Here is a 55,316-nt window from a genome sequence, read left to right on the forward strand (position 1 = left end):
GAATGGCGCCCATGCCCTCAGCGCGCCTCAGAGTCCGGCCCGGAATCCGTTCCGGTAAGTCGGCTGGCGTGGTTTTCGGGAACCGGAGCGCAGCGGACATGGAAGTCCGTGAGCACCGGAAGCGCAGAAAACCGCGTCAGATGGCCGCCGGGGCGAGTTCCGGGCCGGACTCTCAACTCCCGGGTGACGGCACCCGCGCCAGGGTGACGACGTCGACGCCGGCGGCGCCCTTGCGCCGCAGCGCCCGGGCGCATTCGTCGATGGTCGCACCGGTGGTCAGGACGTCGTCAACCAGCAGGACGCGCCGTCCCTCGACCAGCGCCTCGCGGCCCGGCCGCACGGCGAACGCGCCGGCGACGTTGCGCCGCCGCGCCCGCCGGTCCTGCCCGCCCTGGCTGGGCGTCGCCCGGCGCCGGACCAGCAGGTCCGGCACGACCGGCCGGCCGGCTTCGCGGCCGAGCGCCAGCGCCAGCAGCGCCGCCTGATTGTAGCGCCGGCGCAGCAGGCGCCAGCGGTGCAGCGGCACCGGCGCGATCACCTCGACGTCGGCCAGGAACGGTGCTGCCGCCCGCTGCAGCATGCGGCCGAAGGCCGGAGCCGCATGGGTCTGGTCGCCGTGCTTGAAGGCCAGGATCAGCTTGCGGCTGAGGTCGTCGTAGAGGAAGGCGGCGCGGGCCCGGTCCCACAGCGGCGGATACGCCAGGCAGTTGCCGCAGACCGGGTCATCGCCCGCCCCGGCCGCCGCCGCATGGTCGAAGGGCAGGCCGCAGCGGCGGCAGAGCGGCGGGCCGAGGAAGGCGAGCTGCGCCCAGCAGGCCGCGCACAACGCCCCCGGCGCCATGACTTCGGCGCCGCAGGACAGGCAGCGCAGCGGCAGCACGGCGTCGAGCAGGGCCGTTCCGGCGCGCCTGAGCCACGGGGCGACGGCAGCGCGCACCGCCGCCTACCGGCCGAGGGCGATGCCGTCGCGCCGCGGATCGGCGCCGCCGACCAGCCCGTCCGGGCCGATCTGGATGCCGTGCAGGCCGCTGACCTGTTCCATCACCACCACCTCGTGCCCGCGCGCCGCCAGCGCATCCTTCAGCGCCTCGGCCGCCATCCCCGCCTCCAGCTCGGTCGGGCCGTTGCGGTTGACGACATGACCCAGCCCGATCGCCTGCTGCACGTCCAGCCCCCAGTCGAGCACGCCGATGATAGCCTGGGCGACATAGGGGCTGATACGGGCGCCGCCGGGCGACCCGATCACCAGCACCGGCCGGCCCTCCCGGTCCAGCACGATGGTCGGGGCCATCGAACTGCGCGGCCGCTTGCCGGGCTCGACCCGGTTCGCCACCGGCCGGCCGGCGGCATAGGGCAGGAAGGAGAAGTCGGTCAGCCCGCTGTTCAGAAGGAAGCCGCGCACCATCAGATGCGACCCGAAGCCGCCCTCGATGGTGCTGCTCAGCGACACGACGCTGCCCTGGGCGTCCACGATCGAGACATGGCTGGTGTCGGGCGGCTCGGCCGAGGCGTCGGAGCTCCATTCCTCCTCCACGCGCCGCGGCGGGCTGCCGGGCGCCACCGGCGCCGGCGCCGCCCGGCCGGGCGAGATCGCCTGGGCCCGCGCGGCCAGATAGGCGGTGTCGAGCAGCCCCTGCACCGGCACCGGGACGAAATCCGCGTCGGCGACGTAGCGGTCGCGGTCGGCGAAGGCCAGCTTGCCGGCTTCGGCGAACAGGTGCCAGGCATCGGCCGAGCCGGGCCCCATCGACCGCAGATCGAAGGGCTCGAGCAGCCCGAGGATCTGGCCGACGGCGATGCCGCCGGAGCTCGGCGGCCCCATGCCGCAGACCCGCCAGACGCGGTAGGGGATGCAGGCGGGCTGGCGCTCGACCACCCGGTACGTCTCCAGATCGATCGGCGCCAGCCGGCCGGGATTGCCAGGGGCGCCCTGGACCGCGGCGACGATGTCGGTGCCGATCGGCCCCAGATAGAAGGCTTCGTCGCCGGCGCTGAGGATGAAGCGCAGGGTCTCGGCGAAGGCCGGGTTGCGCAGGGTCTCGCCGGCTTGCGGCGCCCGGCCGCCGGGGAAGAAGGTATCGCGCGCCCGCCGGTCCCGCTTCAGCCGCTCCGCCGCGTCGCCGGCCAGCAGGGCCGCCAGCTGCAGGGAGACGGGAAAGCCGGATTCGGCCAGCCCGATCGCCGGCCGGAACAGGCGGTCGAGCGACAGCCTGCCCCAGCGTTTATGCGCTTCCAGCAGCAGCTTCAGCGTGCCGGGGGTGCCGACGGACCGGCCGCCCGCCGCGGCGGCGAGGATGGGCATCGGCCGGCCCGACGCATCGAGGAACAGGCCGCCATCGGCGGCCCGCGGCGCGGTCTCGCGCCCGTCGAGCGCGACCAGCCTGCGCGACGGCCCGTCGAAATGCAGCAGCAGTGCGCCGCCGCCGATGCCGCTCGACTGCGGTTCGACCAGGTTGAGCACGAGCTGCACCGCGATCATGGCATCGACGGCGGTGCCGTTCTCCGCCAGCACGTCGTAGCCGGCCCAGGCTGCGATCGGGTTTGCCGCCGCGACCATGAACTGCCTGGCGCGGACCGCGGGTTCGCCACTGCGGCCTGCCGCCACCTGAGATGCGGCGCCGGCGCCCGGGAGCGGCTGCGCCAGGACCGTGCCGGCGGCCACGAACAGCAGGCCGACGCCGATCGCGCCGAGCAGAAAAAGGGGCTTCCAGCCGGTCCGGCGCATTCTCTCCCTCACCGCATCGCATAAGGGAGTATTCCACGGCAGCCGCCGGCGCCCAATCCCCTGTCTGGGAGATTCGGTCGGTCAGGTCAGGCTGAGGCCGCCGTCCAGGGTCACGATCTCGCCGGTCACGTAGTCCGAGCGGATCAGCCCGAACACCACCTCCGCCACATCCGCCGGCTGCGCCGCCCGGCGCATCGGCGCCGTGCTGGCCCAGAGCTGCTGCGCCTCGGTCCAGGCCGCGGTCATCGGCGTGTCGACCAGGCCGGGGGCGACGGCATTGACCCGGATCGCCGGCGCCAGCGTCTTGGCGAGCAGCCGGGTGACGTGGTGCAGCGCCGCCTTGGAGGCGGCATAGGGCACCGAGGCGCCGCGCGGCCGGGCCCCGGCATGGGAGCCGATATTGACCACCGCGGCCGGCCGGCCGCGTGCCGCCGCCTCGCGCAGCGCCGCCTCGGCCTCCGCCACCAGCAGCCAGGGGGCGATGACGTTGACCTGGTGCAGCCGGCGCCAGAGATCCGGCGTCGCCGCCTTGAGGTCGGCGTGCGGCACTGTGGCGGTGATGCCGGCGCTGTTGACCAGCGCGTCGATCCGGCCGTGCCGCGCCAGCACCGCCCGGACCAGGGCCGGCGGCCCCTCATCCGTCGCCAGGTCGGCGGCGGTGTAGCTGGCGCCGCCGCCGAGCTCCGCCGCCAGCGCCTCGCCGGCCGCGGCGGAGGCGCGCGAATGCAGCGCCACGGCCCAGCCTTCCGCGGCCAGCCGCCGGGCCACCGCCGCGCCGATGCCGGAGGTCGATCCCGTCACCAGGGCCACCGGCCGGTCCGCTGCCGTCATCATCCGCTCCCTCGCGTTCATCCCTCGCGGCCCGGTCTCGCGGCCGGCACCCGCACCCCCTATAGTGCGCGTCATGACCGATTCCGACAGCATGATGGTGTTCGACCGGACGCTGGTGCGCCGGCGGCGCGACCGTGCGGCGCCGAAGCTGGCCGAGCACGATTTCCTGTTCGAGCATGTGGCGGCGATGCTGGCCGAACGGCTGCTCGACGTCACCCGCCGCTTCCCGATGGCGCTCGACCTCGGCTGCCACGACGGCGCCGTGGCCCGGGCGCTGGCGGGCGGCGGCAGGGTCGACACGCTGGTCCAGGCCGACCTGTCCCCGGCGATGGCCCGTCGCGCCGCCGGCAACGGCCGGCCGACCCTGGCCTGCGACGAGGAACTGCTGCCCTTCGGCGAGGGCACGCTCGACCTCGTGATCAGCAACCTGTCGCTGCACTGGGTCAACGACCTGCCCGGCGCCCTGCTGCAGATCCGCCGGGCGCTGCGGCCCGACGGGCTGTTCCTGGCGGCGATGCTGGGCGCCGGCACCCTGGCCGAGCTGCGCTCCGCCCTGGTCGAGGCGGAGACGGAGCTGATCGGCGGGGCCAGCCCGCGCCTGTCGCCCTTCGCCGACCTGCGCGACGCGGCCGGCCTGCTGCAGCGCGCCGGCTTCGCCCTGCCGGTCGCCGACTCGGAGACGGTGACGGTCACCTACGAGAACGCCTTCCGCCTGTTCGCGGACCTGCGCGGCATGGGCGAGACCAATGCCGGACTGAACCGCAACCCGGCGACGCCGCCGCGCGGCTTCTGGCCGGCCGTCGCCGCCCGCTATGCCGAGCGCTTCGCCGAGCCGGACGGGCGCATCCCCGCCAGCTTCGAGGTGCTGTTCCTGGCCGGCTGGGCGCCGCATGAGAGCCAGCCGAAGCCCCGCCCCCGCGGCAGCGCCACCCGGTCCCTGGCCGAGGCGCTGGGCACGGTGGAACGGCCGGTGCGGCAGTAGCGGCGCCCGCCGCTACGCCTGTCCCTGCCCCTGATAGATCGCCATGGCGGCGGGCAGCTCGGCCTGCAGCGCCTGGATGCGGGTGGCGTCGGCCGGGTGGGTCGACATGAACTCCGGCGGCGCGCCGCGGCCTTCGGCCTGGGCCATCGCCTCCCAGAAGCGCACCGCCTCCTGCGGGTCGTAGCCGGCCCGCGCCATCGCCTCGACCCCCAGCCGGTCGGCCTCCAGCTCCTGGTCGCGCGAATAGGGCAGGATCACCCCGTACTGCACGCCGGCGCCGAGCAGCCCGGCGATCTGGTCGGTCGCCGCCACGTCGCCGGCCTGCATCGCCGCCATCAGCGCCTGCATGCCGATCTCCGCCGCCATGCTGCGGCTGATCCGGCGGGCGCCGTGCCGGGCGTGGACATGGCTGATCTCGTGCCCGACCACGGCGGCGAGCTGGGCGTCGCTGCCGGCCACGGAGAACATGCCCTCATAGACCCCGACCTTGTTGCCGGGCACCGCGAAGGCGTTCTTCTCCTGCCCCTGGAACACCACGAACTCCCACTCCGCCGGGTTGCCGCCGGTGGCCGAGACCAGCCGGCCGGCGACCTGGCCGAGCATCCGGTTCATCTCGGCATTGCTCGACGCCGCCCGCTCGGCCCGGATCTTGGACCAGGTCTGCTGGCCCAGCTCGGCCTCCTGCTGCGGCGAGACCAGGATGAAGTCGCCGCCCTCGCCGCCGGGCACGCAGCCGACGACCAGGGTGCCGGTCGCGCCGACCAGGGCCACCAGGATCTCGCGGCGATGCAGAATCGGACCCTCGCACATCGAACGTGTTGCTCCCCCTTGCTGTCCGTTCGATGCGGTCAACCCGCGGCGGTCGGTAAAAGATCCCGCTTCATGACGATGGCGTCGACCGCGGCGGCGCCGACCTTGTAATAGCCCTTGCGGATTCCCGCCTCGCGAAACCCGGCTCCGCGGTAGAGCGCGAGCGCCGCGGCGTTGTCCGTCGCCACCTCGAGGAACAGCGTCTCCGCCCCGGCCGCCGCGCAGCGGTCGATCAGCGCATGCAGCAGCAGGCGCCCGCCGCCCCGGCGGCGCTGGCCGGGCAGGAGGGCGATCGACAGCAGCTCCGCCTCGTCCGCCGCCACCCGGGCGAGCGCGTAGCCTGCCGGTTCCTCCCCCTCGTCAAGCGCGATCAGCGCGAACACGCCGGGGCCGGCCAGGAGCTGCGCCAGCTGGTCCGCCGCCCAGGCCTCGCCGAAGCCGGCCTCGTAGAGGGCCGACAACACCGCGGCCTCAGCCACGCCGGCCTCGACGACGCGCATCACGGCTTCGGCGCCCGATCCGCCAGCGGCACCGCGTCGGGCGGCCGGACATAGAGCGGCGGCGGCGGGCCCTCGCGCGCCTCGTCCGCGCGCTCCTCGGCCAGCCGGGCCACGGTCGCCGGATCGATCGCGGCGGGGCCGGCGCAGCGGACATCCGGCCGGCCGGTCAAGGCCGGCAGCACCAGACCGGCGCCGTCGCCGGCGACGGTCAGGGGGCCCGGGGGGATCAGCGCGACGAGATCGGCCGCCGGCAGGCACAGCGGCTCGCCGAGAGGGGCTCCGCTCGCATCGAACAGCCGGGCGAAGGGCTCGGCCCGGCGCCCGTCCAGCGCCACCAGCACGGTGCCTTCGGCGACCGGGCCGAGATCGGCCAGCACCGCGTCGAAGCTGGGGATGCCGACGATCTTCCGGCCGGTGCCGAGCGCCAGCCCGCCGACCGCGGCCAGCCCGACCCTGAGCCCGGTGAAGGAGCCCGGGCCGGTGGTGACGCCGAACAGGTCGACCTCTCCAGGCGCGACCCCGGCCTCGGCCAGCACCTCCAGCACCAGTGGCATCAGCCGGGCGGCGTGGCCCTGGGCCATCGGCTCGGTTCGCGCGGCCAGAACCCGCCCGCACCGCCGCACCGCCACGCCGCAACCGGCGCCGGCGGCATCGAGCCCGAGCACGATCACGCGCCGGCTCCAGCATATGCAGCGGACATCCAGGCGCTGTTCATTGGGAAATTCGGTCCGTACACGCGCTCACACGATCCGGCAGGCTTCCTCGAAGGCCAGGCGCGGGCGGCGGGGGAATTCCTTGCTGCGGTCGACATAGCCGATGTCGACCAGGAGGCTGGAGCGCCAGCGGGTGCCGGAGAGGAAGGCGGCGTCGACCTTGCCCCGGTCGAACTCCCCCACCAGCCAGCAGCCGAGCCCGAGGCCGCGCGCCGCCATGATCAGATAGGCGGCCTGCATCGCCGCGTCGCGATGCGCCGTCTCCTGCGCCAGGTCCGGGCGGGCGGCGAAGCGGATCGCTGCCTGCGGGTCGTCGGGCAGCAGCTTCGGCAGCTGTTCGTGGAAGGCCGAATCATAAGCCACGATCGCGGTCACCGGCGCCTGCAGCGTGGCGCCCAGCACCTCCGGGTCCAGCGCCGGCCGCAGCGCCGCCTTGCCTTCCTCCGAGGTGACGAAGACGATCCGCGCCGGACAGGAATTGGCGCTGGTCGGGCCGCGCTTCATCAGATCATAGATCGCCCGGAGCGTCGCCTCCGGGATCGCCTCGTCGAGGAACACGCATCGGGTGCGGGCCTCGCGGAACAGCGTGTCGAGCGCGATCTTGTCGAGCGCCATGGCCGTCTGCCGCAGAAAATCTCAGCTCGCGGCAGGTAAGCTTATCGCGCGATCCGCGGCAAGCCGCGCCGAATCGAGCTCGACGAGATCGTTCCCACGGATCATGGCCCGGACGTCGCGGATATAGGCCGTTCCGCGCGTCGAATAGCGCCCGAGGGTCGACGCCAGATCATAGCCGTCCAGCTTCTGCCGCGCAGCTCGCAGCGCCGCACGGCGGGCGCGGAAGCCGGCATAGGCCGGGTGGGTGTTGAGGTTGCGGGCATAGGCGGCGACGCCGTCGATCAGCCGCTCGAAGGCGGCGTAGCGCACCGCCGACCCCGCGGTCTGGCCGAACAGGGCGTTGCGGCGCCGGGCGCTGTAGGAGGTGCCCCAGCCCGATTCGACCGCTGCCTGGGCCAGGGCCAGGGAGGGCGGCACCACGTCGACCCGCAGCAGCAGCTCGTCGATGTCGCCGCCGGCGACGCTATAGCGCTCGCCCAGCTCGGCGATCCAGGCCCGCGAGTCCGCCGACGGCGCGAGGCCGAGCCGCTCCAGCCCCTGCAGGGCCAGGAGCCGGTCGCGGTCGTGGCGGATGTCCTCGTTGACCCGCAGCACCAGCGGCAGCAGGGCGTTGAAGAACAGGTCCTTGCGCAGATCGGTGGAATCGAGCCGGCGCAGGTCGGTCGGCATCACCTCGACCAGCAGCCGCGGCACCTCGGCCTCGCCGTCGCGCACCTCGGTGAGCGTGTAGTCGGCGTGGTCGAAGATGTTGCTGAGCGTTCCCGCGCTGTTGACCCGGAGGACGATGTCCGAGGTCTTGTCGATCGGCGGCACGGCCGAAGCCGGCAGCAGCTGCTGTTCCGGCGGCAGGTCGGCGACCTGCAGCTCGGCCTGGGGTTGATCGGTGATCGCTCGGGAGGAGGAGGCCGCCGGCTGGGCCAGGGCGGCGAAGGGCACGATCAGCAAAAGGCCGGCCAAGGCGGCGGCCGGTCGAAACACGCGAAACTGCATGGACCTCGTCTTCGGTTGCGCCCGGGCCAGCGGTCCCGGGCGCCCCGCCTATCGGCACGACCGGGTCCGCGGGCGCCCCTCAGTCCGGGGCGCCGCCGGGTGGAGCGCAGCCCGCCGTCACGCGACGGCGCGCACCTCCGTCACTTCGGGGATGTAGTGGCGCAGCATGTTCTCGATGCCGGCCTTCAGCGTCATGGTCGAGCTGGGGCAGCCGGAGCAGGAGCCCTGCATGTGCAGATAAACCACGCCGTGCTCGTAGCCCTGGAAGATGATGTCGCCCCCGTCCTGGGCCACGGCGGGCCGGACGCGGGTGTCGATCAGCTCCCGGATCTGGGCTTCGATCTCGGAATCCTCAGCCGACTGGGCCGCGGAGCCTTCCGTCGCGGTCTCGGCCAGGATGACCGGCCGGCCGGCGGTGAAATGCTCCATGATCACGCCCAGGATCGAGGGCTTCAGCACGTACCAGTCGATGGTGTCGGCCTTGCTCACGGTCACGAAATCGGTGCCGAGAAACACGCCGGTGACGCCCTCGATCTCGAACAGGCGCTGCGCCAGGGGCGACCGCGCCGCCGTGTCCGGCGACGGGAAGTTGGCGGTGCCCACATCCATCACGGCACGGCCCGGCAGGAACTTCAGGCTGGCCGGGTTGGGTGTCTGCTCGGTCTGGATGAACATGGACACGGTTCCTTCGATCATGCCCGGCCCTCGGGCCGCGGCGCCGGCAGGGTGAAGACGACAGCCCGGAAGATCAAGACGAAACCGGGCGCGACAGAGTCGCGCGCCAATCGCCATCGACCGTCCGGACCGCTGCTCGCGCAACCTCACCGTCCCGACGAGGTCGGATAAGGGGGCGGTGATTACGGCTGATTTGTGGCGGCCGGTCCCGTCATTCAAGATGTCGCAGCGCGTGGCGGGCGATCTTCCACATCGCGGTCGGCAGCCCGGCCTCGCCCAGCCGGTCCGGCGGCATCAGGATTCCGCCCTCGACCGGCCCGGTCAGCCGGCCCGCCGCCACGGTCAGCTCGAAGTCGAAATGGGTGAAGCCGTGCCGCACCAGCCCCGGCAGCAGCCGCCAGCCGGCGCCGCCCGGCGCCTCGGCCAGCACCGCGGCGAGCTCCGGCATCGGCTGTTCGAGCCAGGCGGAGGACGGGATCTCCATCATCCCGCCCAGCATCCCCTTCGGCGGCCGGCGGCGCAGGAGGACGTGGCCTTGCGCATCGGTCAGCCAGAAGGCCACGGCGCGGCGGGTCGGCTTCGCCGCCTTGGCCAGCTTGGCCGGCAGGTCCTCGGCAATGCCGCGGCGGCGGGCCAAGCAAGGCGCGGACCAGGGGCAGAGGATGCATTTCGGGCTGCGCGGGGTGCAGATGGTGGCGCCGAGATCCATCACCGCCTGGGCGTAGTCGCCCGGCCGCCGGCGCGGGGTCAGGGCGGCCGCATGGGCCTTGAGGACCGGCTTGGCGGTCGGCAGCGGCGTCTCCACCGCGAAGATCCGGGCCATCACCCGCTCGACATTGCCGTCCATCACCGCCGCCGGCCGGTCGAAGGCGATCGCCGCGATCGCCGCCGCGGTGTAGTCGCCGATCCCCGGCAGCTTCCGCAATTCCGCCTCGTCCGACGGGAACACTCCGCCATGGCGTTCAACCACGATGGCGGCGCAGCGATGCATGTTCCGGGCCCGGGCGTAGTAGCCGAGCCCCGCCCAGGCGCGCAGCACCTCGTCGAGCGGGGCGGCGGCGAGGTCGGCCGCGGTCGGCCAGCGCGCGGTGAAGTCGAGGAAATACTCCTTCACCGCCGCCACGGTGGTCTGCTGCAGCATGATCTCGCTGAGCCAGACCCGGTACGGATCCGCCCGCTTGCCCGGCGGCGCGCGCCAGGGCAGGACGCGGCGGTGCCGGTCGTACCAGGCCAGGAGCGCCGGGGCGAAATCGGCCGGGACAAATTCGGCGGACATGGCTGGGTCGGGCATGGCTCGCGTTGCCGCTCGGGGGTGCGTTGCGCCACTATAGGGATCCGAGTCCCGCAATTCGATCCGGTCGTGCAGCGTAGTTCCCGATGAGTTATCCGCGATCCATGGCCGCCCTGGTCCCCGCTTTGGCCCGCAAGGCGCTGGGCGGCGGCCGCAGCGCCATCGGCAGCCTGTTCGCCGACTGGCCGTCGGTGGTCGGGAGCCATTGGGCCGACCGCGCCGTGCCGGACAAGCTGAGCTTCCCGGCCGGCAAGCGCGACGGCGGCACCCTGGCGCTTCGGGTCGACCCGGCCGACGCGCTGGAGCTGCAGCACGACCAGGACCGGCTGATCGAGCGGATCAACGGTCATTTCGGCTATGCCGCGATCGCCCGGCTGAAGCTGGTCCAGGCGCCGCTGGACCGCCGGCCCGCGACACCGCGCCGCCGTTCCCTGACCCCCGGCGAGGAGGCGATGCTGGCGAAGCCGCTGGAAGCGGTGGACGACCCCGAGTGGAAATCCCGACTTGCGGCCTTCGGCCGGGCGCTCTATGCCCGGACGCCGCCACGATGACATCGGCGCAACGAGGCCCGGATCCTGATGGAGATCATCCGATGCTGAAGACCCTGCTCGCCGGACTGGCGCTGGCCGCGGCGACGTTCATGGCCGGATCGGCCTCGGCCCAGGACGCCGGCAAAGCCTGGGACCCGAAGATCACCGACACCGACTATGTGATGGGCAAGGCCGACGCGCCGGTGACGATGCTGGAGTTCGCCTCCTTCACCTGCCCGCATTGCGCCGCCTTCACCGTCAATGTCCTGCCGCAGATCGAGAAGGACTATGTCGACACCGGCAAGGTGAAGATCGTGTTCCGCCAGTTCCCGCTGAACGGCCTCGACCTGCGGGCCGGGATGATGGCGCGCTGCGCCCCGCGCGAGCAGTACTTCAACATCTCCAAGGTGCTGTTCCAGACGCAGCAGAGCTGGGCCACGGCGAGCGACCCGATCGCCGCCCTGGCGCAGATCGGCGGCATGGCCGGGCTGCCGAAGGACAAGTTCGACGCCTGCCTGGCCGACAACAGCGTCGCCGACGCGATCATCAAGCTGGGCCAGGACGCGCAGGCGGCCTACCAGGTCAACGCCACCCCGACCTTCGTGGTCGAGGGCGAGAAGCTCGAGGGCGAGGCCAGCTTCGACACCTTCAAGGCGATCTTCGACCGGAAGCTCGCCGAGAAGGGCGCCGCCACCAACTGAGCGGGAGCACGCCGCCGTGCATTTCGCCCGGCTCCGCCTGTCGGGCTTCAAATCCTTCGTCGATCCGACGGACGTGGCCATCGAGCCCGGCCTGACCGGCGTGGTCGGGCCGAACGGCTGCGGCAAGTCCAACCTGGTCGAGGCGCTGCGCTGGGCGATGGGCGAGAACTCCGCCCGGCGCATGCGCGGCCAGGAGATGGACGACGTCATCTTCGGCGGCACCACCGGCCGGGCGGCGCGCAACCTGGCCGAGGTGACGATCACGCTGGACAACAGCGACCGCACCGCACCCGGCTGGGACCACTCGGATGTCATCGAGATCGTCCGCCGGATCGAGCGCGGCACCGGCTCCGAGTACCGCATCAACGGCAAGCCGGTGCGCGCCCGCGACGTGCAGCTGCTGTTCCAGGACAACGCCTCGGGCCCCGCCTCGCCCGCCCTGGTCAGCCAGGGCCGGATCGCGGCGATGATCTCCGCCCGCCCGGCGGAGCGGCGGCAGATCCTGGAGGAGGCGGCCGGCATCACCGGCCTGCACAGCCGCCGGCACGAGGCGGAGCTGCGGCTGCGCTCGGCCGAGGAGAACCTGACCCGCCTGGACGACGTGCTGGTGCAGCTCGACGCCCAGCTCGGGGGTCTGCGCAAGCAGGCACGGCAGGCGGCGCGCTATCGCACGGTCTCGGAGCAGATCCGCCAGGTCGAGGCAACGCTGCTGCACCTGCAATGGACCGCGGCGGTCGCGGCCCTGGCCGAGGCCCGCCGCGCCTACGACGCCAACGAGCAGGTGGTGCGCGAGCGCATGATCGCGGCGACGCGAGGCACCACCGAGCAGGCGGAGGCCGCCGCGGCCCTGCCTGCCCTGCGCAAGGCGGACACCGAATCGGCCACGGCGCTGCAGCGCTACCTGGTCGAGCGCGAGACGCTGGAGGCCGAGGCCGGCCGGCTGAGCCAGTCGATCCTGGAGACCAACCGGCGGCTGGAGCAGGTCAAGGGCGACTTGGTGCGCGAGCGTTCGCTGGGCGCCGACGCCGCCCAGGCGCTGGCCCGCCTGACGGAGGAGCGCGAGCGGATCGAGCGCCAGAGCGCCGGCGAGGCGGAGGCCGAGGCCGAGGCGCGGGCGGCGATCGACATGCAGCGCGGGATCGTCGACGAGCTGGACGGGAAGCTGACCGCGCTGACCGAGGCCGCGGCCGGCGACGAGGCCCGGCGCCAGAGCCTGGCCAAGCGCCAGCGCGAGCTCGAATCCCGCCTGCTGGACCTGGCCCGCCGGCACGAGGACGCGCTGCGCCAGATCGCCCAGGTCGAGGCCGAGCTGGCCGGCGCCGACGGGGCCGAGGCGGCGGCGCTGGCCCTGGCCGAGGCCGAGGCGCGGCTGGAGGCGGCGCGGGAGGCGGTGGAGGCGGCGGAGAGCCGGCGCCAGACGGCCGATTCGGCCTTCGCCGGTGCCCGCGAGGCCGCCCAGTCGGCCGAAGGCGCCGCGACCCGGCTGAAGGCCGAGGCCGACGGCCTGCGCGCCGCCCTAGAGGGTGGTAAGGGCGGCAGCGGCAAGGGCGATGCCGCCCGCGCCCCGATCCTGGACCAGCTCAAGGTCGAACCCGGCTGGGAGGCGGCGCTGGGCGCCGCTCTCGGCGACGAGGCCTCGGTGCCGGCCGACCGTTCGGCGCCGCTGCACTGGGCCGAGCTGCCCGGCTATGACGAGACCGCACCGCTGCCGGCCGGAGCGGAGCCGCTGGCCGGCCATGTCACCGCACCTGCGGCGCTGGCCCGGCGGCTGGCCCATATCGGCGTGGTCGAGGACACGGCGGCAGCCGAGGCACTGCAGCCGGCGCTGCGGCCCGGCCAGGCGCTGGTGACCAAAACCGGCGGGCGCTGGCGCTGGGACGGGCTGGTGGCCCGGCCGGGCGCCCCCTCCCCCGCCGCGGCGCGGCTGCAGCAGCGCAACCGGCTGGAGCAGCTGGAAGCGCAGCTGGCCACCGCGGCCGAGGCCGCCGAGACGGCACGTCGGGCGGCGGATGCGGCGCGCCAGGCGGCCCAGGCGGCGCAGGAGGCCGACCGGGCGGCCCGGCGCGGTCAACAGGACGCCGTCTCCGCGGTCGGGCGCGCCCGCGAGGCGCAGAGCAGGGCGGCACAGGCCGAGGCGGCGCGGCGCAGCCGGCTGGCGGCGCTGACCGCCCAGGCCGAGCGCCTGGCCGCCGACAGCGACGACGCGATGCGCGAGCGCGAGGAGACGGCGGCCGAGATCGCGGCGCTGCCGGACGGCGAGGCGCAGCGCCGGGCGGTCGGCGAGATCCGCTCGGCCTTGGCCGAGGCGCGGGCGGGGCTGGGCGCCCGGCAATCGGCGCTGGAGCGGCTGCAGCGCGAGGCCTCCGGCCGGCGCGGCCGGCTGCGCGCGATCGAGAGCGAGGCGCAGGGCTGGGACAGCCGGGCGCGCGGCAGCGCCGACCGGCTGGCCGAGCTGGAGGTCCGGCTGGAGGAGACCCAGGCGACGCTGCTGGAGCTGGACGCCCGGCCGGCCGAGATCGCCGCCCGGCGCGAGACGCTGATCGGCCAGATCGACGAGGCCGAGCGCCGCCGCCGCATGGCCGCCGACGCGCTGGCGGTGGGCGAGCAGCGCCAGGAGGCCGCCGACCGCGCGCTGCGCGCCGCCGAGGCCGCCCTGGCCGAGGCACGCGAGACCCGGGTGCGCGGCGAGGCGGCGGTGGTGGCGGCCCAGACCGCGGTCGAGGGGCTGCGCACCCGCATCGCCGAGCGGCTGGACTGTGCGCCGGAGGCGGTGGCCGGCCTGGCGGGGCTGACCCCGGACACGCCGCTGCCGGATGCGGAGGAGACCGCCCGCAAGCTCGACCGGCTGAATCGCGAGCGCGAGGGCATGGGCCCGGTCAACCTGCGGGCCGAGGTCGAGATCGTCGAGCTCGAGTCGCAGCACACGCGGCTGTCGGCGGAGAAGGAGGACCTGACCGCCGCCATCGCCAAGCTGCGCCAGGGCATCGCCTCGCTGAACCGCGAGGCGCGGGAGCGGCTGGTGGCCAGCTTCGACGTGGTCGACGGGCATTTCCGGGCGCTGTTCACCCGGCTGTTCGGCGGCGGCAAGGCGCAGCTGGCGCTGACCGACACCGAGGACCCGCTGGAGGCGGGGCTGGAGATCTTCGCCAGCCCGCCGGGCAAGAAGCTGCAGCACCTGTCGCTGCTGTCGGGCGGCGAGCAGGCGCTGACGGCGGCGGCGCTGATCTTCGCCGTGTTCCTGACCAACCCGGCGCCGATCTGCGTGCTGGACGAGGTCGACGCGCCGCTGGACGACGCCAATGTCGACCGGCTGTGCACGCTGCTGACCGAGCTGGCGGAGGGCGGCCGCACCCGCTTCCTGATCATCACCCACCACCGCATGACCATGGCCCGGGTGAACCGCCTCTACGGCGTCACCATGATCGAGCGTGGCGTCAGCCAGCTGGTCTCGGTCGACCTGGAGCAGGCCATCCGCCACGCCCAGCCGCACCAGCAGGAGCTGGCGGTGTGAGGTTCGCGACCGCGATCCCGATGCAAGCGATCTTCCGTTCTGTCATTGCCGGGGTTGACCCGGCAATCCAGTGGGCGTCGACATTCTCTGGATGCCCGGGTCAAGCCCGGGCATGACAGTGAAGGGAGTTGGTTCGCAGCCCTGGTGGTCTCGAACCGCCGTCCCCCGCCTTACGGCTCCGTCTGGTCCACCTTGATCAGCACCTTGTCGATGCGGTTGCCGTCGAGGTCGATGACCTCGTAGCGTACCCCGTTCTCGACGAAGCTCTCCGCCACCTTCGGCAGGTGGCCGAGGTGCCAGAGCACGAAGCCCGCCAGGGTCTGGTATTCGTCATCCTCCGACCGCAGGCCGCGCAGGCGCAGCAGCCGCTCGACCTCGTCGATCGGCGTCATCGCATCGACCAGCCAGCTGCCGTCCTCGCGCTTGACGATGGAATAGCCGCTGGCCTGGTCGGCGACGTCCGCAACCTCGCCCGCGATCGCCGCCAGGATGTCGCTCGGCGTCACCAGCCCTTCGACGCTGCCGTATTCGTCGACCACCACGGCGAGATGGATCGGGGCGCTGCGGAAGGTCTGCAGCAGCTTCAGCGCCGGGGTGCCGTCCGGCACCACCAGCGGCGGCCGCATGGTCTCGGCCACGTCGAACGGGCCGCCCTGCAGCATGCGGTCGAGCATGTCCTTGGTCTGGATCACGCCCTCGAGCTCGTCGAGCTCGCCGCGCGCCACCGGGAAGCGGCTGCAGCCGCTCTCGGCGATGGTCCGGCGGATCTCGTCCGGGCTGTCTTCGAGGTCGACCCAGACCATCTCGTGCCGCGGCGTCATGATCGAGCGCACCGACCGGTCGGCCAGGCGCAGCACGCCGTCGATCATCTCGCGCTCGGCCTCGGCGAAGACGCCGGCCTCGGTGCCTTCGGCGATCAGCGTCTTCACCTCCTCCTCCGTCACCGTCTGGGCGGGGACGGCGGAGATGCCGAGCAGCTTCAGCACCAGCTCGGTCGAGCGCTGCAGCAGCCAGACGATCGGGGCGCCGACCGCGGCCACGGTCTGCATCGGCCGGGCGACGCGGGAGGCGATGGCTTCGGCGTGGTTCAGCGCGATCCGCTTCGGCACCAGCTCGCCGACGATCAGCGAGAAATAGGTGATGGCGACCACGACGAGGGCGAAGGACAGGCCGTCGGCCCAGGGCCCGACCACCGGCAGGGGCGCCAGCCAGTCGCGCAGCGGCTCCGACAGCGTGGCGCCGCCGAAGGCGCCGGCGAAGATGCCGACCAGCGTGATGCCGACCTGGACGGTGGAGAGGAGGCGGTTCGGGTCCTCGGCCAGGGTGAGGGCGGCGCGGGCGCCGCGGTGGCCCTGTTCCGCCATGCCCTGCAGCCGGGCGCGGCGGGCGGAGACCAACGCCAGCTCCGACATCGCAAAAAAGGCGTTGACCAGGATGAGCAGCACGACGATGACGAGTTCAATCATCGGCGGCCGCTAGACGGAGGTTCGTCCGTCTCCTTGCTGTGGGAAGCAGACATGATGCCGGCTGAGATACCCGGTCGGGCGCCCCTTCGTCCACCGCCAAGCCGTCAATATTCCATGAGAGCCCGGTCCGCGGGGTCGACGGTCACACCGGCATCCCGATCATCATCTGGAATTCACGCCGCAGCTGCGGGTCGTCGCGGAAGGCGCCGACCATGCAGCTGGTCACCATCTGGGTGCCGTGCTTGTGCACCCCGCGCGTGGTCATGCAATGGTGCTGCGACGACACCATCACGGCCACGCCGCGCGGCTTCAGCACCTCGTCGATCGCGCCGGCGATCTGCGCCGTCAGCCGCTCCTGGATCTGCAGCCGCTTGGCATAGGCGTCGACCACCCGCGCCAGCTTGGAGATGCCGACCACCCGGCGGTCCGGCAGATAGGCGACATGCGCCTTGCCGATGATCGGCACCATGTGGTGCTCGCAATGCGATTCGAAGTCGATGTCGCGCAGCAGCACCATCTCGTCGTAGCCGTCGACCTCCTCGAAGGTCCGGGACAGAAGCTCGACGGGATCCTGGTCGTAGCCGCGGAAGAACTCCTCATAGGCCTTCACCACCCGCTTGGGCGTGTCGCGCAGGCCTTCGCGCGACGTGTCCTCGCCGGCCCAGCGCAGCAGCACGCGCACCGCTTCCTCGGCCTCGGACCGGCTCGGGCGGTGCCCGGCCGTGCTGCGCAGCGCCTGGGTCGAGGCGTTGGCCGCCACGGGGGTGAGGGGGTTACGGGTCATGATGCCGGCCTCTCCGGGCGGTTGTCGATGGCGGTGCCGTTCGGCGTCGCGGCCCGGGCCTGGACCGCATGCGAGCTGCGGGATGGATAGGTCACGTCAGTTCAACCGGATCGTACGATGCGGGCTGTCCAGCGAGAAGGCGGGGATCGCCACGTCGAATCGCTCGCCCGACGGGGTCTCCATCTGGTAGCTGCCGACCATGATGCCGGACGGCGTCGCGATCGGCGCGCCGCTGGTGTACTGGAAGGCCTTGCCCGGCTCGATCACCGGCTCGACCCCGACGACGCCCGGGCCGCGCACCTCCCGCACCAGACCGTGTTCGTCGGTGATCCGCCAGTAGCGGCTGCGCAGCTGCACCGTTTCCGGCCCGTGATTGACGATGCGGACGTGGTAGGCCCAGACGTAGTGGTTCTCGTCGGGCGAGGACTGGTCCTCGAGATAGACCGGCTCGACCGACACCTCGATCGCCCGGGTTTCCGCAGTGTACATCACCGTCGATCCGCTGGCGGGGCGCGTCCGCGCCGACAATCCCGACCAGACTATATGGGACGCCGGGGTGTCGCGTCCAATTGCGACACAGCCGGGGAGGACTCAAATCCGATCTCGACCCGGTCGTTGGCCGGCTCCGCCTGTCCCGGCGGGGCGGGCAGCAGCGGATCGGCCGCGCCGGCGGCGGCGACGGTGATCCGATCCTTCGCGATCCCGGCCGCCTCCAGCCGGGCCACCACCAGCCGGGCCCGCCGCAGCGCCAGGCGCCGGGCCGCCGCCGGGTCGCCGCCGGCATCGGCATGGCCGGTCACGATCAGGCGCGGCGGCGGCCCCTTGGCACGGCGCCGCGCATCCTCCACCACCGCGGCGGCGATAGCGGCGGTACCGTCCGGGGCCAGCCCGGCCTTGCCAGGCAGGAAGAAGACATAGCCGATGTCGGCCGAGAGCGCCCGGTCCACCGGCACCGAATCGGGCAGCACGACCCGATCCTCGCGCGACGGCACGCACCCAGCCGCCAGACCCGCCAGGGCCACGCATGCCAGCACTGCCACGATCCGCATCGTCGTCCTTGGTCCCCGTCTGCGTCCCGCATGCAGCATAGGGCCGCGCGATGGCGACGGCGAGGCGGCATTCCCGCTTCGCTTCGATCGGCGGGTGGCCGGACCGGGATGAGGTGGCTACCATGCCGGCCGTCGAAGCAGCGGCTGGAGGATCATGCGCATCGCCATCATCGGGGCCGGGTTCACCGGCTGCCTGCTCGCGGTCCAGCTCCTGCGCCGCTCGGCCGGGGCCGCGAAGGTCGTGCTGATCGAGCGCGGCGGCCCGCCGGGCCGCGGCATGGCCTATGGCACGCCGCATCCGGCGCATCTGCTGAACGTCCGCACCGCGAACATGAGCGCCTTGCCGGACGAGCCGGACGATTTCCAGCGCTGGGCCCGGGCTCATGGCGCCGGCGACGAGCCCTATCTGCCGCGCCGCTTCTACGGCGACTATGTCGGCGAGACCCTGGCGGCCGCCGGGCGCGATTTCCCCGGCGGCCTGACCGTGCTGGCGGACGGCGCGGTGGGGCTGGACCGCGATTCGGCCGGGGTGACGGTCCGCCTCGCCTCCGGCCGGACCGAGAGCGCCGATATCGCGGCGCTGTGCATCGGCAACGCGCCGCCTTCAGCCCCGATCCCGCTGCCTGCGGCGCCGGGGCGGATCCTGGTCGGGCCGGAGGATGCCGGCCTGGCCGAGATCCCGCCGGACGAGACCGTGCTGATCATCGGCACCGGGCTGACCATGATCGACATCGCCGCCGGGCTCGGGGCGCAGGACCATCGCGGCCGCGTCCTGGCGCTGTCGCGGCGTGGCCTGCTGCCTCGACCGCATCGCGACGTCGCCAGCAAGCCGGCGGCACTGGATGCGGCGGAGTTCGTCGGCCGGCCGGCTCTGGCCGTGCTGCGCCGGCTTCGTGCCCTGTGCCGCGAGGCCGAGGCGGCGGGCGGCGACTGGCGCGCCGTGATCGACGGGCTGCGGCCCTTCACCCAGGCGCTGTGGCGCGGCTGGGACGAGGCGGAGGCGGGGCGCTTCCTGCGCCATCTGCGGCCCTGGTGGGACGTGCACCGGCACCGGGTGGCGCCGGCCATCGCCGACCGGGTCGGGGCGATGATCGCCTCGGGCCAGCTGCAGGTCGTCGCCGGGCGGCTGCGATCCGTCTCGGCGGCGGAGGACGGGCTGACGGTGACGCTGCGCCGCCGCGGCGCCGCGGCGGAGGAGAGCCGGTCGGTCGGCCGCCTGGTCCTGGCCAGCGGGCCGGAGACCGATCCGGCGCGCACCGACGACCCGCTGCTGCGGTCGCTTCTGGCCGGCGGCGCGGCACGGCCGGACCGGCTGCGCCTCGGCCTCGACGTCGACGCCGAGGGGCGGCTGATCGGCCATGACGGCCAGCCCTCGCCCCGGCTGTTCGCCCTCGGGCCGCCGACCCGCGGCGCCTTCTGGGAGATCACGGCGGTGCCCGACATCCGCAGGCAATGCGCCGAGGCGGCGACGGCGATGCTGAACGGCGACGCCGTCCCGCCTCCCGCCAAGCGGGGCTTTGACCCGGGGATCTGAGGATGGGCGGAGCTTCCACCCCAACTGTCATGCCCGGGCTTGACCCGGGCATCCAGAAGGTCTCGACGCTCTCTGGATTGCCGGGTCGAGCCCGGCAATGACAGTGGTGGGGTCTACCGCACCTTCCCTTCCTTCCAGGCCTGCAGCAGGCTGTCATAGGCTACGGTCTGGCCCTTCTCCTTCTCGTTCTCCAGCTTCGGCTTCGGCGCGCCGGGCTGGTCGAACCAGTACTGGGCGTCCTTCTCCTCGTTCAGCTTCGGCCCGCAATCGCCGAGATTGCCGGCCCGCTCCAGCCGCGCCAGCACCTGGTCCTGCTGCTTGGCCAGGTTGTCCATGGCCTGCTGCGGCGTGACCTCGCCGGTCACCGCCTCGGCCACGTTCTGCCACCACAGCTGCGCCAGCCGCGGATAGTCGGGGACATTGGTGCCGGTCGGGGTCCAGGCGACGCGCGCCGGGCTGCGGTAGAACTCGACCAGACCGCCCAGCTTCGGCGCCATCTCGTCCATCGCCTTGGAGCGGATGTCGCTGTCGCGGATCGGGGTCAGGCCGACCTGCAGCTTCTTCAGCGAGGTGGTCTTGCAGATGCAGAACTGGGCGTACAGCCAGGCCGCCTGCTGCCGCTCCTTCGGCGTGCTCTTCAGGATGGTCCAGGAACCGCAATCCTGGTAGCCCAGCTTCATCCCCTCTTCCCAATACGGGCCGTGCGGCGAGGGCGCCATGCGCCATTTCGGCGTGCCGTCCTCGTTCACCACCGGCAGGCCGGGCTTGGCCAGGTCGGCGGTGAAGGCGGTGTACCAGAAGATCTGCTGGGCGATGTTGCCCTGGCCCGGCACCGGCCCGGCCTCGGAGAAGGTCATGCCGGCCGCCTCGGGCGGGGCGTACTTCTTCAGCCAGTCGATGTACTTGGTCAGCGCGTACACCGCGGCCGGCCCGTTGACGTCGCCGCCGCGGGTGACGCTGGAGCCGGCGGGGCGGCAGCCCTCGACCCGGATGCCCCATTCGTCGACCGGCAGGCCGTTCGGGATGCCCTTGTCGCCGGCGCCGGCCATGGACAGCCAGGCGTCGGTGAAGCGCCAGCCGAGCGAGGGGTCCTTCTTGCCGTAGTCCATATGGCCCCAGACGCGGACGCCGTTGATTTCCTTCACCTTGTTGGTGAAGAAGTCGGCGATGTCCTCATAGGCCGACCAGTTCAGCGGCACGCCGAGGTCGTAGCCGTAGGCCGCCTTGAACTGCTCCTGCAGTTTCGGGTCGGTGAACCAGTCGTAGCGGAACCAGTACAGGTTCGCGAACTGCTGGTCCGGGATCTGGTACAGCTTCCCGTCCGGCCCGGTGGTGAAGCTCTTGCCCATGAAGTCGTCGATGTCGAGCGTCGGCAGGGTGAAGTCCTTGCCGTCGCCGGCCATGAAGTCGGACAGCGGCACCGCCTGGCCGTAGCGGAAATGCGTGCCGATCAGGTCGCTGTCGTTGACATAGGCGTCGTAGATGTTCTGGCCGGACTGCATCTGCGTCTGCAGCTTCTCGATCACGTCGCCTTCCTGAATCAGGTCGTGCTTCAGGTTGATGCCGGTGATCTCGGAGAAGGCGCGGGCCAGCGTCCCGGCCTCGTAGCTGTGGGTGGTGATCGTCTCCGACACCACGTTGATGTCCATGCCGCGGAACGGCTCGGCCGCCTTGATGAAGAACTCCATCTCCTTCATCTGCTCGTCCTTGGACAGCGTCGAAGGCTGGAATTCGGTGTCGATCCACTTCCTGGCATTGGCCATCAGCTGGTCCGACCCTTGGGCGAAGGCCTTGCGGGCGAAGCCCGGCAGGGCGGCGGCGACGCCGAGCGCGGAGGCGCCGCGCAGCAGGGTCCGGCGATGGACCGGGAACCCGCCCGGCCCGTGCAGCATCTTGGTCATGATCTCTCCCCGTCTATACAGATGTTGAAACCAGCACTCCCTGCCCCGGACGCCGGGGCCCGGCCCGGACGGGCGTCAGCTCATCCGAACCGCATCACCGCGATCATCCAAGCCACGGCGATCGCGAAGCCGTACCAGAGGCTGCCCGAGGCCAGCCCGATCCAGGCGAGATGGATGTAGGCGGCGCCGAGCAGGCCGATGAACAGCCGGTCGCCGGGGGTGGTGACCAGCGGCAGCAGGCCCCGCCGCGGCACCGAGGGCGCCACCAGCTGCCAGACCGTCATCGCCACCAGCAGCGCCGCGATGCCGGCGAAGAACCAGGCGGTGGGCGGCGTCCAGGCCATCCAGTCCAAATTCATGGCGCGTCCTCCCTCACACCCGGCCCAGGGCGAAGCCCTTGGCGATGTAGTTGCGGACGAACCAGATCACGATCGCGCCGGGCACGATGGTCAGCACGCCGGCGGCGGCCAGCAGCGACCAGTCCATGCCGGCGGCGCTGACCGTGCGGGTCATGGTGGCGGCGATCGGCTTGGCCTCGACCGAGGTCAGGGTGCGGGCCAGCAGCAGCTCGACCCAGGAGAACATGAAGCAGAAGAAGGCGGTGACGCCGATGCCGCCGCGGATCAGCGGCACGAAGATGGTCAGGAAGAAGCGCGGGAAGGAGTAGCCGTCGATATAGGCGGTCTCGTCGATCTCCTTCGGCACGCCGGACATGAAGCCTTCCAGGATCCAGACCGCCAGCGGCACGTTGAACAGGCAGTGCGCCAGCGCCACGGCATAGGGCGTGTCGATCAGCCCGAAGGCGGAATAGAGCTGGAAGAAGGGCAGCAGGAACACCGCCGGCGGCGACATCCGGTTCGACAGCAGCCAGAAGAACATGTGCCGGTCGCCGATGAAGCGGTAGCGGCTGAAGGCGTAGGCCGCCGGCAGCGCCACCAGCACCGAGATCACCATGTTCATCAGCACATAGGTGATCGAATGGATGTAGCCGGAATACCAGGACGCGTCGGTGAAGATGGTGACGTAGTTGTCGAAGGTCAGGGTCTGCGGGAACAGCGTGAACCCGGACAGGATCTCGCGGTTCTCCTTCAGCGACATGGTCACCAGCCAATAGATCGGCAGGGCCAGGAAGACCATGTACACGACCAGGATGACGGCGCGGGTGCGGCGGTTCATGGCGCGTCGGCTTTCCCGATATTGGTGATGACCGTGTAGAATAGCCAGGAGAACAGGAGGATGATCAGGAAGTAGATGATCGAGAACGCCGCCGCGGGCCCGAGGTCGAACTGGCCGACCGCCATGCGGGTCAGCTCCTGGCTCAGGAAGGTGGTGGCGTTGCCGGGCCCGCCGCCGGTCAGGACGAAGGGCTCGGTGTAGATCATGAAGCTGTCCATGAAGCGCAGCAGCACCGCGATCAGCAGCACGCCCGACATCTTCGGCAGCTGGATGTAGCGGAACACCGCCCAGCGCGAGGCACCGTCGATCCGCGCCGCCTGGTAGAAGGCGTCCGGGATCGAGCGCAGCCCGGCATAGCCCAGCAGCGCCACCAGCGAGGTCCAGTGCCAGATGTCCATCACCAGCACGGTGATCCAGGCGTCGAAGGTGTCGGCGGTGTAGTTGTAGTCGAAGCCGAGGCGGTTGATCAGCACGCCGGCCAGGCCGATGTCGGGCCGGGCGAAGATCTGCCAGATCGTGCCGACCACGTTCCAGGGAATCAGCAGCGGCAGCGCCAGCACGACGAGGGTGATGGAGACGGCCCAGCCGCGCGCCGGCATGCACAGCGCGACCAGCACGCCGAGCGGGATCTCGATCGCCAGCACGCAGAAGCTGAAGATCAGCTGCCGGCCCAGGGCCGCCTGCAGCCGGTCGTCCTGCAGCACCTGCTCGAACCATTCGGTGCCGACGAAGACGCCCTGGCCGGGGCCGAAGATGTCCTGCACCGAATAGTTCACGACCGTCATCAGCGGAATAATGGCGCTGAACGCGACCAGCAGCACGACCGGGACGACCAGGAACCAGGCGGCGTTGTTCGGGGTCTTTTCCATGATCAGCCCACCAGCCTGCCGTCGGCGTAGAGAAGGGTGCGCTCCGGCGGGAAGCGCAGATGCGCGGTGCCGGCCGGGACGCCGCGGCCCTCAGGCAGCTTGGCCTTCACCGTGGCGGCGCCGAGCCGCAGCGTGACGATCAGATGCGTGCCGAGATCCTCGACCGCGGTCACCGCCGCCGGCACGCCGCTGTCGGCGACCTCCAGGAACTCCGGCCGGATGCCGAGCTCGAGCCTGCCGGACGCCTTGTCCAGCCCGGCGAGGGCCGCATCGGAGAGCGGAATGCGGGCGCCCTCGACCACCGCCGCCCCCTGGTCGACGGTGCAGGGCAGCAGGTTGATGCCCGGGCTGCCGATGAAATAGCCGACGAAGGTGTGGGCCGGTCGCTCGAACAGCTCCTGCGGGGTGCCGAGCTGCACCACCTGGCCTTCGTACATGACGATCACCTCGTCGGCGAAGGTCAGCGCCTCGAGCTGGTCGTGGGTGACGTAGATCAGGCTGGTCCGCACCTGCTCGTGCACTTGCTTCAGCTTGCGCCGCAGCTGCCACTTCAGATGCGGGTCGATGACGGTCAGCGGCTCGTCGAACAGGATCGCGGCGACGTCCTTGCGCACCAGGCCGCGGCCCAGCGAGATCTTCTGCTTCTGGTCGGCGTCGAGGCCGCGGGCCCGGCGCCGCAGCACCGGCGTCAGCTCCAGCATCGCCGCCACCTCGGCGACGCGGGCCTCGATCTCCGGTCTCGGCAGCTTGCGGTTGCGCAGAGGGAAGGCCAAGTTCTCCGCCACCGTCATGGTGTCGTAGACCACCGGGAACTGGAACACCTGGGCGATGTTGCGCTGCTCCGGCGAGGCCTGGGTGACGTCGCGGCCGTCGAACAGCACCTGGCCCTGGCTGGGCGTCACCAGGCCGGAGATGATGTTGAGCAGCGTGGTCTTGCCGCAGCCGGAGGGGCCGAGGAGGGCATAGGCCCGGCCGCTCTGCCACACCATGTCCATCGGCCGCAGCGCGTAATCCGCCGGATCCGTCGGGTTCGGGCGGTAGCTGTGCGCCAGGGCCTTCAGTTCGATGCGGGCCATGCTGTCACCTGGTCCGGGCCGGGGCGGCGGCGAGCCGCCCGGCCGGGTCGAAGACGTAGATCCGGGCGGGGTCGATCGCGACCGTCAGCGGCTCGCCCAGCGGGTGCTTGTGCACGCCGGGCTGCTGCGCCACCCAGGGCCGGTCGCCGAGATGGAAATGGACGTAGGTCTCGGAGCCGCTGATCTCCGCGAGCTCGACCCGCGTCGTCACCGAGGCTTCGCCCGCGCCGGCGGCACCGAGGCGGAGATGGCCCGGCCGCACCCCGACGGTGCAGGGCCCGGCCGCCAGCCCGGCCAGGTGCCCGGCCAGAGGCACGGCGACGCCGTCGACGAGGCGCAGGGCGCCGTCCGCCACCTCGGCGGGGCCGAGATTCATCGGCGGATCGCTGAACACCTCGGCCACCCTGGTCGAGGCCGGGTTCTGGAACACCTCGACCGTCGGCCCCTGCTGCAGCAGCCGGCCTTCGTCCAGCACCACGGTGCGGCCGCCCAGGATCAGCGCCTCGGCCGGCTCGGTGGTGGCGTAGACCACGATCGCCTTGCCGCGGCGGAAGATCTCCGACAGCTCGGCCCGCAGCTCCTCGCGCAGCTTGTAGTCGAGATTGACCAGCGGCTCGTCCAGCAGCAGCAGGCCGGCGTCCTTGACCAGCGCCCGGGCGATCGCGGTGCGCTGCTGCTGGCCGCCCGACAGCTCGCCCGGCAGCCGCTCCAGGAACCGGTCGATCCGCAGCATCGAAGCGGTCTCGCGCACCCGGCGGTCGATCTCGGCCCGGCCGAGGCCCTTGAGCCGCAGCGGCGAGGCGATGTTGTCGTAGACCGTCTTCGACGGGTAGTTGATGAACTGCTGGTAGACCATGGCGACGTCGCGGTTGCGCACCGAGACGCCGGTGACGTCGCGGCCATCGGCCAGGACCCGGCCACGGCTCGGACGCTCCAGCCCCGCCATCAGCCGCATCAGCGTGGTCTTGCCGGCCTGGGTGCGGCCCAGCAGCACGGTCAGCGTGCCGGGCTCGAGCGCGAGGTCGAGCGGATGGATGTGGGTCTCCGCCCCGACCTCCCGGATCACGCCTTCGAGCACCAGCGTCACGACACGATCCTTTCCGCGGGCAGGGAGTTGCGGGCCCGGAGCCAGTCGGTGATCGCGCCGTGCGATTCGGCCGAGATATGGAGCCCCAGCTTGGACCGGCGCCACAGCACGTCCTCGGCCGTCCGCGCCCATTCCTGGTCGACCAGGTAATCGAGCTCGGCCTCGGTCAGCCCGGCGCCGAAATCGCGGCCCAGATCCTCCAGGCTCTGCGCCGACCCCAGCAGCCGGTCGACCCGGGTGCCGTAGGCGCGGGCCAGCCGGCGGGCCAGCGGCCCCGGCAGCCAGGGCCGGGCCGCGCGCAGCTTCGCCAGGAAGCCCTCGAAATCGGCGCCCGGGATGTCGCCGCCGGGCAGCGGCGCCCCGGCGGTCCACGGGGCGCCCTTGATCCCCATCACCGGCGCCAGCTTCTCCAGCGCGTGCTCGGACAGGCGGCGGAAGGTGGTGATCTTGCCGCCGAACACCGACAGGGCCGGCGCTTGGCCCTGCGGCGCGTCCAGCTCCAGCACGTAGTCGCGCGTCGCCTGGGTCGCGCTGGACGAGCCGTCGTCATAGAGCGGCCGGACGCCGGCATAGCTCCAGACCACGTCGTCCGGCGTCGGGCCGTCGGCGAAGCAGCGGCCGACCGCCTCGCACAGATAGGCCGTCTCCTCCGGCGTGATCGAGACGCCGGCCGGGTCGCCCTGGTAGTCGAGGTCGGTGGTGCCGATCAGCGAGAACTTCCCTTCATAGGGGATGACGAAGACGATGCGCCGGTCGCTGTTCTGCAGGATGAAGGCCTCGGGCCCGTCATAGAGCCGCGGCACCACGATATGGCTGCCCTTGACCAGGCGCACCCGGCTGGCGCCCGGCAGGCCGACCGTGTCGTTCAGCACATGCTTGACCCAGGGGCCGCCGGCATTGACCAAGCCGCGCGCCGAGACCCGCCGCTCGCGGCCGTCGACGCCGCGCAGGGTGGCGGTCCAGCGGCCGCTGTCGCGCTTCGCCTCGACGCATTCGGTGCGGGTCAGGATCTCGGCGCCGCGTTCCTTCGCGTCCAGCGCCGCCAGCGTCACCATGCGGGCGTCGTCGACCCAGCAGTCGGAATATTCGAAACCGCGCGTCAGATGCGGCTGCAGCACCCGGCCGATGGCGCCGCCGCGCAGCGTCAGCCCATGGCTGGCCGGCAGCAGCTTGCGGCCGCCGAGATGATCGTAGAGGAACAGGCCGAGCCGCACCATCCAGGCCGGCCGCATCGACCGGTCGTGCGGCAGCACGAATCGCAACGGCCAGATGATGTGCGGCGCCGCGCGCAGCAGCACCTCGCGCTCCATCAGCGCCTCGCGGACCAGGCGGAACTCGTAATATTCGAGATAGCGCAGCCCGCCATGGATCAGCTTGGTCGAGGCCGAGGAGGTGGCGCCGGCCAGGTCGCCCTTCTCGCAGAGCAGGACCGACAGGCCGCGCCCCGCCGCGTCGCGCGCGATGCCGACGCCGTTGACGCCGCCGCCGATGACCAGGAGGTCGTACAGCACCTCAGCCACGTTTCCTGCCTCTGTTTGCGGCCGCGCCGCTTTCGATCTTCGTAAACGAAAATCTGCCTGCGCCGCCGTTCCGATGCAATCGGAATTCGCGGCAAATGCGCAGGATCCGCCAAGACATCCCGGTTCGCATGTGCGAAAGCGAAGGCACACGATCACGATAATATCAAGTCTCGATGTGAAATTGTGAGCCGATGGATGAGATTTTATGTGAAATAGAGATTGCCTTCGCCGCCGTTCCTCGCCTAACTGTCCCCGACGCCGCCATACACATCAACCAAGGGACCATCGGAGGTCGAAGTCATGCGGACCATGACCACTCGGCTGCTGGCCGCGGCGGCCGTCGCGCTGGCTGCGGCCACTGCGCAGGCAGCCGAGATCAAGCTGCTCAACGTCTCCTACGATCCGACGCGCGAGCTGTACAAGCAGGTCAACGCCGCCTTCGCCGAGCAGTGGAAGGCCAAGACCGGCGACACCGTCACCATCGAGGCCTCGCATGGCGGCTCCGGCGCCCAGGCCCGGTCGGTGATCGACGGGCTGCAGGCCGACGTCGTCACCCTGGCCCTGGCCTACGACATCGACGCGATCGCGGCGAGGGGGCTGATCGACAAGGATTGGGTGAAGCGGCTGCCGGACAACAGCGCGCCCTACACCTCGACCATCGTGTTCCTGGTGCGCAAGGGCAATCCGCTGGAGATCAAGGACTGGCCCGACCTGGCCAAGGAAGGCGTCCAGGTGATCACCCCGAACCCGAAGACCTCGGGCGGGGCGCGCTGGAACTACCTCGCCGCCTGGGGCTATGCCCTGAAGCAGCCCGGCGGCAACGACCAGACGGCCAAGGATTTCGTGCAGAAGATCTATGCCAATGTCCCGGTGCTGGACACCGGGGCCCGCGGCTCCACCACCACCTTCGTCCAGCGCGGCATCGGCGACGTGCTGATCGCCTGGGAGAACGAGGCCTTCCTGGCGGTGAAGGAGCTGGGCCCCGACGAGTTCGACATCGTCGTGCCGTCGGTCTCGATCCTGGCCGAGCCCTCGGTCGCGGTGGTCGACAAGGTGGCCGACGCGCACGGCACCCGCGCCGTGGCCCAGGCCTATCTTGAGTTCCTGTACTCGCCCGAAGGGCAGGAGCTGGCGGCCAAGAACTTCTACCGCCCGCGCTCGCCCGAGGTGGCGGCGCGCTACAAGGACACCTTCCCGGCCGTGAATCTGTTTACCATCGACGATGTCTTCGGCGGCTGGCAGAAGGCCCAACAGGCGCATTTCTCGGATGGCGGCACCTTCGATCAGATCTACCGAAAGGGCTAGGGAAAGAGCCAGGGAGAGTCCGGCCCCGGCGGCGCGCCATGTCGGCGTGCTGCCGGGATTCGGGCTGACCCTCGGCTTTTCCCTGACCTATCTGGCGCTGCTGGTGCTGCTGCCGCTGGCGGCGCTGGTGATCCGGCCCTGGGAGCTCGGGGTCGACGGCGTCTGGCGGGTGGTGTCCTCGCCGCGCACCCTGGCGGCGCTCAAGGTCAGCTTCGGCCTGGCGCTGCTGGCCGCGGCGGTGAACGTCGTCTTCGGCACGCTGGTGGCCTGGGTGGTGACGCGCTACCGCTTCTGGGGCCGGCCGCTGATGAACGCGCTGATCGACCTGCCCTTCGCCCTGCCGACGGCGGTGGCGGGCATCGCGCTGGCGTCGCTGTACTCGCCCAAGGGCTGGCTCGGCGGGCCCTTGATGCAGCTGGGGATCAAGGCCGCTTTCGGCCCGCCCGGCATCTTCATCGCCCTCGTCTTCATCGGCCTGCCCTTCGTGGTGCGCACGGTGGAGCCGGTGCTGGAGGACCTGGACCGCGAGATCGAGGAGGCCGCCGCCACCCTCGGCGCCCGGCGCTGGCAGGTGGTGTGGCGGGTGGTGCTGCCGCTGCTGTCGCCGGCGATCCTGACCGGCTTCATCCTGGCCTTCGCCCGCGCGGTCGGCGAATACGGCTCGGTCATCTTCATCGCCGGCAACATCCCGGGCGTGTCGGAGATCGCGCCGCTGCTGATCGTGATCCGGCTGGAGGAATACGACTATGCCGGCGCCGCCACGATCGGCGCGGTGATGCTGCTGGCCGCCTTCGTCATCATCCTGGTGATCAACCTGCTGCAGCGCTGGAGCCGCAAATGGGCGGACTGACCCGCACGCTGGCGGCCGCGCGCACCCGGCTGAAGCCCGCCGAGCGACCGTGGGAGGAGCCGTTCGGCATCCGCCTGGCCCTGATCGCGATCGCCGTGGTCTTCCTCGGCCTGTTCCTGGTGCTGCCGCTGGCCGTGGTGCTGACCGAGGCGCTGCGCCGCGGCATCGACGCCTATCTGGAGGGCATCGGCAGCGACGATTCGCTGGCGGCGATCCGGCTGACCCTGACGGTCGCCGCCATCGCCGTGCCGCTGAACACGATCTTCGGCCTGGCCACGGCCTGGGCGATCGCCAAGTTCGAGTTCTGGGGCAAGAGCCTGCTGACCACGATCGTCGACCTGCCCTTCTCGGTCTCGCCGGTGATCTCGGGCCTGATCTATGTGCTGCTGTTCGGGGCCAACGGCTGGTTCGGCCCGTTCCTGGAGGCGCACGGCATCCGGGTGATCTTCACCGTCACCGGCCTCGTGATCGCCACCATCTTCGTCACCCTGCCCTTCGTGGCGCGCGAGTTGATCCCGCTGATGCAGGACCAGGGCACGGATGAGGAGGAGGCGGCGGTGCTGCTGGGCGCCAGCGGCTGGCAGACCTTCTTCCGCGTCACCCTGCCCAACGTCAAATGGGCGCTGCTGTACGGCGTGCTGCTGTGCAACGCCAGGGCGATGGGCGAGTTCGGCGCCGTCTCGGTCGTCTCCGGCCATATCCGCGGCCAGACCAACACCATGCCGCTGCAGGTCGAGATCCTCTACAACGAGTACAATTTCGTCGGCGCCTTCGCCGTCGCCTCGCTGCTCGCCGGCCTCGCCCTGGTGACGCTGGTGCTGAAGACCCTGCTCGAATGGCGGTTCCGCTCGGACCGCCACGACTCCGCGGAGAGCTGATGCCGATCGCCATCCAGGGCCTGACCAAGCGCTTCGGCCCGGTCTACGCGCTCAACGAGATCGAGCTGGAGGTGCCGGACCGCGCCTTCGTCGCCCTGCTCGGCCCCTCGGGCTCGGGCAAGACCACGCTGCTGCGCATCGTGGCGGGGCTGGAGCGGGCCGATGCCGGGCACATCCTGGTCGACGGCGCCGACATCGCCGCGGTGAAGCCGCGGCAGCGCCGGATCGGCTTCGTGTTCCAGCACTACGCCCTGTTCCGGCACATGACGGTGTTCGGCAACATCGCCTTCGGCCTGCAGGTGCGGCCCGGCGCCACCCGCCCGCCCAAGGCCGAGATCGCGCGCCGGGTCGAGGAGCTGCTGGAGCTGGTGCAGCTGCCGGGCCTCGCGCGGCGCTATCCGCGCCAGCTCTCGGGCGGCCAGCGCCAGCGCGTCGCCCTGGCCCGGGCGCTGGCGATCGAGCCCAAGCTGCTGCTGCTCGACGAGCCCTTCGGCGCGCTCGACGCCAAGGTGCGGAAGGAGCTGCGGGTGTGGCTGCGCGAGCTGCACGACCGCACCGGCCTGACCAGCCTGTTCGTCACCCACGACCAGGAGGAGGCGCTGGAGCTGGCCGACCGGGTGGTGGTGCTGCGCGACGGCCGGATCGAGCAGCAGGGCGATCCGGCGGCGCTGGTCGACAACCCGGCCACGGCCTTCGTCTCCAGCTTCCTCGGCGACGTCAACCGCCTGCCCTGCACGGTGACGGAGCCGAATGTGGTGGAGATCTCTGGGCTGCGCCTGCCGGCCGACACGCGCGGCCTCGCCCCCGGCAACAGGGCCATCGCCGACATCCGGCCGCGCGCCATCCGGCTGCTGCCGGGCGGCGCGTCAGGCGACGGGCTGGTGCCCGGCACCGCCCGGCGGGTGCTGCACAGCGCCACCACGGTGACGGTGGAGGCGGAGACGCCCCTGTCCGCCGACCCGATCCGGATCGAGGCCGACCGCTACAGCCCGGACCTGCCGGCGCTGTCGGTCGGCGACCCGGTGGCCCTGCGCCTGCCGCCGCCCTTCGTGTTCGCGGCGGAGCGGTAACAAGGACGGTCCGCGATGCGGATGGACCTGAGTCGCCCCTTCACCCGAAATAGCTACGCGATTTCGACCTCTCCCCAAGGAGAGGTGTAAGAGCGCGGCTCCGCTTCCCTCTCCTTGGGGAGAGGGAGGGGCCCGATGCCGAAGGCGACGGGAGGGTGGGGGCTCGGATCTCTCTGCCGGGATCACTGCCGATCCACTGGCCGCGGCCGGCGGGAGGGGTCGTCGGGCAAGAGGCGCGCCCAGCTGGCGATGCCGGCCAGCCCGGCGAAGACGGCGCCCAGCGCCAGGGCCAGCGCCGGCCCCTGCGCGCCCGCCAGGCCGAAGCACAGCGCCACCAGCGCCGCGCCGGTGGTCTGCCCCATCAGCCGGGCCTGGGCGACGATGCCGCTGGCACCGCCGGCACGCTCGGGCGGGGCCGAAGCCAGCAGCGCCTTCTGGTTCGGCGCCTGGAAGAAGCCGAAGCCCCAGCCGCACAGCGCCATGCGCCAGCAGATGTCGAATACGCCGGGATCCGGCGGCAGTAGGGCCAGCAGCGCCAGGCCGAGGCAGAGGATGAACAGGCCGATGCCGCCGAGGACACCGGCGGAGTAGCGGTCGGACAGCCGGCCGGCGATCGGCGCCATGATCGCCACCACCACCGGCCAGGGGGTCATCAAGAGGCCGGTCTCGACCTCGCTGCGGCCCAGCGTGGCCTGGAAGTAGAAGGGCAGCGCGACGAAGGCCAGGCCCTGAGCGGCGAAGGAGCAGGCGGCGGTGACCGCCGACAGAGCGAAGACCGGCCGCCGGAACAGGTCGAGCGGCAGCATCGGCGCCGGGTGCGCCGCCTGCCGACGCACCAGTGCCACGCCGAAAGCGAGAGCGGCGGCGAGGGCGAGCCCGATCTCCAGCGGCCCGGCCTGGTGCGCGCCCTCGCCGATCGCCAGGATCAGCAGGCCGAAGGCGCCGGCGTTCAGGACGGCGCTGATCACGTCGAAGCGGTGGGCCGAGCGCGCGGTGTGCGGCAGGGTCGGCACCGCGACGATCAGCGCGACGATGCCGAGCGGCACGTTCACCGCGAACAGCCAGGGCCAGGGCGCGACCGACAGGATGCCGGCGGCGACCGTGGGGCCGAGGGCGGAGGACACGGCCACCACCAGGGTGTTGAAGCCGATGCCGCGGCCGAGCGAGCGGCTGGGATAGCTGAAGCGGATCAGCGCCGCGTTCACGCTCATGATGCCGCTGGCGCCGAAGCCCTGCAGCACCCGCGCCGCGGTCAGGCTGGGCAGCGACCAGGCGGCGGCGCAGACCAGCGAGGCCACGGTGAACAGGGCCAGGCCGGCGATGTAGATGGTGCGGTAGCCGACGATCTCACCCAGCGCCGCCAGCGGCAGCAGCGACACCACCACCGCCAGCTGGTAGGCGTTGACGACCCAGACCGAGGCGGCCGGGCTGGCCTGCAGGTCGGCGGCGATGGTCGGCAAGGCGGTGTTGGCGATGGCGGTGTCCAGCACCGCCATGGCGATGGCGATCGACAGGGTCAGCACCGCGCCGTAGCGGCGCGGCACCGGCAGCCCGTCCGCCGCGGCCGGTACGGCTGGCACTGGCTGGTTCGTCATCGCACGCATCACGGCACCTTTCCGGATCGGCCCCTTCCGGCGGACGCATCATCGCGGCCTGCGGCGGCGGCGACCAATGCCGTGACGGCGTATCAGCCGGGACGATGCAATCGGTCGCAGCCATGACCCAGGCGCGGGCCGCGCGGCCGGTTCCCTGCCGGATCCGCCGGGCCGGCCGGGGCCCCGGCGGCGCTACACTGGCGTCGGGACGGATCCCGGGGAGGGCACGATGCATCCGAACGAGATGCTGGTCCGCCGCTGGTTCCAGGAGGTCTGGAACGAGCGGCGGCTGGAGGCCGCGGACGAGCTCCTGTGCGAGGACTGCGCCGCGACCGACCTGCACAGCGGCGCCGGCCGGTCGCGGGAGGAGATGAAGCAGCTCTGCACCAGGCTGCAGCAGGCGATCCCGGACATCACCTTCACGGTCGAGGAGGTGCTGGCCGCCGACGACCGCGTGGCCCTGCGCTGGCGGGCGCGGGGGTCCGCCGCCGGCCCGGCCGGACCGGTGCCGGTCGACATCGGCGGCCTGTCCTTCGCCCATATCGAGGGCGGCCGGGCGACACGGATCTGGGACGCCTGGGACAAGCTCGGCCTGCTGCAGCAGCTGGGCCACATCCCGCGCGAGCTGGACCCGGCGGCGATGCTGTGATGCCAGCGGCCGCCCTGGAGACCGACCTCTCCAGACCCTTCCGTCATGGCGAGGCGCGTAGCGCCGTGGCCATCCAGCAGCACACCCCCGGATGGCCACGCCCCTTCGGGGCTCGCCATGACGGGTCAATAGTTCCGGCCGCTGCTATGACCCCTCAAAGACCGATCTCTCAGGGCTGCCAGAAGGCGGGCACGAACTCGTAGCCATCGCCGACCCGGCCGACATGGCCGATGCCGGGGAAGGCCAGATGCGCGCCGGCGATCAGGACCCGGTCGGCGGCGACCCGGTCCAGCACCCGCTTGCGGCTGGCGATCGCGGCCTGCTGGTCGACGTCGAAGTTGATCGCCCAGTCCGGCTTGGCGAATTGCAGCGCCGCGGCGTGCACGATGTCGCCCCAGATCAGCAGCCGGTCGTCGCCCGACGTCACCTCGATCATGCTGTGGCCGGGGGTGTGGCCCGGCGCGGCCAGGACACGGATGCCGGGCGCGATCTCGGCCTCCTTGCCGAAGCGGGTGAGGCGGTCGCCGGCATAGGGCTTCACCGCCGCCCGGGCCATGGCGAAGAACGGATGCACCTCGGCCGGAGCGCGGGACAGGATGCCGTCATCGGTCCAGAAGCCGTATTCCGCCTCGGCCACCGCCAGCTCGGCCTTGCCGAAGACGGCGGCGCCGGCGGGGTCGATCAGGCCGTTGGCGTGGTCCGGATGCATATGGGTCAGCACCACCAGGTCGACATCGGCGGGGTCGACGCCGACGGCCTTGAGGTTGGCGCCGACCTTGCCGAGCGACGGCCCCATCGCCGCGGCGGTGCCGGTGTCGATCAGCACCAGCCGGTCGCCGGTGTTGACCAGATAGGCGTTGACCGCGGTCGGGATGGCCGCGGGCGGCTGGAAGGCCCGCTGCAGCAGCGCCTCGGCCCCGGCGCGGTCGGCGGCGGGGAACTGGTCGAGCGTGATGTTCAGCATCCCGTCGTTGATGCTGGTCACCTCGAAGGCGCCGACCTTGAAGCGGTAGAGGCCGGGAACCTGCCCGGCAGGCGGGACCGCCCGCGCCAGAACAGGCTGCGGTAGGGAGGCGAGCAGGGGCAGGGCCGGGGCGGCGAGCGCCGCGGCCAGGACATGGCGGCGGGTGAGCGACATGAAAGGCCTCCGAATGGGTCGTGATGACCCGACCCGGGGAGGCTAACCGAAACGCAGCGCGAACGCAGCGGAAACGAATCGGGGGCGCAAGCCTAGGGCAGCTTGCCCGTGGGCGGGTGCACGGTGCGGAAGGCCGCGACCAGGCCGGCGGCCTCGCTGCGCGTCGCCAGGCTGATCCGCGGCTTGCCGGCGGCGATGTCGGCCTTGAGGTCCCTCAGCAGCGCGTCGATCCGGCCGAGCAGCTCCTCATGGTTCAGCCCGGCCCGCTCATGCTCGACGCTGCGCTCGTCGGAGACGGTCTGGAACAGGGAGCCGAGCCAGTCCACCAGCTCGTCGGCGCGGCTGAACAGCTTCTGCCGGCCGTCCTCCTCATAGACGATCACCGGCTCGATCTCGGTCGCCATGGCGCAGCCCTCCCGGGAGTTGCGGTCCGCATCGCGGGCGATGCCTGAATTGCAACAGCGGGACGGGGCAACGGTTCCGCAGCCTGCGGGCTACTGGTCCCCCATCTTCAGCGCGGCGATGAAGGCGCTCTGCGGGATCTCGACCTCGCCGAACTGGCGCATCCGCTTCTTGCCTTCCTTCTGCTTGTCCAGCAGCTTGCGCTTGCGGCTGACGTCGCCGCCATAGCACTTGGCCAGCACGTCCTTGCGCAGGGCGGAGATCGATTCGCGGGCGATCACCTTGCCGCCGATCGCCGCCTGGATGGCGATCTTGAACAGCTGCTTCGGGATCAGGTCCTTCAGCCGCTCGCACAGGTGCCGGCCGCGGCGGTCGGCCTGGCTGCGATGGACGATCATCGCCAGCGCGTCGACCGGCTCCTGGTTCACCAGGATCGACAGCTTCACCAGGTCGCCCTCGCGGTAGCTGTCGATCTGGTAGTCGAAGCTGGCATAGCCGCGGCTGATCGACTTGAGGCGGTCGTAGAAGTCGAACACCACCTCGTTCAGCGGCAGGCGGTAGACCAGCATGGCCCGGCCGCCGACATAGGTCATCTCCACCTGCTCGCCGCGCCGCTCGGTGCACAGCTGCAGGATGCCGCCGAGATACTCGTCCGGCAGCATGATCGTGGCCTTGATCCAGGGCTCCTCGATCCGGTCGATCTTCATCACGTCCGGCATGTCGGCCGGGTTGTGCAGGTCCAGCACCGACCCGTCGGTCAGGTGCAGCTTGTAGACCACCGACGGCGCGGTGGTGATCAGGTCGAGGTCGAACTCGCGCTCCAGCCGCTCCTGGATGATCTCGAGGTGCAGCAGGCCCAGGAAGCCGCAGCGGAAGCCGAAGCCCAGCGCGGCCGAGGTCTCGGCCTCGAAATGGAAGCTGGCGTCGTTGAGGGCGAGCTTGCCCAGGCTGTCGCGCAGCCGCTCGAAATCGCCGGAATCGGTCGGGAACAGGCCGCACCAGACCACCGGGACCGAGGGCTTGAAGCCGGGCAGCGGCGCCTCGGCCGGGCGGCGGTCCTCGGTGATGGTGTCGCCGACCTTGGTCTCGACGATCTCCTTGATCCCGGCGGTGACGAAGCCGACCTCGCCGGGGCCGAGCTCGCGCACCTGCACCGCCTTCGGCGTGAAGTAGCCGACGCGGTCGAGCTCGCGCGCCGCGCCGGTCGCCATGAAGCGGATCTTCTGGCCGACCTTCAGCGTGCCCTCGACCACCCGCACCAGGATGACGACGCCGAGATAGGGGTCGTACCAGCTGTCGATCAGCAGCGCCTTGAGCGGGGCGGTCGGGTCGGCCTGCTTCGGCGGCGGCAGGCGGTGGACGATCGCCTCCAGCACATCGTCGATGCCGAGGCCGGTCTTGGCCGAGATCGGCACCGCGTCCGACGCGTCGAGGCCGATCACGTCCTCGATCTGCTGCTTCACCCGCTCCGGCTCCGCCGCCGGCAGGTCGATCTTGTTGAGGACCGGCACCACCTCGTGGTTGGCGTCGATCGCCTGGTAGACATTGGCCAGGGTCTGCGCCTCGACACCCTGCGAGGCATCGACCACCAGCAGCGAGCCCTCGCAGGCGGCGAGCGACCGGCTGACCTCGTAGGCGAAGTCGACATGGCCGGGCGTGTCCATCAGGTTCAGCTGATAGGTCTCGCCGTCGCGGGCGGTGTAGGTCAGGCGCACGGTCTGCGCCTTGATGGTGATGCCCCGCTCCCGTTCGATGTCCATCGAGTCCAGGAGCTGCGCCTTCATCTCGCGCTGCTCGATGCCGCCACAGCGCTCGATCAGCCGGTCCGCCAGGGTGGATTTGCCGTGGTCGATATGGGCGATGATCGAGAAGTTGCGGATATGGTCCTGGGGAAAGCTCATCGCATGCGCCTGGAGACGTGATCGGCCCGGACCATAAGGGCAGCGGGCCCAAAGCGAAAGGGCCCGGTCGAAACCGGGCCCGTCCGTGTCTTAGATTCGGCAGGGATCAGTGCAGCTTGCCGCCGAGATCCGCGATCGCGTCGTCGATCAGCGCCGACCCCTTGGCCGGGTCGGCGGCGAGCTGCCGGCCGACCAGGTCACGGGCGGCCGTGACGGCGACGCCGACCGCGGTCGACCGAACCTCGGCCAGCGCCTGGGCCTCGGCCTGGGCGATGCGCTCCAGCGCCATGGCCTCGCGCCGCTTCATCGCCTCCTCGATGTCCACCGCCGCCTTCTCGCGCAGGCGCTGGGCATCGTGCTTGGCGCGCTCGATGATCGCCGCGGCCTCGGCCGCCGCCTCGCGCTGGCGCGCCTGCGCCTGGGCGAGATGGCCTTCGGCCTCGCTGCGCAGCCGCTCCGCCTCCGCCAGATCCTCGCGGATCCGCTCGGTGCGCTTGTCGACCACCCCGAGGATGGCCGAGCGGGCCTTCACCGCCAGCAGCACCAGGAGCAGGACCAGCGCCGCGGCCAGCACCCATTCGACCGCGCCGTGGGTGTCTTCCTCGGCGTGCTCGATATGCTGGAGCTCGGTCTGGGCGTGGCCCGCATCCTGGGCGTGCGCGGCGCCGATGAAGACCTCGTTCGCGATGATGTCGAGAACGCTCATCGGGCCCCTCCCAGCGCGCCGTCGACCGCGGCGGTGACCGTGGCCTGGTCCGGCGCCGTGCCGGTCAGCTTGGCGGCCAGAACGCCGGCCACCTCGGTCGCGATGTCGCGGGCGTCGGCCTTCAGATCGGCGCGGATCTTGCCGATCCGGGCCTCGGCCTCGGCGGTCCGGGCGGCGAGCTCCGCGGCGAAGGCGGCCTGGCGGCGCGCCGTCAGCTCCGCGATCTCCTGATTCGCGGCGGCGATGGCGGCCTGGGCCTCGCCCCGAGCCTTGGCCAGCGCGGCCTCATAGGCCTGGCTGACCGTTTCGGTCTCGTTGCGCACGGCCTCGGCCCGCTCCAGATCGCCGGCGATCTTGGCGGCGCGCTGGTCGATCGTCTCCGCCAGCCGCGGCAGCAGCCGGCGCGACAAGAGCCAGTACAGAGCGATGAAGACGACCGCGAGCCAGAACAGCTGCGACGCAAACCACTCGGGATTGAACTGTGGCATCCGACTCCCCCTGCCGGGCCGGCCCCGGGCCGCTAGGGCTGCGGCCGGCCCATGACGTTAGGCAGCGAGATCGTCAGGCGAACAGCGCGATCAGCGCGACGATCAGCGCGAACAGCGCGATGGCTTCCGTCACGGCGAAGCCGATCCAGATGCTGGCGCCGATCTCTTCCTTGGCCGCCGGGTTGCGGGCGAGCGCGCCGATGTAGCTGGCCCAGACGTTGCCCACGCCGATGCCGGCGCCGATCATGCCGATCGCAGCGAGGCCCGCGCCGATGAACTTGGCAGCTTCGAGTTCCATTTTCTCTTCCTTCGTGGATGGGTTCTGGTGGTTGGACCGGAACGGTTCGCGGGCTGCGATCCGTCAGTGGAGGTGCAGCGCGTCGTGCAGGTAGACGCAGCTGAGGATGGTGAAGATGTAGGCCTGCAGCACGGCGATGAAGAGCTCGAGCAGCGTCAGCGGCACCAGGAAGGCGAAGGGCACGATGCCGCCGATGCCGAGGGCGATGACGAAGCCGCCGATGACCTTCAGCAGCACGTGGCCGACCGTCATGTTGGCGAACAGTCGGACGGAGAGGCTGATCGGCCGCGACAGGTAGGAGATCAGCTCGACCGGCACCAGGATCACCGCGGTCCACAGGGGCGCGCCGTGCGGGAAGAACATCCGCAGGTAGCCGGCGCCGTGCCGCGCGAAGCCGATCACCGTGACGCCCAGGAACACCACGAAGGCCAGGGCGAAGGTGACGATGATGTGGCTGGTGAAGGTGAAGGTGCCGGGAATGATCCCGATCACGTTGCCGAACAGGATGAAGATGAACAGCGTGAAGATGAAGGGGAAGTATTTCATCCCCTCCTTGCCGGCGTTGTCGCGGATCATGTTGGCGACAAGCTCGTACAGCATCTCGGCGAAGGACTGCACCCGGCCCGGGACCAGGGCGCCGCGGGCGCCGAAGAACAGCACCGCCGAAGCGACGCCGGCGGCGATCACCATGAACAGCGACGAGTTGGTGAAGGAGAGATCCAGGCCGCCGATGTCGACGTGCAGGATCTTCTGGATCTGGAACTGCTCGGTTGGCGACGCCACGCCTTATCTCCCGCCCCGGTTTCGCTCCGCCTGTTCGGCGGCCCGCTTCGCCTTCGCCGCCCGGTCCAGCTCCATGCCGGTCCGGTAGACATTCATCAAGCCGGCCGTCGCACCCAGGATGAAGAACAGAATCAACAACCAGGGCCGCGTGCCGAGCCATCGGTCGAGACCCCAGCCGATTCCGGCGCCGACCACGATCGCGGCGAGCAGCTCGACCGCGATTCGGAAGCCGGCGGCCATGCCAGCACGGCCGACATCGCGCCCGTCATCCCCGCCCTTCGCCTCGCGCCCCGCCCCCGGCAGCTTCGACTTCGCCTCCTTCAGGCGGCGGTCGAAATCCGAAAGCGGCGGCGGGTTCTGGTCGTTCTGGGTCACGTCGTCGGACACCCTTTCGGGCGGCGGCCACCCCCACCTCAAGCGGCGCGCACCTTAGTGACGGTGCGGTGTTCCGTCAAGGCGACAAACGGACGGCGAAACCGGCCGGTTCCGCGGCGCTGGCCGCGGCCCGCTCCGCCGGGCTAGAGTCGGTCATGCTCAGCCCGCTCCTGGCCGTCGCGGCGATCCTCGCCGGCATCACCATCGTCTCGCTCGGCCAGGGCGTCTTCTCGACCCTGGTGCCGGTGCGGCTGACCGAAGCCGGGCTGTCGGCCGACCGGGTCGGCCTGGTGGTCGCGGCCAGCGCCCTCGGCTTCCTGATCGGCTGCCTGTTCGTCGGCCGGCTGATCCGCCTGGTCGGCCATATCCGCGCCTTCTCCGCCTTCGCCGCCGCCTCCTGCCTGGCCGGCCTGGCGCTGCCTTGGACCGTCGGGCTGCCCGGCTGGTTCCTGCTGCGTCTGGCCATGGGCTTCTGCTCCGCCGGGCTGTTCATGGTGGCCGAGAGCTGGCTGAACGAGCTGACGCCGCGGCATCTGCGCGGCCGCATCCTGACCAGCTACGTCGTCGTGGTGATGCTGGCGCTGGGCGCCGGCCAGGCTCTGCTGACCGTGCTCGACACCAGTGACGTGCTGCCCTTCGTCCTGGCCTCGGCCGCCTTCACCCTGGCGCTGATCCCGGTGACGCTGACCCGGTCGCGCCACCCCAGCGTGCCGCACCGGATCCGGCCGATCCTGGGCAAGGCCTACCGCAACTCCCCGGTCGGCGCGGTCGGCTGCGTCGTGGTCGGGCTGGTGGCGGCGACGCTGCAGGGCGTGGCCCCGGTCTGGGGCGTGCATCGCGGCTTCTCCACCGCCGAGATCGCGACGCTGATGGCGGCGACCCAGATCGGCGGCCTGCTGTGCCAATGGCCGCTCGGCTGGCTGTCCGACCGGATCGACCGGCGCTGGGTGATCCTGGCCGCGGCGGCCTGCACCATCGTCGCCGCGCTCGGCAGCATCGCCGCGGGCCGGGCGGAGGCCTTCGCCCTGTTGATCGTGCTGTTCGCGCTGTGGGGCGGCATGGCCGAGGCGATCTACCCGCTGTCGGTCGCCCATGCCAACGACCACGCCAGGCCGCAGGACTACGTGCCGCTGGCCGGGACGCTGCTGATCCTGTGGTCGGTCGGCTCCTCCGCCGGGCCGCTGGTCGCGACCGTGGCGATGGAGCGGCTGGGCCCGGACGCGCTGTTCGCCTATGTCGCGCTGCTGGTCGGCGCCTTCGCCGGCTTCGTGCTGTGGCGCATGGCCCGGCGCGGCCGGGTCGCCGCCGGCGAGGCGGAGCATTTCGTGGGCCTCGCCGCCGGCTCCAGCCCCGCCCCCGCCGAGCTGGACCCCCGCATCCGCCCGGAGGACGAGGCCGAGGCCGAGCCGGGCTATGACGACTGCGAGGACGTGCCGGCGCGGTAAGGCGGCGATTCCATCCCGTTTCGTTCTGCTCTAGGGTCGCGGGCCGCATCGCAGAGAGGGCCCATGCGCATCGCCACCTGGAACATCAACTCCGTCCGCCTGCGCCAGGAGCTGGTGCTGCGCCTGATCGACGAGACCGCGCCCGACATCATCTGCCTGCAGGAGACCAAGACCCCGGACCACAGCTTCCCGCACCAGCCCTTCGTCGACCTCGGCTACCGGCACATCGCGATCTCCGGCATGAAGGGCTACAACGGCGTCGCCGTGATCTCGCGCCTGCCCTTCGAGAGCCACGAGATCCGCCACTGGTGCGGCAAGGAGGACTGCCGCCACATCGCCATCCGCCTGCCGGACGGCACCGAGGTGCACAACCTCTATATCCCGGCCGGCGGCGACATCCCGGACCCGGCGGTGAACGAGAAGTTCGCCCACAAGCTGCAGTTCCTGGACGAGATGACGGCCTGGTGGCCGGAGAACCGGAACCGGGACCAGAAGCTGATCCTGGTCGGCGACCTGAACATCGCGCCGCTGGAGCACGACGTCTGGTCGCACAAGCAGCTGCTGGACGTGGTCAGCCACACCCCGATCGAGGTCGAGAAGCTGACGGCGATGCAGTCGACGCTGGGCTGGGTCGACAGCGCCCGCACCTTCGTGCCGCCGGACCAGAAGCTGTACACGTGGTGGAGCTACCGCGCCACGGACTGGCAGGCCTCCGACCGCGGCCGGCGCCTCGACCACATCTGGGTCACCCCGCCGCTGGCCGGCGGCCTGAAGGCGCACCGCACCCTGCGCGAGGCGCGCGGCTGGGAGCCGAAGCCGAGCGACCACGTGCCGGTGGTGGTCGACGTCGAGGTGTGAGGGGCAGCGTACCGCCCTTTACTCAACCGCCTCCGCAAAGCCGGCCAGGGTGGCTTCCCAGGCCTCCGGGCCGTCGAAGACCTGCCGCATCCGGTCGGCCGCCTGGCCATAGCCGTCGAGCCGGTGCTCTAGCTCTACCAGCGTGCCGTCGCCATCGGCGGAGAACCGCACCTCGACCTCCGTCACCAGATCCGGGTCGAAGCGCCACTGGGTGCTGATCTGCCAGGCCAGGACCAGTCGGCCGGGCGGCTCCCAGGCCAGCACCCGGCCCCACTGGCATTCGGTGCCGTCCTCGCCGCGCTCGAACCAGCGGCCGCCGGCCTGCGGCTCCACCACCACCTCCCGGATCGGCGAGCTGCCGATCGAGTGCCGGCGCGGCCACCAGCGGGTCATGCCGGCGGTGAAGATGTCGAAGGCGCGCCGGGGCTCGGCCTTGACCCGGACGCTCTTGCGGACGGGGGCGACGGCGATGGTCGGTGTCATCGGCTCTCCTCCTCTGTCGTCGTGGCTTCGGCCTCGGCCGCGAAGGTGGCCAGGGCCTGGTCCCAGAACTGGTCCAGCCAGGCCCGCAGGGCGCCCAGCCCCTTGGGGTCGATGAAATAGACCCGGCGGACCCCGTCGGCCCGGTCGGCCACCAGCCCGGCGTCGCGCAGGACCTTCAGATGCTGCGACACGGCCGGCCGGCTGACCGGCAGGCCCTCGGCGATGCGGCCGACCGGCTTGGGCCCGGTCCGCAGCCGCTCGAACACCGCCCGGCGGGTCGGGTCGGCCAATGCCGCGAGCGCTTTATCGTAAGCCATGACTTACCGTAAGTATTGACTTACTCACTGTCAAGCCAGACGGCGGTCGGCTTCGCGGAGGCCGGAGATCAAAAGCCTCCTCGGTGAGGACGCTAGCCCGGCAGGGGACGACGGTAGAGGTAGTACCGCCCGGGCGAGACGCCGGGGGGCTCCGGCAGCTCCTGCCACCCCAGCCCGGCGAAGGCGATGTTGGCGACGACCACGCCGCCCGGCACCAGCACCGGCACCAGCAGCGGTCCCAGCGCCGCCGCCAGAGCCCGGTTGGCCGCATCGTCGCCGGAGCCGAGATCGGCATGGATCAGCGCCATGCCGTCGCGATGCGCCGCGACGAAGCCCGGCATGGTCTCCAGCACCTCGCCCAGCACCATGCGGTCGCGGGGCGGGATGCAGGCGGGATGCGCCGCGACCCGGCGGTCGAACACCCAGATCGCGCGGTCCGGCAGCTTCTCGCGCAGATGGTCGTAGGTTCGGCCGTTGCCGAGGCCGAGCTCCATGACGTCGCCCGGCAGGCCGGCAATGGCCCGCGCGGCCCAGTCGAGACAGGCGCGCTGCGCCTGCATCCGGCGGATGAAGCTGTCGAGGCGACTCACGATCCGGGTCAGGCCGTCTGGCGGGCGCGGGCCGCTTCCTTGGTGGTCCGTTCGAGGCGCAGCGCCAGGACGCGCATGATCTCGATCGCCATCTGCGGGAACTCCGTGATCATGCGGAAGAACTGGTCCTTGGCGATGACCAGGGCGGTGACGTCGGTGCGCGCCTGCACCGTCGCGGTGCGCGGCACGTCGCAGAGGATGGCGATCTCGCCGACGAAGTCGTTGCGGCCGACCGAGGCCACGGTCAGGGGCCCGGTCTCGGCGTCGACGATCACGTCGGCCTCGCCGTCGATGATGATGAAGGCGGCGCGGCCGATCTCCCCCTGCCGGCACAGCACCTGCCCCGCGGGGAAGCGGACACGCTCGCTGGTGAAGGCCAGAAGCTTCAGCTTCGACGTGTCGATGTTGGCGAAGAGCGGGATCCGCTTCAGCAACTCGACTTCTTCCGCAAGGCTCACCGATCCGTCCTCCAGCTCCCTGTTTGCATTCTACTCCGCTTCCAGCAATTCGTGCAGCGCGCTGCCTTGGCGGTTGAGCGATTGGAAATCGCCGCGTTCGACGATCCGGCCGTGGCGCACCACGACGATGTCGGCGAACTCCCGGGCCATGCTGGGCCGATGCACGCCCCAGATCAAGCCGCGGCCGTTGCGCAGCTCGCGGATGGCGCGGTGCACCCGGCCCTGCGCCACGCCGTCGAGGGTCGAGGTCGCCTCGTTCAGCAGCAGCAGGTCGGCGTTCTTCAGGAGCGCCCGGCCGAGCCCGACCTTCTGCCGCTGCACCGCCGAGAGGCGGCTGCCGGCGACGCCGACCGAGAAGTCGAGACCGACCGCGATCACGCTGTCGCGCAGATCGACCTCGTCGACCACGGTCTGGATCAGGGTCTGCACCCGCTCCGCCGCGTCCGGCCGGCCGTAGCGGATCTTGCCGAACAGGATGTTGTCCTGCAGCGACGCGGCCTCGTTGAACCGCTCGGCGTCGAAGAACTCGATATACGGGCGCAGATGCGCCGGCAGCTCGGCGGCGAACACCTTGCGGGCGTCGAGCAGCCGCTGCTGCATGTCGGCCTCGAACACGCCCAGGCGGTGGCGGGACGGCACCAGCTTGAACGGCAGGGACAGGAGGCGGGTGCGGTCGGCCGGCCGCAGCGCCGCCGTCCCCTCCTTCCTCGCCCGCAGCACGATCGGCTGGAACTCGGGCAGGTCCTCCGAGCCGATGAAGCTGAACTGCTCGAAGAACTCGTGGCCGGGCGGCAGGTCGGCGAACAGCTCGACCATGGTCTCGGCCATCTGGGCGCCGACCTGGATGAAGTCCTCCATCAGGCCCGTGCGCTGGAGCACCGACAGCACATAGTCGTTCTCGGCCAGCGCGTCATAGGCGAAGACCGGGCCGACGGGAGTGCCGAACAGCAGGTTCTCGGCCACCGAGGCGGAGGTGTTGAAGCGGTCGGCGTCGTACAGCTCGACCAGATCGCCGAGGTCGGTCTCGGCCAGGGTCTTGCGCACCGACACGCGCGCCGCCAGCACCCGGTCGGCGATCTCCGGCGCCTTGTCCGGGTCGATCGTGCCGTTCAGGCCGATGCGGTAGACGTCCTGCTCCATGTCGATCGCCTGCAGGATCTCCAGCGCCCGGTCCTGCAGCGCCTCCGGCCCGTCCACCCCCGCCGCCTGGTAGTCGATCCAGTCGGCGTTGATGTCGAAATCGGTGTTGCCGGCCGACTTCGCCTCCGACGCCCGCCGGGCCCGGCGGCGCTTAGCCGCGTCGTCGTCGTATTGCGCCTCGCGCAGCGGCCGGTGCGACAGGCCGTAATACAGGTTCTGGCGCAGCGTGCCGGTGAACATGTAGCTGTGCGCGCCGACATAGGCGATGCGGCGGCCGATCACCGCCTCGCTCAGCGTGTCGTAATCGTGGTCGCCGAGCCGGATCTTGCCGCTGGTCGGCGAGATCAGCCGCGCCATCAGCAGCATCAGCTCGTCCTTGCCGACCCCGGCGCCGACCACGGCGAGATGGCCGTCGGTCGGGAAGGTGGCGGTCAGCCCCTCGATCACCGTCATGCCGCTGTCGTCGACCAGCGAGACGGCGGAGAAGCTGAGCTCCTTCGGCAGCGGGCCCTCGATCACCTCATCGCCGGTGATGCGCTCGAGCGGCAGCAGCTCGGGCGGCTGGAACTGCTCCACCACCTGCTCGTACTTGATCCGGATATCGGCCTGGGTCTGGTAGTAGTCGAGCAGGTCCTTCCACGGCGCCGCCAAGTCCTTGTAGGCGGCCAGCACCGCCACCAGCGCGCCGAGCTGGATGTCGCCGCGGATCACCAGGTAGCCGCCGATCGAGTAGAAGAAGAACGGCGTCAGCTGGTTGATGAAGTTGTTCAGGAACTTGATGAAGAACTTGCGGTTGTAGATCTCGAACCGGATGTCGTAGATCGTCCCCAGCCGGTCGGAGAAATCCGCCAGATGCACGGCGGTGGCGTCGTTGGCATGCATGTCGGTGATGCCGGAGACGGATTCGCCGATGCGGTCGGCCAGCTTGCGCACGGTGCGCACCCGCTCCTTGCCCAGCTGGTTCACCCGCTTCTGCAGCTTCGGGATCAGCCAGCCCTGCAGCGGGTACAGCGACACCGCCGCCGCGCCCAGGATCGGGTCCTGCATGAAGATGAAGTAGATGTAGACGATCAGCGTCCCGGCCGACCAGATCGGCTGCACGAAGGCGTCGCCGATGAAGCCGCCCAGCGGTTCGACCTCGGAGGTGATCATCGGGATCATCTCGCCCTGCGAGGTCTTGCGGAAATGCGGCAGCGGGAAGCGCAGGATCCGGCAGTACAGCTCGTAGCGCAGCCGGCGCAGCATGCGCTCGCCCAGCTTGCCCTTGTAGATGTTGATGTAGAGCTTGAACCCGCCGTTGATGAACACCAGCGCCAGGAACAGGAACGACAGCAGCAGCAGGTATTCGATCCGGTCGAACTGGAAACCGAGGATCGTCCTGGGGAAATCCCCCGCCGCCTTATCGTCGATCGCGCCGTTGACGATCTGCTTCGGCAGATCGAGCGAATAATAGACAAAAGGAAACGAAATCAACGTGACGATAAGGATATAGACCTGCTCGCGGCTGCTGTGCCGCAAGATGAACTTGAAGATGTTGGAATCCATCGCGATCCAGGTCCAGCCTCGCCGGGCACGGGCAGGACCATAGCGTGAACTTTCCATGGCGCAAAGCATGTGACGCCGGTCACGGCGGTGCGGATATGCAGGCAAAGGGTCCGGGTGACGGGTCCGAAGCCTTCGTGCTAAAAGCGCGCCGGGCGGCAGGGGCCGTCCGTGTCGGCCCGCCCCCGGGTCTTCAGGCGACAAGGCTGCATGGCGAAGCGCACCGCTCAGGCCCGCATCCTGATCTACAGCCACGACAGCTTCGGCCTCGGCCACCTGCGCCGCTGCCGCACCATCGCACATGCGCTGGTGGCGCGGCACAGCGACCTGTCGGTGATGATCCTGTCCGGATCGCCGATCATCGGCAGCTTCGACTTCCGCAGCCGGGTCGACTTCGTCCGCATCCCGGGCGTGATCAAGCTGCGCAACGGCGACTACACCTCCCTGTCGCTGCACATCGACATCGAGGAGACGCTGGCCATGCGCGCCTCGATCATCGAGCACACGGCGGCGATCTTCGATCCCGACCTGTTCATCGTCGACAAGGAGCCGCTGGGCCTGCGCGGCGAGGTCAAGCAGACGCTGGAGATGCTGCGCGACCGCGGCACCCGCACCGTGCTGGGCCTGCGCGACGTGATGGACGAGCCGTCCCTCCTGGCCCCGGAATGGGAGCGCAAGAACGTCGTCCCGGCGCTGGAGCATCTCTACGACCAGCTCTGGATCTACGGCCTGCCGGAGATCTGCGACCCGCTGGCCGATATCGAGCTGCCGGATTCGGTGCGCGCCCGCATGACCTATACCGGCTATCTGCGCCGGCGGGCGCCGACCAACGTGCCGGCCGACGCGGCGCCGCTGCGCGACCCGTACATCCTGGTCACGCCCGGCGGCGGCGGCGACGGCGAGGACCTGGTCGACTGGGTGCTGCGGGCCTATGAGGCGGACCGCGCCATGCCCTGCGCCGCGCTGATCGTGCTGGGCCCGTTCATGCAGCGCGAGCGCCAGGCCGAGTTCATGGCCCGCGCCGCCAGGCTGGACGACATCGAGGTGATCACCTTCGACGCCCGGATCGAGCACCTGATGGTCCGCGCCGCCGGCGTCGTCGCCATGGGCGGCTACAACACCTTCTGCGAGATCCTGTCCTTCGACAAGCGGGCCCTGCTGGTGCCCCGGGTGCGGCCGCGGCTGGAGCAGCACATCCGCGCCTCCCGCGCTGCAGAGCTGGGCCTCGTCAGCATGCTCGACCAGGACGGGCCGGGCGAGACGGAGGTGATGGTGCGCGCGCTGCGGGCCCTGCCCGACCAGCCGCTGCCCTCGACCCGCTTCCTGCCCGGCATGCTGGACGGGCTCGACGCCGTCGACCGGCTGGCGATGGACGCCATCGACCCGCCCGCCTCGATCCGCGCCACGGCGTGAGCAGGACATGACCGAGGGAGCGCAGAGGGTGCCGGGGTCCGGCCTGACCGCCATCGTGGTCAAGGGCTATCCGCGGCTGTCGGAGACCTTCATCGCGCAGGAGATCCTGGGCCTGCAGCAGCTCGGCCAGCGCCAGCTGATCGTGTCGCTGCGACACCCGACGGACAGCCAGGTGCACGGGCTGAACCGCCGGATCACCGCGCCGGTGCTGTACCTGCCGGAATATCTGTATCAGGAGCAGGCGCGGGTCGAGGCGGCGCGCGACTGGGCCCGGTGCCAGCCCGGCTACGCCGCCGCCTATGCCGCCTTCCGCCGCGACTTCCGGCGCGACCCGACGCCGAACCGCTGGCGCCGCTTCGGCCAGGCCTGCGTGCTGGCGCGCGAGCTGCCGCCCGAGACGAGCTGGATCTACATCCACTATCTGCACACCCCGGCTTCGGTCGGCCGCTATGCCGCGCTGATCCGCGGCCTGCCCTGGAGCGTCTCGGCCCACGCCAAGGACATCTGGACGACGCCGGAGTGGGAGCTGCGCGAGAAGCTGGCCGAGGCGCGCTGGGCCGCCACCTGCACCGCGGTCAACCACGCCTATCTGGCCAGGCTGGCGCCGGAGCCGGGACGGGTGTCGCTGGTGCATCACGGCCTCGACTTCGGCCGCTTCCCCGACCCGATCGCCCGGCCGCGCCGCGACGGCCGCGACCCGGCCGACCCGGTGCGGCTGATCTCGGTCGGCCGCGCGGTCGAGAAGAAGGGCTTCGACCGGCTGCTCGACGCCTTCGCGGCGCTGCCGCCGAACCTGGCCTGGCACTGGACCCATATCGGCGGCGGCGCGCTGCTGCCCGACCTGCGGGCCCAGGCGCTTCGGCTCGGCCTCGCCGACCGGATCGAATGGCGTGGCGCCTTGACCCAGGATGCGGTGCTGGCGGCGCTGCTCGACTCCGACCTGTTCGTGCTGACCGCGCGCATCGCCGCCGACGGCGACCGCGACGGGCTGCCGAATGTGCTGATGGAGGCGCAGGCCACCGGCCTGTGCTGCCTCGCCACCTCCGTCTCGGCGATCCCGGAGCTGATCCTGGACGGCGAGACCGGGGTGCTGGTGCCGCCGGACAACGTGCCGGCCGCCGCCGACGCCCTGGCCGGGCTGATCATGGACCCGGCCCGCCGCGCCAAGCTGGGCGCCGCGGGCGCCGCGCGGGTGCGGCGCGACTTCGGCTTCGCCGTCGGCCTGGCCAAGCTGGCCCGCCGCTTCGGCCTGCCAGCTCCCGGATGAGGATCGCCTTCTACGCGCCGATGAAGCCGCCGGGCCATCCGGTCCCCTCCGGCGACCGGCGCATGGCGCGCCTGCTGATCGAGGCGCTGCGGCGCGGCGGGCACGAGGTCCGCCTCGCCAGCCGGCTGCGCAGCTGGGATCCGGGGCTGGACCCGGCCCGGCCGGCCCGGATCGAGGCGCTGGGCGCCCGTGTCGCCGACCGCCTGATCCGGCGCTGGCGGGCGGCCGGGGCCGACCGGCCCGATCTCTGGTTCACCTACCACCTCTACCACAAGGCGCCGGACTGGCTGGGGCCGCCGGTGGCCGCGGCGCTGGGCATCCCCTATGTCGCCGCCGAGGCGTCGCACGCGCCGCGCCGCGCCGAGGGACCCTGGGCCGCCGGGCACCGCGCCGCCGCCGCGGCGATCCGCCGGGCCGCGGCGCTGGTCACCTTCAGCGACAGGGACGCCACCGGCCTGTCCGCCCTGGTGCCGGCGGAGCGCATCGTCCGCCTGCCGCCCTTCCTCGACGCCGCCCCCTTTGCCGCCGTCATCCGCCGGCCGGCCGACCCGCCGCGGCTGATCGCCGTCGGCATGATGCGGGAGGGCGACAAGGAGCGGTCCTATGCCCTGCTGGCGGCCGCCCTGCGGCGCCTCGCCGATCGGCCGTGGACCCTGACCGTGGTCGGCGACGGCCCGGCCCGGCCCCGGATCGAGCCGCTCTACGATCCTTCCCGGACCTCGTTCCGCGGCGCGCTGCCGCCCGAATCGATGCCGCAGGTGCTGGCGGAGGCCGACCTGTTCGTCTGGCCCGCGGTCAACGAGGCCTTCGGCATGGCGCTGCTGGAGGCCCAGGCCGCCGGCCTGCCGGCGGTTGTCGGGGCGGCCGGGGGCGTCACCGGCGGCATCGCCGGGATCCTGCGGCATGGTGAGACCGGTCTGCTGGCCCCGGTGGGCGACGAGGCCGCCTTCGCCGCCGCGGTCGCCGCCCTGCTGGACGACCCCGCCCAACGCCGCACCATGGGCGAGGCCGCCCGCGCCAACATCCTGGCCCGGCACGACATCGCCGCCGCGGCCGCGATCCTCGACCGTACGCTGCGGCAGGTCGTGGCGGGGCACGATGACCGTTCGCACACCAGATAGAGGGCTGCCCTTGCGGGCAGACGTGCAGGCGCCATATCTTACCATCGTCTTACCTGGGAAGATGCATCATGGTTTCTGGACCGGAGCGGCAGACGACAGTCGTCTCGACCAAGGGTCAGGTCATCCTGCCCAAGGCGATCCGCGACCGGCGACACTGGTCCGCCGGGACGCGGCTGACGGTCGAAGACACGCCCGAAGGCGTCGTCCTGAAGCCGGCGCCGCTTTTTGCCGAAACCAGCATCGGCGAGGTGTTCGGGAGTCTCGCCTATGCCGGGCCGGCACGGTCGCTCGAGGACATGGCTGCCGCGATCGCAGCCGAGGCCAAGCGCCGTGCGCGCGATTGACACCAACGTCCTCGTCCGCTTCCTGGTCGCCGACGACAAGCGCCAGGCCGAACGGGCGCGAATGGCCTTCGCGGCCGGCGACATCACCATCGCCACGACCGTCATGCTGGAGAGCGAATGGGTGCTGCGCAGCGCCTACGGCTTCCCGCCGGACCAGGTCGCCGACGCGCTGCGGAAGCTTGCCGGACTCCCTGGCGTCACGCTCGAGGAACCGGCTCTCATCGCGCAGGCGCTGGACCGCATGGTTGGGGGTATGGATTTCGCCGACGCGCTGCATCTCGGCAAGGCGAGTCACTGCGACGCCTTCCTGACGTTCGACCGCAAGCTGATCAAGACCGCAGCCAAGCAGCCGTCCGTCAACATCCGAGAGCCTTGACCGCGTGACCCGCCTCCTCGTCCTGCGCCACGCGCCGACCGCGTGGAATGCCGAACGCCGGATCCAGGGCCGGGCCGACATCCCGCTGTCCGAGGCCGGGCGCGCGGCGGCCGCCCGATGGCGGCTGCCGGAGTGGGCCGCAGGCTGGCAGGCGCTGGCCAGCCCGCTGTGCCGGGCCCTGGAGACGGCGCGGCTGCTGGGCCTCGACCCGGCGCCGGAGCCGGCGCTGACCGAGCTGCACTGGGGCGAATGGGAAGGGCTGCGCCTGTCCGACAAGACCAGGATCGACCCGGCGGAGCTGGCCCGACGCGAGGCGCTGGGCCTGGATTTCCGCGCCCCGGGCGGCGAGTCCTACCGCGAGCTGCAGGCCCGGCTGGCGCCGCTTCTGGCGCGGCTGGCTGCGGCGAAGCGCGACACCGTGGCCGTCTGTCATCGCGGCGTCATCCTGGCGCTCTATGCCTTGGCCGCCGATTGGACCATGATCGGCGACGCGCCGGACGGGCTGCAGTGGGGCTGCGCACACCTGTTCCGGCTGGACTCGACGGGGGCGCCGGTGATCGAGCGGCTGAACATTCCTGTGGCGGCATGAAGGTCCTGTTTCACGTTCAGCATCTGCTGGGCATCGGCCATGTCCGGCGGGCGGCGGCGATCACCCGAGCCCTGGCCGAGGCCGGCTTCGCCGTGACCGTGGCCCAGGGCGGATTCGCCGTGCCCGGCACCGACTGGGGCGGCGCCGAGGTGGTGCCGCTGCCGCCGGTGCGGTCGGCCGACACCGGCTTTCGCACCCTGCTCGATGCCGAGGACCGGCCGATCGACAGCGGCTGGAAGAAGCGGCGCGCCGCCGAGCTGCTGGCGCTGCTGGCCCGGACCAGGCCCGACATCGTGTTGGTCGAGACCTTTCCCTTCGGCCGCCGCGCCTTCGCCTTCGAGCTGGTGCCGATGCTGGAGATCGCCCGCCGCGCCAGCCCCCGGCCGCTGATCGCCTGCTCGGTCCGCGACATCCTGGTCGACAAGAAGGACCCGGCCAAGGTCGAGGGCATGGCCGACACCGCCCTCGCCCTGTTCGACCTGGTGCTGGTGCATGGCGACCCGGCGGTGATCCCGTTCGAGGCCAGCTTCCCGCCGGCGCCGCGGGTCGCCCGGCTGATCCGCTACACCGGCTATGTCGGCGCGCCGTCGACCCGAGAGGCGCCGCCGGGCGACGGCGTCGACGAGGTGATCGTCTCGGTCGGCGGCGGCGCGGTCGGCGCCGACCTGCTGCGCACCGCCCTCGCCGCCCGCGCGCTGTCCGGCCAAAGCGGGGCGCGCTGGCGCCTGCTGGCCGGGCCCGACCTGCCCGCCGGCACCGTCGCCGAACTGACCGCGGCGGCGCCGGAGGGCGTGCCCGGGGACGTCATCGTGGAACCAGCGCGGCCGGACTTCCCGAGCCTGCTGTCGCGCTGCCGCCTGTCGATCAGCCAGGCCGGCTACAACACGGTGATGGATGTGGTGCGGGCCGGCTGCCGCGCCGTCTTCGTGCCCTTCGCCGCCGCCGGGGAGACCGAGCAGACCCGGCGGGCGGAGCTTCTGGCCGCCCGCGGCCACTGCCTCGTGGTGCCGGAGGCGGGGCTGACGCCGCAGCGCCTGGCCTGCGCGGTGGACGACGCCATGGCCGCGCCCCCGCCGCCGCGCGCGGCGCTGGCCCTGGACGGTGCCCGGACCGCCGCGGTCCTCCTGCGCGACGCCGCTTCGAGCCGGAGCGCCGCGTGAGAAGACTGGAGGAGTCCGGATTCGAGGATGCGGGGCTTGCCGCCCGGACGCGGCCTGCGGCTATAGTGCCGCTTTCGTCCGGACCTTCCCGATCCATGCCCGTGCCGACCAAGCCCCCTGCCCTGCCGCCCGAACCCTGGACCGAGCTGCGGGCCGAGCTGGACCGGTGGGCCGCGCTGGGCCGCCGTGCGAGCTTCTGGTGGCGCGACGACGACGCGGTCGCGCCGAGCCCGGCGCTGGACCGGCTGCTGGCCCTGGCCGCCCGCCACGGACGCTGGGTCGCGCTGGCGGTCATCCCGGACGGGACCGGGCCGGCACTGGCGGAGCGCCTGGCCGGCACCCCGACGGTGGCGATCCAGCACGGCTGGGCGCATCGGTCGCACGCGCCGGCCGGCGAGAAGACGGCGGAGCTCGGCGACCACCGGCCGGCCGAGGCCGTTCTGGCCGAGCTGAGCGCCGGCCGTGACAAGCTGCAGGCCCTGTTCGGCGACCGCTTCCGCCCGGTGCTGGCGCCGCCCTGGAACCGCATCGGCCCGCAGCTGCGCGCCCGGCTGGGCGAGGCCGGCCTCCTCGTGCTGTCCGGCTTCGGCGCGCGGGATGCGGCGCCGGGCCCGGCGCAGGTCAACACCCATGCCGATCCGGTCGACTGGCGCGGCGGCCGCGGCTTCGCCGGCATCGACCGGACACTGGCGCCGATCCTGCGTCACCTCGCCGACCGCCGCGTCGGCGCCGCCGATCCGGAGGAGCCGACCGGGATCCTGACGCATCACCTGGTGCATGACGACGAGGGATGGATCTTCCTGGACGGCCTGTTCTCCCTGTTGAGCCGGCACCCGGCGGCCGCCTGGCCGGATGCCGACAGCCTGTTCGGAGCCCGGCGATGACCGCCCACCGCTATGCCATGGCCGAGCTGGGGGGCGACTACGCGCGCGGCGCGGCGGGGCTGGCCCTGACCGCGCTGCCGCTGATCCTGCTGCCGATGCACTGGATCGTCGCCCTGGCCTTCGCCGTCGCGGCGCTGGTGTTCCTGGCCTTCCTCCTGCGAACCTGGCTGCGGCATCGGAGCGTGATCGAGGCCGACGACCAGGGCATCGTCGCGCACGGCCCGTTCGGCGTCCGCATCGCCTGGCGCGACCTGTCGCACTTCCGGCTGCGCTACTTCTCGGTCCGGCGCGACCGCCAGCGCGGCTGGATGCAGCTCGACCTCGGTGGCGGCGGCGGCCGTCGGCTGAAGATCGAATCGACCATCAGCGGCTTCGAGGAGATCGCGTCGCGCGCGCATGACGCGGCGGTCGCCAAGGGCCTGCCGATCGACGATTCGAGCCAGGCCAACCTGATGTCGCTCGGCCTGATCGCGCCCAAGGGCGGGCTGGCCGAGCGCTGGGGCGTCCGCCCCGCCGGCGACGGGTCCGAGGAATGACGGGCGCGGGGGCGAGAGACCGGACGACAGCGGACGGGGGCCGGCCGCGGTGACCGACATCCTGCGCCTGCACGATCTGCGCATCGGCTTCACCGTCCCCGGCGGCACGCTCGAGGCCGTGCGCGGCGTGTCGCTGCGGGTGCCGGCCGGCAAGACCGTCGCCGTGGTCGGCGAGAGCGGCTCCGGCAAGTCGGTGCTGGCGCAGGCGGTGATGGGCATCCTGCCCAGCAACGGCCGCGTCACCGGCGGCAAGATCCTGTTCAGCGACCCGGACCGGCCGGGGACCGTCGTCGACCTGGCGAAGCTGCCGGTGGAGGGCGCGGAATACCGCGACATCCGCGGCGGCCGGATCTCGATGATCTTCCAGGAGCCGATGACCTCGCTGTCGCCGCTGCACACGGTCGGCAACCAGATCGTCGAGGCGGTGCGGCTGCACCGGCCGGTCGGCCCGGCCGAGGCGCGCGACCTGGCCCGCGAGATGCTGCGCCTGGTCGGCTTCCCCAACCCCGCCCGGGCGCTGCGCACCTATCCGTTCGAGCTGTCCGGCGGTCTGCGCCAGCGCGCCATGATCGCCATGGCGCTGGTCTGCCACCCCGCCCTGCTGATCGCCGACGAGCCGACCACCGCGCTCGACGTCACCATCCAGGCCCAGATCCTGAAGCTGATGCTGGACCTGCAGGCCGAGCTGGGGATGGCGATCATGATCATCACCCACGACCTCGGCATCGTCGCCAATATCGCCGACGAGGTGGTGGTGATGTATCGCGGCGAGGTGATGGAATCCGGGCCGATCGGCCCGATCTTCACCGACCCCGGCCACCCCTATCTGAAGGCGCTGCTGCGGGCGGTGCCGCGCTTCGACATGGGGACGGAGCGGCTGGTGCCGATCCGCGAGATCCGCCAGGGCGACGGCCACATGCTGGCCGCGCGCAAGCGGGCCTGGACCGAGGCGGCCGAGGCGGCGGGCCCGCTGCTGACGGTCGAGGGCGTCGCCAAGACCTTCACCATCCGCAACAGCG

57 protein-coding genes (1 of these 57 only partly in view) are annotated in these 55,316 nt (G+C 71.5%); 22 read left to right on the top strand and 35 right to left on the bottom strand.

From position 1 onward, the window contains the following. Positions 1-172 precede the first annotated feature (172 nt). The 3 genes from G537_RS0130005 to G537_RS0130015 form a co-directional block, all read right to left on the bottom strand. Complete coding sequence (locus G537_RS0130005) at positions 173-937, bottom strand: ComF family protein (protein ID WP_026873187.1); 765 nt, start codon at positions 935-937, stop codon at positions 173-175. Between the two features lie 6 nt (positions 938-943). Continuing rightward, the gene (ggt, locus tag G537_RS40780) at positions 944-2,725 is read right to left on the bottom strand and encodes a gamma-glutamyltransferase (RefSeq protein WP_034853508.1); all 1,782 of its coding nucleotides are present in this window, start codon (positions 2,723-2,725) and stop codon (positions 944-946) included. 81 nt (positions 2,726-2,806) lie between these two features. Beyond that, positions 2,807-3,559: an SDR family NAD(P)-dependent oxidoreductase gene (locus tag G537_RS0130015; RefSeq protein ID WP_211230557.1), complete on the bottom strand. Its 753-nt coding sequence runs from the start codon at positions 3,557-3,559 to the stop codon at positions 2,807-2,809. A gap of 70 nt (positions 3,560-3,629) precedes the next feature. On the opposite strand from G537_RS0130015, the gene G537_RS0130020 reads away from it, so the two are divergent. Further along, positions 3,630-4,538, top strand: a complete 909-nt coding sequence (locus G537_RS0130020) for a methyltransferase domain-containing protein (protein ID WP_026873189.1) — start codon at positions 3,630-3,632, stop codon at positions 4,536-4,538. Between the two features lie 12 nt (positions 4,539-4,550). On the opposite strand, the gene G537_RS0130025 is transcribed toward G537_RS0130020, so the two are convergent. From G537_RS0130025 to mutY, 7 genes are all read right to left on the bottom strand, one after another. Next, positions 4,551-5,348, bottom strand: coding sequence for a M48 family metallopeptidase (locus G537_RS0130025; RefSeq protein WP_026873190.1), 798 nt, complete (start codon positions 5,346-5,348; stop codon positions 4,551-4,553). 38 nt (positions 5,349-5,386) lie between these two features. Then, positions 5,387-5,848, bottom strand: a complete 462-nt coding sequence (rimI, locus tag G537_RS0130030; protein ID WP_026873191.1) for a ribosomal protein S18-alanine N-acetyltransferase — start codon at positions 5,846-5,848, stop codon at positions 5,387-5,389. Further along, a complete protein-coding gene (gene tsaB, locus G537_RS0130035) occupies positions 5,848-6,519 on the bottom strand; it encodes a tRNA (adenosine(37)-N6)-threonylcarbamoyltransferase complex dimerization subunit type 1 TsaB (RefSeq protein WP_026873192.1) in 672 nt (223 codons plus the stop codon). The genes rimI and tsaB overlap by 1 nt, the downstream gene beginning before the upstream one ends. A gap of 69 nt (positions 6,520-6,588) precedes the next feature. Further along, positions 6,589-7,176 (bottom strand): malonic semialdehyde reductase, encoded by a 588-nt coding sequence (locus G537_RS0130040; protein ID WP_026873193.1) that lies wholly within the window; start codon positions 7,174-7,176, stop codon positions 6,589-6,591. A 21-nt stretch (positions 7,177-7,197) separates the two neighbouring features. Beyond that, positions 7,198-8,166 carry a glucosaminidase domain-containing protein gene (locus G537_RS40785; RefSeq protein WP_051249317.1) on the bottom strand — a complete coding sequence of 323 codons (969 nt, stop codon included), beginning with the start codon at positions 8,164-8,166 and terminating at the stop codon, positions 7,198-7,200. Positions 8,167-8,283: 117 nt separating this feature from the next. Continuing rightward, positions 8,284-8,841, bottom strand: a complete 558-nt coding sequence (locus G537_RS0130050) for a NifU family protein (protein WP_026873194.1) — start codon at positions 8,839-8,841, stop codon at positions 8,284-8,286. Between the two features lie 211 nt (positions 8,842-9,052). Next, positions 9,053-10,117, bottom strand: a complete 1,065-nt coding sequence (mutY, locus tag G537_RS0130055) for an A/G-specific adenine glycosylase (RefSeq protein WP_026873195.1) — start codon at positions 10,115-10,117, stop codon at positions 9,053-9,055. Positions 10,118-10,236: 119 nt separating this feature from the next. Here mutY and G537_RS0130060 point away from each other — a divergent pair, with 119 nt between their 5' ends. From G537_RS0130060 to G537_RS0130070, 3 genes are read left to right on the top strand one after another with little or no spacing between them, the layout of a single operon-like run. Then, on the top strand, positions 10,237-10,683 hold the full coding sequence (locus tag G537_RS0130060) for a DUF721 domain-containing protein (RefSeq protein ID WP_051249318.1): 447 nt from the start codon (positions 10,237-10,239) through the stop codon (positions 10,681-10,683). Between the two features lie 41 nt (positions 10,684-10,724). After that, positions 10,725-11,363, top strand: coding sequence for a DsbA family protein (locus G537_RS40790; protein WP_034853511.1), 639 nt, complete (start codon positions 10,725-10,727; stop codon positions 11,361-11,363). Between the two features lie 16 nt (positions 11,364-11,379). After that, positions 11,380-14,874 (top strand): chromosome segregation SMC family protein, encoded by a 3,495-nt coding sequence (locus tag G537_RS0130070; protein ID WP_026873197.1) that lies wholly within the window; start codon positions 11,380-11,382, stop codon positions 14,872-14,874. A gap of 170 nt (positions 14,875-15,044) precedes the next feature. Here the strand turns inward: G537_RS0130070 and G537_RS0130075 are convergent, their stop codons facing one another. From G537_RS0130075 to G537_RS42535, 4 genes are all read right to left on the bottom strand, one after another. Beyond that, complete coding sequence (locus G537_RS0130075) at positions 15,045-16,340, bottom strand: hemolysin family protein (protein ID WP_026873198.1); 1,296 nt, start codon at positions 16,338-16,340, stop codon at positions 15,045-15,047. A gap of 142 nt (positions 16,341-16,482) precedes the next feature. Next, entirely contained in the window at positions 16,483-17,124 is a 642-nt protein-coding gene (gene folE, locus G537_RS0130080) for a GTP cyclohydrolase I FolE (RefSeq protein ID WP_081689149.1), read from the bottom strand. 96 nt (positions 17,125-17,220) lie between these two features. Further along, positions 17,221-17,613, bottom strand: a complete 393-nt coding sequence (gene apaG, locus G537_RS0130085; RefSeq protein ID WP_026873200.1) for a Co2+/Mg2+ efflux protein ApaG — start codon at positions 17,611-17,613, stop codon at positions 17,221-17,223. Positions 17,614-17,663: 50 nt separating this feature from the next. Next, the gene (locus tag G537_RS42535) at positions 17,664-18,164 is read right to left on the bottom strand and encodes an OmpA family protein (RefSeq protein ID WP_162146176.1); all 501 of its coding nucleotides are present in this window, start codon (positions 18,162-18,164) and stop codon (positions 17,664-17,666) included. A 163-nt stretch (positions 18,165-18,327) separates the two neighbouring features. Here G537_RS42535 and G537_RS40800 point away from each other — a divergent pair, with 163 nt between their 5' ends. Further along, positions 18,328-19,707, top strand: coding sequence for an FAD/NAD(P)-binding protein (locus G537_RS40800; RefSeq protein WP_051249320.1), 1,380 nt, complete (start codon positions 18,328-18,330; stop codon positions 19,705-19,707). 113 nt (positions 19,708-19,820) lie between these two features. Here G537_RS40800 and G537_RS0130100 read toward each other — a convergent pair whose 3' ends face one another. The 7 genes from G537_RS0130100 to glpD all read right to left on the bottom strand — a co-directional run bounded on the left by G537_RS0130100 (position 19,821) and on the right by glpD (position 27,336). Then, entirely contained in the window at positions 19,821-21,599 is a 1,779-nt protein-coding gene (locus tag G537_RS0130100) for an ABC transporter substrate-binding protein (protein ID WP_034853616.1), read from the bottom strand. 89 nt (positions 21,600-21,688) lie between these two features. Continuing rightward, positions 21,689-21,967 (bottom strand): DUF2160 domain-containing protein, encoded by a 279-nt coding sequence (locus tag G537_RS0130105; protein ID WP_211230558.1) that lies wholly within the window; start codon positions 21,965-21,967, stop codon positions 21,689-21,691. A 13-nt stretch (positions 21,968-21,980) separates the two neighbouring features. Continuing rightward, entirely contained in the window at positions 21,981-22,784 is an 804-nt protein-coding gene (locus G537_RS0130110) for a carbohydrate ABC transporter permease (RefSeq protein WP_026873204.1), read from the bottom strand. Next, positions 22,781-23,653: a carbohydrate ABC transporter permease gene (locus G537_RS0130115; protein ID WP_026873205.1), complete on the bottom strand. Its 873-nt coding sequence runs from the start codon at positions 23,651-23,653 to the stop codon at positions 22,781-22,783. Before G537_RS0130115 ends, G537_RS0130110 begins: the two co-directional genes overlap by 4 nt. Positions 23,654-23,655: 2 nt before the next feature. Next, positions 23,656-24,729: an ABC transporter ATP-binding protein gene (locus tag G537_RS0130120; RefSeq protein ID WP_026873206.1), complete on the bottom strand. Its 1,074-nt coding sequence runs from the start codon at positions 24,727-24,729 to the stop codon at positions 23,656-23,658. Positions 24,730-24,733: 4 nt separating this feature from the next. Further along, on the bottom strand, positions 24,734-25,816 hold the full coding sequence (locus G537_RS0130125) for an ABC transporter ATP-binding protein (protein WP_026873207.1): 1,083 nt from the start codon (positions 25,814-25,816) through the stop codon (positions 24,734-24,736). Then, positions 25,813-27,336, bottom strand: coding sequence for a glycerol-3-phosphate dehydrogenase (gene glpD, locus G537_RS0130130; RefSeq protein WP_034853512.1), 1,524 nt, complete (start codon positions 27,334-27,336; stop codon positions 25,813-25,815). Before glpD ends, G537_RS0130125 begins: the two co-directional genes overlap by 4 nt. Positions 27,337-27,636: 300 nt before the next feature. Between glpD and G537_RS0130135 the strand changes: the two genes are divergently transcribed. Genes G537_RS0130135 through G537_RS0130150 form a run of 4 tightly spaced genes read left to right on the top strand, consistent with a single transcriptional unit; the run spans position 27,637 to position 31,439 of the window. After that, positions 27,637-28,641, top strand: coding sequence for a sulfate ABC transporter substrate-binding protein (locus G537_RS0130135; protein ID WP_026873209.1), 1,005 nt, complete (start codon positions 27,637-27,639; stop codon positions 28,639-28,641). After that, a complete protein-coding gene (gene cysT, locus G537_RS0130140; RefSeq protein WP_081689151.1) occupies positions 28,604-29,491 on the top strand; it encodes a sulfate ABC transporter permease subunit CysT in 888 nt (295 codons plus the stop codon). The genes G537_RS0130135 and cysT overlap by 38 nt, the downstream gene beginning before the upstream one ends. Further along, a complete protein-coding gene (gene cysW, locus G537_RS40805) occupies positions 29,479-30,369 on the top strand; it encodes a sulfate ABC transporter permease subunit CysW (protein WP_034853514.1) in 891 nt (296 codons plus the stop codon). Before cysT ends, cysW begins: the two co-directional genes overlap by 13 nt. Then, positions 30,369-31,439, top strand: a complete 1,071-nt coding sequence (locus G537_RS0130150) for a sulfate/molybdate ABC transporter ATP-binding protein (protein ID WP_026873211.1) — start codon at positions 30,369-30,371, stop codon at positions 31,437-31,439. The genes cysW and G537_RS0130150 overlap by 1 nt, the downstream gene beginning before the upstream one ends. Positions 31,440-31,621: 182 nt before the next feature. On the opposite strand, the gene G537_RS0130155 is transcribed toward G537_RS0130150, so the two are convergent. Beyond that, positions 31,622-33,034, bottom strand: coding sequence for an MFS transporter (locus G537_RS0130155; protein ID WP_211230559.1), 1,413 nt, complete (start codon positions 33,032-33,034; stop codon positions 31,622-31,624). A 229-nt stretch (positions 33,035-33,263) separates the two neighbouring features. On the opposite strand from G537_RS0130155, the gene G537_RS42540 reads away from it, so the two are divergent. Further along, the gene (locus G537_RS42540) at positions 33,264-33,683 is read left to right on the top strand and encodes an ester cyclase (RefSeq protein ID WP_051249321.1); all 420 of its coding nucleotides are present in this window, start codon (positions 33,264-33,266) and stop codon (positions 33,681-33,683) included. Between the two features lie 169 nt (positions 33,684-33,852). Here G537_RS42540 and G537_RS0130165 read toward each other — a convergent pair whose 3' ends face one another. From G537_RS0130165 to G537_RS45275, 8 genes are all read right to left on the bottom strand, one after another. Continuing rightward, positions 33,853-34,821 carry an MBL fold metallo-hydrolase gene (locus G537_RS0130165; RefSeq protein WP_026873213.1) on the bottom strand — a complete coding sequence of 323 codons (969 nt, stop codon included), beginning with the start codon at positions 34,819-34,821 and terminating at the stop codon, positions 33,853-33,855. Between the two features lie 92 nt (positions 34,822-34,913). Then, on the bottom strand, positions 34,914-35,225 hold the full coding sequence (locus G537_RS0130170; RefSeq protein ID WP_026873214.1) for a hypothetical protein: 312 nt from the start codon (positions 35,223-35,225) through the stop codon (positions 34,914-34,916). A 90-nt stretch (positions 35,226-35,315) separates the two neighbouring features. After that, a complete protein-coding gene (gene lepA / locus G537_RS0130175; RefSeq protein ID WP_026873215.1) occupies positions 35,316-37,124 on the bottom strand; it encodes a translation elongation factor 4 in 1,809 nt (602 codons plus the stop codon). A gap of 106 nt (positions 37,125-37,230) precedes the next feature. Further along, positions 37,231-37,830: a F0F1 ATP synthase subunit B family protein gene (locus G537_RS0130180; protein ID WP_051249322.1), complete on the bottom strand. Its 600-nt coding sequence runs from the start codon at positions 37,828-37,830 to the stop codon at positions 37,231-37,233. Further along, complete coding sequence (locus G537_RS0130185; protein WP_026873217.1) at positions 37,827-38,318, bottom strand: F0F1 ATP synthase subunit B family protein; 492 nt, start codon at positions 38,316-38,318, stop codon at positions 37,827-37,829. Before G537_RS0130185 ends, G537_RS0130180 begins: the two co-directional genes overlap by 4 nt. A gap of 73 nt (positions 38,319-38,391) precedes the next feature. Next, on the bottom strand, positions 38,392-38,616 hold the full coding sequence (locus G537_RS0130190) for a F0F1 ATP synthase subunit C (RefSeq protein ID WP_026873218.1): 225 nt from the start codon (positions 38,614-38,616) through the stop codon (positions 38,392-38,394). Positions 38,617-38,679: 63 nt separating this feature from the next. Next, entirely contained in the window at positions 38,680-39,399 is a 720-nt protein-coding gene (locus G537_RS0130195; RefSeq protein ID WP_026873219.1) for a F0F1 ATP synthase subunit A, read from the bottom strand. Between the two features lie 3 nt (positions 39,400-39,402). Beyond that, positions 39,403-39,786: an AtpZ/AtpI family protein gene (locus G537_RS45275; protein WP_051249323.1), complete on the bottom strand. Its 384-nt coding sequence runs from the start codon at positions 39,784-39,786 to the stop codon at positions 39,403-39,405. A 143-nt stretch (positions 39,787-39,929) separates the two neighbouring features. Between G537_RS45275 and G537_RS40815 the strand changes: the two genes are divergently transcribed. Both G537_RS40815 and xth read left to right on the top strand, forming a co-directional pair. Continuing rightward, positions 39,930-41,219 carry an MFS transporter gene (locus G537_RS40815; RefSeq protein ID WP_051249324.1) on the top strand — a complete coding sequence of 430 codons (1,290 nt, stop codon included), beginning with the start codon at positions 39,930-39,932 and terminating at the stop codon, positions 41,217-41,219. A gap of 63 nt (positions 41,220-41,282) precedes the next feature. Then, positions 41,283-42,077, top strand: a complete 795-nt coding sequence (gene xth, locus G537_RS0130210) for an exodeoxyribonuclease III (protein WP_026873221.1) — start codon at positions 41,283-41,285, stop codon at positions 42,075-42,077. A gap of 18 nt (positions 42,078-42,095) precedes the next feature. On the opposite strand, the gene G537_RS0130215 is transcribed toward xth, so the two are convergent. The 5 genes from G537_RS0130215 to G537_RS0130235 form a co-directional block, all read right to left on the bottom strand. Continuing rightward, positions 42,096-42,560: an SRPBCC family protein gene (locus G537_RS0130215; protein ID WP_026873222.1), complete on the bottom strand. Its 465-nt coding sequence runs from the start codon at positions 42,558-42,560 to the stop codon at positions 42,096-42,098. After that, a complete protein-coding gene (locus G537_RS0130220) occupies positions 42,557-42,877 on the bottom strand; it encodes an ArsR/SmtB family transcription factor (RefSeq protein ID WP_026873223.1) in 321 nt (106 codons plus the stop codon). The genes G537_RS0130215 and G537_RS0130220 overlap by 4 nt, the downstream gene beginning before the upstream one ends. A 92-nt stretch (positions 42,878-42,969) precedes the next feature. Then, positions 42,970-43,467, bottom strand: a complete 498-nt coding sequence (locus G537_RS0130225) for a class I SAM-dependent methyltransferase (protein ID WP_026873224.1) — start codon at positions 43,465-43,467, stop codon at positions 42,970-42,972. Between the two features lie 8 nt (positions 43,468-43,475). Then, on the bottom strand, positions 43,476-43,925 hold the full coding sequence (locus G537_RS0130230; protein WP_026873225.1) for a cyclic nucleotide-binding domain-containing protein: 450 nt from the start codon (positions 43,923-43,925) through the stop codon (positions 43,476-43,478). A gap of 30 nt (positions 43,926-43,955) precedes the next feature. Beyond that, positions 43,956-46,610 (bottom strand): ABC transporter transmembrane domain-containing protein, encoded by a 2,655-nt coding sequence (locus G537_RS0130235; protein WP_026873226.1) that lies wholly within the window; start codon positions 46,608-46,610, stop codon positions 43,956-43,958. A 207-nt stretch (positions 46,611-46,817) separates the two neighbouring features. Between G537_RS0130235 and G537_RS0130240 the strand changes: the two genes are divergently transcribed. The 10 genes from G537_RS0130240 to G537_RS0130285 all read left to right on the top strand — a co-directional run. Beyond that, the gene (locus G537_RS0130240; RefSeq protein WP_026873227.1) at positions 46,818-48,020 is read left to right on the top strand and encodes a glycosyltransferase family protein; all 1,203 of its coding nucleotides are present in this window, start codon (positions 46,818-46,820) and stop codon (positions 48,018-48,020) included. Between the two features lie 7 nt (positions 48,021-48,027). Continuing rightward, positions 48,028-49,287, top strand: a complete 1,260-nt coding sequence (locus tag G537_RS40820; protein WP_051249325.1) for a glycosyltransferase family 4 protein — start codon at positions 48,028-48,030, stop codon at positions 49,285-49,287. Further along, on the top strand, positions 49,284-50,408 hold the full coding sequence (locus G537_RS0130250; protein ID WP_026873228.1) for a glycosyltransferase family 4 protein: 1,125 nt from the start codon (positions 49,284-49,286) through the stop codon (positions 50,406-50,408). Before G537_RS40820 ends, G537_RS0130250 begins: the two co-directional genes overlap by 4 nt. Before the next feature lie 68 nt (positions 50,409-50,476). Further along, positions 50,477-50,752, top strand: a complete 276-nt coding sequence (locus G537_RS0130255; protein WP_026873229.1) for an AbrB/MazE/SpoVT family DNA-binding domain-containing protein — start codon at positions 50,477-50,479, stop codon at positions 50,750-50,752. Further along, a complete protein-coding gene (locus tag G537_RS0130260; protein WP_026873230.1) occupies positions 50,739-51,128 on the top strand; it encodes a type II toxin-antitoxin system VapC family toxin in 390 nt (129 codons plus the stop codon). Before G537_RS0130255 ends, G537_RS0130260 begins: the two co-directional genes overlap by 14 nt. Positions 51,129-51,132: 4 nt before the next feature. Further along, positions 51,133-51,717, top strand: coding sequence for a histidine phosphatase family protein (locus tag G537_RS0130265; RefSeq protein ID WP_026873231.1), 585 nt, complete (start codon positions 51,133-51,135; stop codon positions 51,715-51,717). Beyond that, positions 51,714-52,877, top strand: a complete 1,164-nt coding sequence (locus tag G537_RS0130270) for a glycosyltransferase family protein (RefSeq protein WP_026873232.1) — start codon at positions 51,714-51,716, stop codon at positions 52,875-52,877. Before G537_RS0130265 ends, G537_RS0130270 begins: the two co-directional genes overlap by 4 nt. 95 nt (positions 52,878-52,972) lie before the next feature. Then, positions 52,973-53,761, top strand: coding sequence for a polysaccharide deacetylase family protein (locus G537_RS0130275; RefSeq protein ID WP_051249326.1), 789 nt, complete (start codon positions 52,973-52,975; stop codon positions 53,759-53,761). After that, the gene (locus tag G537_RS40825; RefSeq protein WP_051249327.1) at positions 53,758-54,297 is read left to right on the top strand and encodes a hypothetical protein; all 540 of its coding nucleotides are present in this window, start codon (positions 53,758-53,760) and stop codon (positions 54,295-54,297) included. Before G537_RS0130275 ends, G537_RS40825 begins: the two co-directional genes overlap by 4 nt. Positions 54,298-54,346: 49 nt before the next feature. Further along, positions 54,347-55,316, top strand: the 5' portion of a protein-coding gene (locus G537_RS0130285; RefSeq protein ID WP_026873234.1) for an ABC transporter ATP-binding protein. 917 nt of this gene lie beyond the right edge of the window; only the first 970 of its 1,887 coding nucleotides appear in the window; it begins with the start codon at positions 54,347-54,349; its stop codon lies off the right edge, out of view.

The organism is Inquilinus limosus DSM 16000 (genome assembly GCF_000423185.1).
Lineage (GTDB): Bacteria > Pseudomonadota > Alphaproteobacteria > DSM-16000 > Inquilinaceae > Inquilinus > Inquilinus limosus.

What these genes read in the sequence shown, in the direction of transcription:
- ggt (WP_034853508.1), bottom strand. Translation starts at nt 2,725, where the DNA reads ATGCGCCGGACCGGCTGGAAGCCCCTTTTTCTGCTCGGCGCGATCGGC.
- G537_RS0130015 (WP_211230557.1), bottom strand. Translation starts at nt 3,559, where the DNA reads ATGATGACGGCAGCGGACCGGCCGGTGGCCCTGGTGACGGGATCGACC.
- G537_RS0130020 (WP_026873189.1), top strand. Translation starts at nt 3,630, where the DNA reads ATGACCGATTCCGACAGCATGATGGTGTTCGACCGGACGCTGGTGCGC.
- G537_RS0130025 (WP_026873190.1), bottom strand. Translation starts at nt 5,348, where the DNA reads ATGTGCGAGGGTCCGATTCTGCATCGCCGCGAGATCCTGGTGGCCCTG.
- rimI (WP_026873191.1), bottom strand. Translation starts at nt 5,848, where the DNA reads ATGCGCGTCGTCGAGGCCGGCGTGGCTGAGGCCGCGGTGTTGTCGGCC.
- G537_RS0130040 (WP_026873193.1), bottom strand. Translation starts at nt 7,176, where the DNA reads ATGGCGCTCGACAAGATCGCGCTCGACACGCTGTTCCGCGAGGCCCGC.
- G537_RS40785 (WP_051249317.1), bottom strand. Translation starts at nt 8,166, where the DNA reads ATGCAGTTTCGCGTGTTTCGACCGGCCGCCGCCTTGGCCGGCCTTTTG.
- G537_RS0130050 (WP_026873194.1), bottom strand. Translation starts at nt 8,841, where the DNA reads ATGTTCATCCAGACCGAGCAGACACCCAACCCGGCCAGCCTGAAGTTC.
- mutY (WP_026873195.1), bottom strand. Translation starts at nt 10,117, where the DNA reads ATGTCCGCCGAATTTGTCCCGGCCGATTTCGCCCCGGCGCTCCTGGCC.
- G537_RS0130060 (WP_051249318.1), top strand. Translation starts at nt 10,237, where the DNA reads ATGGCCGCCCTGGTCCCCGCTTTGGCCCGCAAGGCGCTGGGCGGCGGC.
- G537_RS40790 (WP_034853511.1), top strand. Translation starts at nt 10,725, where the DNA reads ATGCTGAAGACCCTGCTCGCCGGACTGGCGCTGGCCGCGGCGACGTTC.
- G537_RS0130075 (WP_026873198.1), bottom strand. Translation starts at nt 16,340, where the DNA reads ATGATTGAACTCGTCATCGTCGTGCTGCTCATCCTGGTCAACGCCTTT.
- folE (WP_081689149.1), bottom strand. Translation starts at nt 17,124, where the DNA reads ATGACCCGTAACCCCCTCACCCCCGTGGCGGCCAACGCCTCGACCCAG.
- apaG (WP_026873200.1), bottom strand. Translation starts at nt 17,613, where the DNA reads ATGTACACTGCGGAAACCCGGGCGATCGAGGTGTCGGTCGAGCCGGTC.
- G537_RS40800 (WP_051249320.1), top strand. Translation starts at nt 18,328, where the DNA reads ATGCGCATCGCCATCATCGGGGCCGGGTTCACCGGCTGCCTGCTCGCG.
- G537_RS0130100 (WP_034853616.1), bottom strand. Translation starts at nt 21,599, where the DNA reads ATGCTGCACGGGCCGGGCGGGTTCCCGGTCCATCGCCGGACCCTGCTG.
- G537_RS0130105 (WP_211230558.1), bottom strand. Translation starts at nt 21,967, where the DNA reads ATGAATTTGGACTGGATGGCCTGGACGCCGCCCACCGCCTGGTTCTTC.
- G537_RS0130110 (WP_026873204.1), bottom strand. Translation starts at nt 22,784, where the DNA reads ATGAACCGCCGCACCCGCGCCGTCATCCTGGTCGTGTACATGGTCTTC.
- G537_RS0130115 (WP_026873205.1), bottom strand. Translation starts at nt 23,653, where the DNA reads ATGGAAAAGACCCCGAACAACGCCGCCTGGTTCCTGGTCGTCCCGGTC.
- G537_RS0130120 (WP_026873206.1), bottom strand. Translation starts at nt 24,729, where the DNA reads ATGGCCCGCATCGAACTGAAGGCCCTGGCGCACAGCTACCGCCCGAAC.
- G537_RS0130135 (WP_026873209.1), top strand. Translation starts at nt 27,637, where the DNA reads ATGCGGACCATGACCACTCGGCTGCTGGCCGCGGCGGCCGTCGCGCTG.
- cysT (WP_081689151.1), top strand. Translation starts at nt 28,604, where the DNA reads ATGGCGGCACCTTCGATCAGATCTACCGAAAGGGCTAGGGAAAGAGCC.
- cysW (WP_034853514.1), top strand. Translation starts at nt 29,479, where the DNA reads ATGGGCGGACTGACCCGCACGCTGGCGGCCGCGCGCACCCGGCTGAAG.
- G537_RS0130150 (WP_026873211.1), top strand. Translation starts at nt 30,369, where the DNA reads ATGCCGATCGCCATCCAGGGCCTGACCAAGCGCTTCGGCCCGGTCTAC.
- G537_RS0130155 (WP_211230559.1), bottom strand. Translation starts at nt 33,034, where the DNA reads ATGACGAACCAGCCAGTGCCAGCCGTACCGGCCGCGGCGGACGGGCTG.
- G537_RS42540 (WP_051249321.1), top strand. Translation starts at nt 33,264, where the DNA reads ATGCATCCGAACGAGATGCTGGTCCGCCGCTGGTTCCAGGAGGTCTGG.
- G537_RS0130165 (WP_026873213.1), bottom strand. Translation starts at nt 34,821, where the DNA reads ATGTCGCTCACCCGCCGCCATGTCCTGGCCGCGGCGCTCGCCGCCCCG.
- G537_RS0130170 (WP_026873214.1), bottom strand. Translation starts at nt 35,225, where the DNA reads ATGGCGACCGAGATCGAGCCGGTGATCGTCTATGAGGAGGACGGCCGG.
- lepA (WP_026873215.1), bottom strand. Translation starts at nt 37,124, where the DNA reads ATGAGCTTTCCCCAGGACCATATCCGCAACTTCTCGATCATCGCCCAT.
- G537_RS0130180 (WP_051249322.1), bottom strand. Translation starts at nt 37,830, where the DNA reads ATGAGCGTTCTCGACATCATCGCGAACGAGGTCTTCATCGGCGCCGCG.
- G537_RS0130185 (WP_026873217.1), bottom strand. Translation starts at nt 38,318, where the DNA reads ATGCCACAGTTCAATCCCGAGTGGTTTGCGTCGCAGCTGTTCTGGCTC.
- G537_RS0130190 (WP_026873218.1), bottom strand. Translation starts at nt 38,616, where the DNA reads ATGGAACTCGAAGCTGCCAAGTTCATCGGCGCGGGCCTCGCTGCGATC.
- G537_RS40815 (WP_051249324.1), top strand. Translation starts at nt 39,930, where the DNA reads ATGCTCAGCCCGCTCCTGGCCGTCGCGGCGATCCTCGCCGGCATCACC.
- xth (WP_026873221.1), top strand. Translation starts at nt 41,283, where the DNA reads ATGCGCATCGCCACCTGGAACATCAACTCCGTCCGCCTGCGCCAGGAG.
- G537_RS0130215 (WP_026873222.1), bottom strand. Translation starts at nt 42,560, where the DNA reads ATGACACCGACCATCGCCGTCGCCCCCGTCCGCAAGAGCGTCCGGGTC.
- G537_RS0130220 (WP_026873223.1), bottom strand. Translation starts at nt 42,877, where the DNA reads ATGGCTTACGATAAAGCGCTCGCGGCATTGGCCGACCCGACCCGCCGG.
- G537_RS0130235 (WP_026873226.1), bottom strand. Translation starts at nt 46,610, where the DNA reads ATGGATTCCAACATCTTCAAGTTCATCTTGCGGCACAGCAGCCGCGAG.
- G537_RS0130240 (WP_026873227.1), top strand. Translation starts at nt 46,818, where the DNA reads ATGGCGAAGCGCACCGCTCAGGCCCGCATCCTGATCTACAGCCACGAC.
- G537_RS40820 (WP_051249325.1), top strand. Translation starts at nt 48,028, where the DNA reads ATGACCGAGGGAGCGCAGAGGGTGCCGGGGTCCGGCCTGACCGCCATC.
- G537_RS0130250 (WP_026873228.1), top strand. Translation starts at nt 49,284, where the DNA reads ATGAGGATCGCCTTCTACGCGCCGATGAAGCCGCCGGGCCATCCGGTC.
- G537_RS0130255 (WP_026873229.1), top strand. Translation starts at nt 50,477, where the DNA reads ATGGTTTCTGGACCGGAGCGGCAGACGACAGTCGTCTCGACCAAGGGT.
- G537_RS0130270 (WP_026873232.1), top strand. Translation starts at nt 51,714, where the DNA reads ATGAAGGTCCTGTTTCACGTTCAGCATCTGCTGGGCATCGGCCATGTC.
- G537_RS0130275 (WP_051249326.1), top strand. Translation starts at nt 52,973, where the DNA reads ATGCCCGTGCCGACCAAGCCCCCTGCCCTGCCGCCCGAACCCTGGACC.
- G537_RS40825 (WP_051249327.1), top strand. Translation starts at nt 53,758, where the DNA reads ATGACCGCCCACCGCTATGCCATGGCCGAGCTGGGGGGCGACTACGCG.